Source organism: Fibrisoma montanum (genome assembly GCF_003583365.1).
Taxonomy (GTDB): Bacteria; Bacteroidota; Bacteroidia; order Cytophagales; family Spirosomataceae; genus Fibrisoma; species Fibrisoma montanum.
The window spans coordinates 288358-346028 of record NZ_QXED01000008.1 but is presented as its reverse complement, the minus strand read 5'-3'; the positions used below and the strand labels follow the sequence as shown (position 1 = coordinate 346028).

General features: G+C 52.6%; 42 protein-coding genes (1 of these 42 running past the window's edge). 25 read left to right on the top strand and 17 right to left on the bottom strand.

The window, feature by feature from the left end; genetic code table 11:
- Positions 1–163: 163 nt before the first annotated feature.
- Both DYU11_RS25740 and DYU11_RS25735 read left to right on the top strand, forming a co-directional pair.
- The gene (locus tag DYU11_RS25740) at positions 164–679 is read left to right on the top strand and encodes a hypothetical protein (protein WP_158600363.1); all 516 of its coding nucleotides are present in this window, start codon (positions 164–166) and stop codon (positions 677–679) included.
- A 325-nt stretch (positions 680–1004) separates the two neighbouring features.
- A complete protein-coding gene (locus DYU11_RS25735; protein ID WP_119670597.1) occupies positions 1005–1232 on the top strand; it encodes a hypothetical protein in 228 nt (75 codons plus the stop codon).
- A 236-nt stretch (positions 1233–1468) separates the two neighbouring features.
- On the opposite strand, the gene DYU11_RS25730 is transcribed toward DYU11_RS25735, so the two are convergent.
- The 7 genes from DYU11_RS25730 to DYU11_RS25695 form a co-directional block, all read right to left on the bottom strand.
- Complete coding sequence (locus DYU11_RS25730) at positions 1469–1945, bottom strand: RES family NAD+ phosphorylase (RefSeq protein WP_119670596.1); 477 nt, start codon at positions 1943–1945, stop codon at positions 1469–1471.
- On the bottom strand, positions 1946–2518 hold the full coding sequence (locus tag DYU11_RS25725) for a hypothetical protein (protein ID WP_229366039.1): 573 nt from the start codon (positions 2516–2518) through the stop codon (positions 1946–1948).
- A gap of 234 nt (positions 2519–2752) precedes the next feature.
- The gene (locus DYU11_RS25720) at positions 2753–4012 is read right to left on the bottom strand and encodes a DUF418 domain-containing protein (RefSeq protein WP_119670595.1); all 1260 of its coding nucleotides are present in this window, start codon (positions 4010–4012) and stop codon (positions 2753–2755) included.
- Positions 4013–4086: 74 nt separating this feature from the next.
- Positions 4087–7125, bottom strand: a complete 3039-nt coding sequence (locus DYU11_RS25715) for a cellulose binding domain-containing protein (protein ID WP_119670594.1) — start codon at positions 7123–7125, stop codon at positions 4087–4089.
- A 418-nt stretch (positions 7126–7543) separates the two neighbouring features.
- Complete coding sequence (locus tag DYU11_RS25710) at positions 7544–11527, bottom strand: hybrid sensor histidine kinase/response regulator transcription factor (protein ID WP_147368036.1); 3984 nt, start codon at positions 11525–11527, stop codon at positions 7544–7546.
- Between the two features lie 271 nt (positions 11528–11798).
- On the bottom strand, positions 11799–13286 hold the full coding sequence (locus tag DYU11_RS25700; RefSeq protein WP_147368035.1) for a hypothetical protein: 1488 nt from the start codon (positions 13284–13286) through the stop codon (positions 11799–11801).
- A 238-nt stretch (positions 13287–13524) separates the two neighbouring features.
- Positions 13525–13734 (bottom strand): helix-turn-helix domain-containing protein, encoded by a 210-nt coding sequence (locus DYU11_RS25695; RefSeq protein ID WP_158600362.1) that lies wholly within the window; start codon positions 13732–13734, stop codon positions 13525–13527.
- Between the two features lie 116 nt (positions 13735–13850).
- Between DYU11_RS25695 and DYU11_RS25690 the strand changes: the two genes are divergently transcribed.
- The 6 genes from DYU11_RS25690 (at position 13851) to DYU11_RS25665 (ending at position 20691) form a co-directional block, all read left to right on the top strand.
- On the top strand, positions 13851–14666 hold the full coding sequence (locus tag DYU11_RS25690; RefSeq protein WP_119670589.1) for an alpha/beta hydrolase: 816 nt from the start codon (positions 13851–13853) through the stop codon (positions 14664–14666).
- 58 nt (positions 14667–14724) lie between these two features.
- Positions 14725–15528, top strand: coding sequence for an alpha/beta fold hydrolase (locus DYU11_RS25685; RefSeq protein ID WP_158600361.1), 804 nt, complete (start codon positions 14725–14727; stop codon positions 15526–15528).
- A gap of 57 nt (positions 15529–15585) precedes the next feature.
- Positions 15586–16581: an alpha/beta hydrolase gene (locus DYU11_RS25680; protein ID WP_119670587.1), complete on the top strand. Its 996-nt coding sequence runs from the start codon at positions 15586–15588 to the stop codon at positions 16579–16581.
- Positions 16582–16652: 71 nt separating this feature from the next.
- Entirely contained in the window at positions 16653–17582 is a 930-nt protein-coding gene (locus DYU11_RS25675) for an MBL fold metallo-hydrolase (protein WP_374756002.1), read from the top strand.
- Between the two features lie 94 nt (positions 17583–17676).
- Positions 17677–18207, top strand: a complete 531-nt coding sequence (locus tag DYU11_RS25670; RefSeq protein ID WP_119670585.1) for a DsbA family protein — start codon at positions 17677–17679, stop codon at positions 18205–18207.
- 144 nt (positions 18208–18351) lie between these two features.
- The gene (locus DYU11_RS25665) at positions 18352–20691 is read left to right on the top strand and encodes a histidine kinase dimerization/phosphoacceptor domain -containing protein (protein ID WP_119670584.1); all 2340 of its coding nucleotides are present in this window, start codon (positions 18352–18354) and stop codon (positions 20689–20691) included.
- On the opposite strand, the gene DYU11_RS25660 is transcribed toward DYU11_RS25665, so the two are convergent.
- The gene (locus DYU11_RS25660) at positions 20675–23116 is read right to left on the bottom strand and encodes a sigma 54-interacting transcriptional regulator (RefSeq protein WP_229366038.1); all 2442 of its coding nucleotides are present in this window, start codon (positions 23114–23116) and stop codon (positions 20675–20677) included. The genes DYU11_RS25665 and DYU11_RS25660 overlap by 17 nt on opposite strands.
- A gap of 370 nt (positions 23117–23486) precedes the next feature.
- Between DYU11_RS25660 and DYU11_RS25655 the strand changes: the two genes are divergently transcribed.
- Together DYU11_RS25655 and lpdA are read left to right on the top strand one after the other, a co-directional pair.
- Positions 23487–24350: a helix-turn-helix transcriptional regulator gene (locus DYU11_RS25655; protein ID WP_119670582.1), complete on the top strand. Its 864-nt coding sequence runs from the start codon at positions 23487–23489 to the stop codon at positions 24348–24350.
- Positions 24351–24361: 11 nt separating this feature from the next.
- Positions 24362–25765, top strand: coding sequence for a dihydrolipoyl dehydrogenase (gene lpdA, locus DYU11_RS25650; protein WP_119670581.1), 1404 nt, complete (start codon positions 24362–24364; stop codon positions 25763–25765).
- Between the two features lie 563 nt (positions 25766–26328).
- On the opposite strand, the gene ffh is transcribed toward lpdA, so the two are convergent.
- Complete coding sequence (ffh, locus tag DYU11_RS25640; protein ID WP_119670579.1) at positions 26329–27648, bottom strand: signal recognition particle protein; 1320 nt, start codon at positions 27646–27648, stop codon at positions 26329–26331.
- Positions 27649–27906: 258 nt separating this feature from the next.
- On the opposite strand from ffh, the gene DYU11_RS33710 reads away from it, so the two are divergent.
- The gene (locus DYU11_RS33710) at positions 27907–28281 is read left to right on the top strand and encodes a Uma2 family endonuclease (RefSeq protein ID WP_229366036.1); all 375 of its coding nucleotides are present in this window, start codon (positions 27907–27909) and stop codon (positions 28279–28281) included.
- Between the two features lie 190 nt (positions 28282–28471).
- Entirely contained in the window at positions 28472–28756 is a 285-nt protein-coding gene (locus DYU11_RS25630; protein WP_119670578.1) for a hypothetical protein, read from the top strand.
- Between the two features lie 63 nt (positions 28757–28819).
- Here DYU11_RS25630 and DYU11_RS25625 read toward each other — a convergent pair whose 3' ends face one another.
- The 3 genes from DYU11_RS25625 to DYU11_RS25615 all read right to left on the bottom strand — a co-directional run bounded on the left by DYU11_RS25625 (position 28820) and on the right by DYU11_RS25615 (position 32033).
- Positions 28820–30499: an amidohydrolase gene (locus DYU11_RS25625; protein WP_119670618.1), complete on the bottom strand. Its 1680-nt coding sequence runs from the start codon at positions 30497–30499 to the stop codon at positions 28820–28822.
- A gap of 105 nt (positions 30500–30604) precedes the next feature.
- Entirely contained in the window at positions 30605–31630 is a 1026-nt protein-coding gene (locus tag DYU11_RS25620; protein WP_199736793.1) for a sensor histidine kinase, read from the bottom strand.
- Positions 31631–31814: 184 nt separating this feature from the next.
- Entirely contained in the window at positions 31815–32033 is a 219-nt protein-coding gene (locus tag DYU11_RS25615; RefSeq protein WP_147368034.1) for a hypothetical protein, read from the bottom strand.
- A gap of 114 nt (positions 32034–32147) precedes the next feature.
- On the opposite strand from DYU11_RS25615, the gene DYU11_RS25610 reads away from it, so the two are divergent.
- Positions 32148–32876, top strand: coding sequence for a LuxR C-terminal-related transcriptional regulator (locus tag DYU11_RS25610; protein ID WP_119670576.1), 729 nt, complete (start codon positions 32148–32150; stop codon positions 32874–32876).
- 11 nt (positions 32877–32887) lie between these two features.
- Here DYU11_RS25610 and DYU11_RS25605 read toward each other — a convergent pair whose 3' ends face one another.
- From DYU11_RS25605 to DYU11_RS25600, 3 genes are all read right to left on the bottom strand, one after another.
- Positions 32888–33934, bottom strand: a complete 1047-nt coding sequence (locus DYU11_RS25605; RefSeq protein WP_119670575.1) for a P-loop NTPase family protein — start codon at positions 33932–33934, stop codon at positions 32888–32890.
- A gap of 204 nt (positions 33935–34138) precedes the next feature.
- Positions 34139–34303: a hypothetical protein gene (locus DYU11_RS33370; RefSeq protein ID WP_158600360.1), complete on the bottom strand. Its 165-nt coding sequence runs from the start codon at positions 34301–34303 to the stop codon at positions 34139–34141.
- A 134-nt stretch (positions 34304–34437) separates the two neighbouring features.
- Positions 34438–36909, bottom strand: coding sequence for a PAS domain-containing protein (locus tag DYU11_RS25600; protein WP_158600359.1), 2472 nt, complete (start codon positions 36907–36909; stop codon positions 34438–34440).
- Between the two features lie 440 nt (positions 36910–37349).
- Between DYU11_RS25600 and DYU11_RS25595 the strand changes: the two genes are divergently transcribed.
- Positions 37350–38573 carry an NADP-dependent isocitrate dehydrogenase gene (locus tag DYU11_RS25595; RefSeq protein ID WP_119670573.1) on the top strand — a complete coding sequence of 408 codons (1224 nt, stop codon included), beginning with the start codon at positions 37350–37352 and terminating at the stop codon, positions 38571–38573.
- An 86-nt stretch (positions 38574–38659) separates the two neighbouring features.
- Positions 38660–39070 (top strand): Dabb family protein, encoded by a 411-nt coding sequence (locus DYU11_RS25590; RefSeq protein ID WP_119670572.1) that lies wholly within the window; start codon positions 38660–38662, stop codon positions 39068–39070.
- A gap of 49 nt (positions 39071–39119) precedes the next feature.
- Here DYU11_RS25590 and DYU11_RS25585 read toward each other — a convergent pair whose 3' ends face one another.
- Positions 39120–40178 (bottom strand): LacI family DNA-binding transcriptional regulator, encoded by a 1059-nt coding sequence (locus DYU11_RS25585; RefSeq protein ID WP_119670571.1) that lies wholly within the window; start codon positions 40176–40178, stop codon positions 39120–39122.
- Positions 40179–40527: 349 nt separating this feature from the next.
- On the opposite strand from DYU11_RS25585, the gene kduI reads away from it, so the two are divergent.
- The 10 genes from kduI to DYU11_RS25535 all read left to right on the top strand — a co-directional run bounded on the left by kduI (position 40528) and on the right by DYU11_RS25535 (position 57430).
- Positions 40528–41379, top strand: coding sequence for a 5-dehydro-4-deoxy-D-glucuronate isomerase (gene kduI, locus DYU11_RS25580; protein WP_119670570.1), 852 nt, complete (start codon positions 40528–40530; stop codon positions 41377–41379).
- A gap of 26 nt (positions 41380–41405) precedes the next feature.
- A complete protein-coding gene (locus DYU11_RS25575) occupies positions 41406–42587 on the top strand; it encodes a glycoside hydrolase family 88 protein (protein ID WP_119670569.1) in 1182 nt (393 codons plus the stop codon).
- 20 nt (positions 42588–42607) lie between these two features.
- A complete protein-coding gene (locus DYU11_RS25570; protein ID WP_374756001.1) occupies positions 42608–45757 on the top strand; it encodes a SusC/RagA family TonB-linked outer membrane protein in 3150 nt (1049 codons plus the stop codon).
- A gap of 27 nt (positions 45758–45784) precedes the next feature.
- Complete coding sequence (locus tag DYU11_RS25565; RefSeq protein ID WP_119670567.1) at positions 45785–47404, top strand: RagB/SusD family nutrient uptake outer membrane protein; 1620 nt, start codon at positions 45785–45787, stop codon at positions 47402–47404.
- Between the two features lie 259 nt (positions 47405–47663).
- A complete protein-coding gene (locus tag DYU11_RS25560) occupies positions 47664–50954 on the top strand; it encodes a SusC/RagA family TonB-linked outer membrane protein (RefSeq protein WP_229366033.1) in 3291 nt (1096 codons plus the stop codon).
- Positions 50955–50959: 5 nt separating this feature from the next.
- Positions 50960–52693, top strand: coding sequence for a RagB/SusD family nutrient uptake outer membrane protein (locus tag DYU11_RS25555; protein ID WP_119670565.1), 1734 nt, complete (start codon positions 50960–50962; stop codon positions 52691–52693).
- 20 nt (positions 52694–52713) lie between these two features.
- On the top strand, positions 52714–53112 hold the full coding sequence (locus tag DYU11_RS25550; RefSeq protein ID WP_119670564.1) for an SGBP N-terminal domain-containing protein: 399 nt from the start codon (positions 52714–52716) through the stop codon (positions 53110–53112).
- Between the two features lie 20 nt (positions 53113–53132).
- Positions 53133–54128 carry a DUF4466 family protein gene (locus tag DYU11_RS25545; protein ID WP_229366031.1) on the top strand — a complete coding sequence of 332 codons (996 nt, stop codon included), beginning with the start codon at positions 53133–53135 and terminating at the stop codon, positions 54126–54128.
- 65 nt (positions 54129–54193) lie between these two features.
- The gene (locus tag DYU11_RS25540) at positions 54194–55411 is read left to right on the top strand and encodes an alginate lyase family protein (RefSeq protein WP_119670616.1); all 1218 of its coding nucleotides are present in this window, start codon (positions 54194–54196) and stop codon (positions 55409–55411) included.
- Positions 55412–55480: 69 nt separating this feature from the next.
- The gene (locus tag DYU11_RS25535) at positions 55481–57430 is read left to right on the top strand and encodes a heparinase II/III domain-containing protein (RefSeq protein ID WP_119670562.1); all 1950 of its coding nucleotides are present in this window, start codon (positions 55481–55483) and stop codon (positions 57428–57430) included.
- Between the two features lie 172 nt (positions 57431–57602).
- Here DYU11_RS25535 and DYU11_RS25530 read toward each other — a convergent pair whose 3' ends face one another.
- A protein-coding gene (locus tag DYU11_RS25530) for a S9 family peptidase (protein WP_119670561.1) crosses the window boundary here: on the bottom strand, positions 57603–57671 show its 3' end. Its footprint extends 2142 nt past the window's final position; only the last 69 of its 2211 coding nucleotides appear in the window; the start codon falls outside the window, past its right edge; it ends in the stop codon at positions 57603–57605.

The following is a 57671-nucleotide window of genomic DNA, read 5'->3' as shown; positions in this document are numbered from 1 at the left end:
CAATTGTTTCCCAGTGTAACATCGCAGCGACGAAAACGCTTTATTTATTTTTCATGACCAACTTGAAAATAATGCCCTGAACAATAATCCTTTTACCCGCTGCACAGTTAAGATAGCACCCGCTCCTACTGAGTGGTTATTTATCGGCAGTTAAATGTCGTTCATGATCATGACCTACTACCCCGATGCCGTTTGGACGAAATCTGAACTGACCGATCAGCTGGTTCAGCTAGCGCACTTATTCAAATCTAAAGTGTTCAACCCAGCTAGGCCCTTCACCCGCCAGAGTCAATTTGGCTGGATTAAGTTGATTGGGGCGGTGAGCGATTTAGTACGTCAGGCTTCGCTGGCCGGTCGGCGAATTTCTTTTACTGATGAAGTGAGTACCCAGCAGGACACGCAGGACATCACTACCCTGCTGGATATCATGCGTCAATCAGCCCATGTGGTTGGGGCCATCACACCTGCTCAACGAAGTCAATTGTTTGTTACACCAACTCTTAATTATTTTAGTGGGGTTGGCTCAGGTCACTTTGCCAATGGTCTCTTCTTTATTTGTCCTCACAAAAACGAACAGGCTTTCTTCATTGGCCGCAACCGAGTTTATTTGTACCGGCACCTGATGCGGGCGTACGTTGAGGCTGGCCGGTACCTGACGTCGTTACCCGCGTCGAAGTAGGCTCGCTGGTAGTTTGTATACCCGAGCTTAAGCTACCACCCGTTTCTACTTAGGCCTTGGCAATAAAGTTATTACTAGTTGTCTATAGGTCAATAAGTAACTTAGAGCCTACTCCCGAGCCACGCCTATTGATCATTCCAGAGCCCAATCACACCCGCTTGAAGCCGTAATTCGTGGGCAAAAAATAAGCCGAACACAGGGGTATGCGTGTCGATACTTGATCTGATACAAGTACTCAGTTTGAGGCGTAGTCAGTTACCAACGAACCAAAACATTTAAGCGCTGGTACATATTGTCTGCTTTTTCACAGTTAAAAACTAAGACCGTGCGAATTAATTTTGATACGCTCTTCACCGTCGAAGGCCAGGTAATCACCCCCAAAGTGAAGGTCAACATCATGAGTGCCTTTCGGGGTGGCCCCGAAATGAGTATGCTTAACAACACCATTAACGGCGTTGATCCTATCACCTGGCAAGGGAAGGATTTGCTGGTTGATTTACGTGGGGCGGGCGATACGTTGGAGTACTACATTCGGGGCTTAGCCGTCACCTGAGCTGGAGCCTTTGGGGTGACCTACCTGTATAAGTAATTTTTCTTCCAACCGGCTGCGGTTAGGGGATTTAAAGGGTGATTACAGCAATATAGTAAGAACTCACCCCATACATGGCCATGTGTAAGGTAAGTGTTGAGTTTGGAGCCACTCAATATGATTTCATCAGTACACTGTACTGATGAAATGGGGCAATCTTTCGGTACAATACTTTGTAGCAAAGCAACCACATGATCGATTCAGGGATTGGGTATGTTCCACAACCGGCGATCAAGCATCAGTTCCTGTGCATCGATGATATGAATGGTTTGGTAAAGGCTATGTTGAGGGTGCAGTAACACATTGTAGGAGATGTCTACCACAGCCGAAGGCACGCCTAAACCCAGATCAGCCGGTTGCTGTAGCCACTCGGCGAAGATAGTTTGCGTCAAGGGTAAAGCCGTGGGCTCGGCCCACTCATCAGGCAACAGGTTGGCATAGATCCAGCGAACCTCGCCATCGGGCACTTCCAAAGTGAACACCCGTAGCCGCGGTAATTGCTCATAGATGACTTTAGGAAAGTGCACTAATGTTTCCAATAACGCTAACTCAGGAGTGGTAGCCGTATAAAGAATGCCTCGTCCTGGTGAGTTCCACCGCCCGCCGGCGATCTCAGCTCCGATGACCGACAAGGGATCATCCCAGTAAGGCTCTTTGAGGATGCGATAGACGTTCACTTAACTGAACACACCAGCTTCAATACGAATAAAGACGTTATCAACCAGTTTACACCCGGTGATGGTATCCAACAAGGATAAAGGCGTTGGAAAAGAACGGCCCGGCTCTTTGGGCGCTCGAGCTACCCGTTGACGACGGCTTGAAGCAGCCGCCGATAGACTAACCGGCCCCTGTTTAGTGCCCATTTGGTCAATGGGTTTAGGCGTATAGGTCGCGGTAGGACCTGGGAAGCCAACCTCAGGTGTGGCCAGTTCGGCCAAGGGCGTGCGCAACCAATCCTGGAAGGGGGCCTGCTGACCATCAAACACAGCTAAACCATGCTCCAAGAGTTTCTCCAGAATCAGCAATCGTTCCGACAGGGGTACTGACAAATTACCTGGATGCTGGTTATAGAGATTGCGCTCGGTAACGCCTAGTATCTGAGCCATCTCTTTTTTGGTCAATCCCGCTAACAGGGCCACTTGATCAATGCGGGCTCGGGAGAGCTTCTGGCGAGCCTGCAGGATTAGGTCATTAGTAGGGAAGCCCCACCCGGATGAAGTGCGCGTTGCCATAGTGCTGAAATTTTTCATAAAATTAACAGAACTTTTTCAACTTTAGTTGCCTATTTGCACAGTTTATGGCTTAGCACTCAGCCGTACCGAAACAATCACCAGTTTAAGAATTCGGACATTTTTCTGAACTAAAGTCAATCAAATCGAACATTTGACTACGTAGGCAATTCAATAATTCCTAACCCCAATTAGTAGCATTCATTCAAGGTGCTACCCTACTAACTGGCCTTCTTAAGTGTCCCCTAAAAATTATTATTTAGTGTTTTGCCGATGTTCATCAGAAACAGACGAATCTCCGTCAACTGAGCCCATGTTGTAAACCAAATTCCGCCATAGAGCCTCCATGGGCCCCTTTGGGTGGCCGCTCAGCCACCAGGTGCTAAACCAAACCTGAAACCCATATATGCCCACCACCGACAACAGCGATTCCAACAGCGTCAACCGTTCCGGAAGCCCCCCGCCATAGGCATAAAAAAACAGCATACACAGCAGCGTTTGCAGTAGATAATTGGTCAGCCACATCTGACCAACATTCCCAATCCAAGCCCAAAAGCGGGTGGGCACAGGAGGTAGATTAAGCCCCAGTTCAAGCAAATAAATACCGGTCAACAACAGGGTACCCAGAAAGTCGGCCAGTGCGAACAACAACGCGTCAAAAGCCCGCTGATCCAGCAGGTGCACGCCCACAATCGGCAGGCAAGCCAGCCCTTTTAGAATCAGGCTGACGGGGAAGGCCAGCAAAAGCAGTAACGATAATTGAACCCGTAGCTCGGCCAGGCGATGCAGCAATCGCCACTTGCCTACCACCAGGCCCAGCAGTAACATGATTTCCTGCTGGGCATACGAATTCAGGCACGGCTCCAGGGCCAGCCGATGGCGCATGACCAGCCCCCAGGGTTGTAGCCCCATGATCGCCCTGATCGATGTATGCTGCCAGGTCTGGACCAATTGCCTCACCATATCTTCAGGCTTGGCCTGACGGATAGCCAGCACCGGTGGGCCGACTGGAAAGACGATGGCCTGCAGCGTCTGAACCAGCAGCACGAACAGTATCAAGCCAACTATCCACCTCAGCAGCAATGCAACCGATTGGCTACGGAAATAGAGCAGGCTAAAGCCCAGCAGGGCATACACGTGAAGAAGATCGCCCAACCCGCCCACAACGCCGTGAACTAAGCCAAACCCAAAAAGCACCCATAGCCCACGTTTGAGAATCCGGTCCGTATCCAGCCCCTCCCGCTTCACATGTTCACCCATCAGGTAAACGCCTATGCCAAACCCGAAGCTGAAGAGGTTCACAAACGGGCCGTCGACAAACAAGTGGAGGAAAAATTGGATCATCGCGTAGCTGCCCGCCTGATCCACTTGGATTGGATAGACCTGCTCCGGGTGAAGGAAGGCAACTACCGAATTGAGCGGACTGTTCATCACCAGCATGCCCAGTAAGGCCAGCCCCCGCACACAGTCAAGCGTAGGCAATCGACCAAAACCTATTCTCAATGCTGCGGGCATTTTATTAGATTTAAGCGTAGCACATCCACAACGGGTAGAAACACGGGCAGCTCTACCCGTTGTGATTCAGAGCCTTAGTTAGCTTTCAGGACTTTGACTGTCTGCCACCGTGAAGGCGTACTGACCCGTAAGAGCAGTATGCCTGCCGACTGGCCAGCTACCGAAAGCTGATGCCGTTCGATAGCCTCTCGGCCCATGACCTGTTTCTCCGCTACGATATGCCCCTGAAGGTCAGTCAACAGCAGCCGTATAGGCTGACCAGCCGCGCCCCCCACTTCCAGTTCTACTTCATTGCCCGGGATGGGATTACCCAATACTACCACCTTCAGCTCGGAAGACTCTTCGGCTGAGGCCAGACGCGCATTGGGTGCCGAAGGTTCGGTGCCATACACCAGTGCTCCATCCAGATACACTGTCATTTTGGGATTGGGAGCCATCAGACCACTGGGTTGGTAGGAATGGTCATTACTTTGGTTGAAGTTGCTCCAATCCGACTTGGCAATTCGGTATTGGATGTTGCCGGTGCCGCTCAGGGGATACAGATTACCTAAAGCGGGCACGAAACTTAGCTCCAGGTAACTATCGGCACCCGGCACTGGCGTGGTCAGTCTGACCAGCTTGCCTTTTAGGTTACTGGTACCTAACTGGGCATAATCCAGATAGATGTTCAGGGGTGACGACCCCTCGGCCGTCAGCCAGTAGCGTACGGTTAACTTCGGGTAGGAAACGGGCACATTACCTTCGTTGCGTAGTTGTACATATGTACTGATACTATTAGTGGTAGCACTGCTCTTACTATCGGCATACACCTTCAGGCTTTGAACTGGGTCTACCAGCGTGGGTTCGGTGCCCCAAACGAGTTGGCCAGCCAGATAAGCAGTGATGCGGTTGTTTTTGGTGTAGTTGGTCGTGCCCGCATAGGAATAGTCATCGGATTCGTTGAAGGGCGTCCAGTCGTTCTTGCCGATGCGGGATTGGATGGGTCCCGAGTTGGTACCCCCGGCCAGGCTACCCGTCGAGTTGTCGAAGCTGTACTCGATGTAGCCCAGGGCTCCCTGACGTGGTTGAGACAGTTCGACATACTTCATTTTGACCTTACCCGTGCCCAATTGGGCCCAGTCAATGACCAAATTGCTATTCAGGGGCGAGAAGTCCTCCACGGTCAGCCAGTAGCGAACCGTAATATCCTGGTATGCAATAGGCGTGGTCCCTTCGTTGGCCAGTTGTAAATAGGGCCGGATACTGTTGTTGGTGAGTTGTTTGTTGTCGTTATCCAGGTGCAGCACACTGATCCCGAGTGCAGGTGGGCTACAACTGCCACTAACGGTCATCGAAGCCGTAGCCGAACAACCGTTGAACGAAGTGACCACTACGGAATACGTACCGGCTTGCGTAACAGTAGCCGTGTTACCACCATTGATCTGAGTAGCCCCAGTACTGAAGACATAGCTAGCCCCGGCAGTAACCGGCGCTGTCAGCGTCACCGTTGGATTAACGCAGCTAATGACTCCGCTGACAGTTAGGCTGGCCGTAGGGGGCGTCGTGCTACCCGTTACCGTTACAATGGCCGTCGCCGAACAGCCACTCGATGTAGTGACCGTTACGGAATATGTACCGGCCTGGGTGACCGTAGCGGTGTTGCCATCGTTGATCTGAGCAGCCCCAGTGCTGAAAGCATAACTGGCGCCCGGAATGGAGGTGGCGGTCAGGGTCACCGTGGGAGTGCTACAACTGAGTTGACCGATTGACGGGGTGATCTCAACGACTGGAGAAACACAACCAAGTTTGACCAGCCAGTAATCAAAATCACCTTTGTTTGGGTCCGTTTTATCCTGACCAGCCGGTGAATTCGAACTACCTAACAACAAATAATTCCCAGCGCCCGTAGCGATCATTGAAGGGTATTGGTCAAATCCGGAGCTCCCCAAGGTCTGCTCCCATTGTTTACTACCGTTGGCATCCACTTTGACCAGCCAGTAATCAAACTCACCTTTATTGGGGGCGATTTTATCGCCATCATTCGGCGAAATTGAATAGCCAGCCAGCAGGTAACCCCCATCGCTCGTCGCGATTGCTGAGGATATTCTATCCACCCCGGATCCACCGAAGGTTTTATCCCACTGTTTACTGCCGTCTGCATTCACTTTGACCAACCAGTAATCGTAATTCCTGATATTGGGGTCGGTTTTATCGCCACCAGCCGGGGAATCCGAATGACCTGCCAACAGGTAACCCCCATCGCTCGTCGCGATTGCTGAGGCTAACCCTTCCCGCCTGGAACTGCCGAAGGCTTTATCCCACTGTTTGTTGCCCATGGCATCTACTTTAACAATCCAGTAATCATAGTTGCCTTTAGCTTCTGTTTTGTCGCCACCGACCGGTGAATTCGAGTGACCTGCCAGTAGATAGCCGCCATCGGCCGTGGCTACTACTGAAGACAACGCATCCCAGATGGAACTACCAAAGGCTTTATCCCACTGTTTATTGCCATTGACATCCACTTTAACGATCCAATAATCAACAAACCCCATGTTTGGGGCGGTTTTATCCCGACCGACTGGAGATTCCGAGACACCTGCCAGCAGGTAACTCCCATCGGTCGTGACCACCATTGAGGTGATCTCGTCTGTCCCGGTGCCACCGAAGGTATGCTCCCACTGTTTGGTGCCCGTGGCATCCACTTTGACCAGCCAGTAATCCCAGTCGCCTTCTGGCGTGGAACTAGTGCCCCCTCCGAGTAAAAAACCACCATCGGCCGTGGCTAACACCGAACTTAAGCGATCATAGCCGGAGCCACCGTAGGTATGATCCCATTGTTTGTTGCCATTGACATCCACTTTGACCAACCAGGCATCATAATCACCCATATTGGGGGCCGTTTTATCGCCATCATTCGGCGAATTTGAATAGCCAGCCAGCAGGTAACCCCCATCGCTCGTAGCCACTACCAAAGCGGCTGTCTCACTCCCGGAGCCCCCCAGGGTCTTGTCCCACTGTTTGGGTAGTTGAGCCTTCACCAAACTTCCAGCCATCAGCAGTAGGCTAACGGTCCAGACCAGGCGAGTCAGAGGGCCTGGGTGATTTTTGGTTAAATAATGTAGATTAGGTTTCATCGTTTAACTGCGTTTAATAAGAAGAAGGATGTGTTGGGTTTGCACTTCATTTCAGGCCCCTGCCGGGGCAGGGGATTTATGTATAGCGGTTGACGGGTTTACCTCGTTGAGTTGATCGGGTTTACAATTCCCGACCAGCAATGAGGTTACCAGAAGGTCATTCATACTGTGCTTTTTCATTGTGTTTTTATTGATTAAAAATGAGTTGATTGGGTGGTTAAAAAAGGAATGTCTGACAGGCTAACCCGCCTGGCGGTGGCTGTCATTGACGAGGCAAAATTGGCCGACAAACGCCCCAAGGAGGTAGCAAAATGCGGACAACGTACTAGCAAAATGCGGCCAATTTTGGCAAAACGGCCTTAGTAGCCCGGCGTTTTAGCACCTTGCCGGGATAGAATAGACTGAAAGCAATAGGTGATCAAGCGCCCTTGTGAGCCAGCAGATACGCTGAGGGGGAGAGGGAAAACTGGTCCTTAAAACATTTGGAGAAGTAAGACAGGCCGTCGAAGCCCACTTTTTCAGCCGCTTCGGAGACCGTAGCGCCTTGCTGTAGGAGGGCAGCCGCTTTACGGAGTCGGTAAGACCGCATGAGTTCCGAGACGTTCATGCCCGTCAGGGCCACCAATTTACGGTGCAGCGTTCGGGGGCTCACCGCCAGCTCATCGGCCAGTTGGTCGGCCATAAAATCGGAACTGGCCAGCCGTTGGTCCAGCACCGTGTAGAGCTGAAGCAGGAAGGGGTCGTCGATGGCTGGCTTGGTCGGCACAACTTCGGCCGGGGGCAAAGCGGGCTGTCGAGCCTGCTGCTGCCAATGCAGGCGCAACTGCTGCTGATGCCGTAGCAGATTGGCAAGCCTGAGGTGTAATTCCTGCACCTGAAAGGGCTTGGTCAAATAGTCATTCGCCCCGACCGTTAAGCCCTGGATGCGCGATTCGGCCATTGTTCTGGCCGTGAGCAGAATGACGGCGATATGGGCCGTAAGGGGCGTAGTTTTGATGCGCTCGACCAGCGTAAAGCCGTCCACCAATGGCATCATTACATCCGAGATGACCAGTTCGGGCAGTTCCTGAAGACAAAGCTGCCAGCCCTCCTGCCCATTGACTGCCGTCAACACCCGGTAGTGTCCAGCTAATTCCCCGGCCATGAACTCCCGCAGATCCTCATTATCGTCCACCACCAGAATCAGCGGGGCCGTGGATGAGGCCACCGGAAGTTGCCGAGTTGACTCCAAATCGGCTTTTAACCCATCAGTCGGTAAGACTTCGACGGTGGTCGGCGAGTCGGCGGCAGTCGCTCCAGTGGTTGGTTTGAGGGGAAGCATGACGGTGAAAATCGTCCCCTGGTTAGGCTGACTCGCTACGGTCACCTGTCCGCCCAGCAGATGGGTAAACTCGGCCACTAGAAACAGGCCGATGCCCGTGCCTCCTCCCATACTGGCGGGGGAATCCTGACCTTGGTAGAAGCGGTCAAATATATGTGGGAGTTGCTGGTCCGAAATGCCCACACCCGTGTCGGCTACCCGCAGTTGAAGTTGCGTCGGGCTATTCCCGGACGGTTCCCCCCGAAGCGTTACCTGAATCGAACCGCCTTCGGGGGTAAACTTTACCGCATTCGAGACCAGATTGTAGCCAATGGTTTCCAGTTTAGGGGCATCGAACAGGTAATCGGTTGGTAAGCCCGTCGCTTCATAAGTTAACTGAATGCCTTTTCGTTCGGTTCTCAACCGGAAGGAATCCACCAGTTCAGAAAAGAAAGTGGTCAGATTCCCCCTTGATTCGGTCACCGCTAGTTGGCCCGCTTCCAGTTTGGCGATATCCAGTAGCTGATTGATTAAACGTAACAAACGTTTGGCATTACGGTGCATGAGATCGTATTGCTGGCGAAGCGCAGGAGGGCCTGATTGGTCCAGCAACCGCTCCAGGGGATTGATGATCAGCGTCAGGGGCGTTCTGAACTCATGGGTGATATTCGTAAAAAAACGCGTCTGCCAGTCGGCGTTTTCCTTGATCAACTTCGCTTCCTGTTCGTTGAAGATTATCTCCTGCCGAAGCCGATCCCGGTTGATACGGTATTGAATAAAGGCCCGAATCAGACCTGCTACCAGCAGGGTATACAGACCATAGGCCCAGCCTGTCTGCCACCAGGGCGGAGCAATCACCACCTGAATCGTTTTGATCAGCGGGCTCCAGTGCCCATCAGCATCGGCCGCATTGACCCGGAACGTATACTCGCCCGGCGCTAACTGGGTGTACTGAGCTACGTTTTGCCCACCGGCATATACCCAGGCCTCGTCGACGCCGGTGAGCTGGTAGCGATACTGTAGGCTGGCGGGTTTGTTGTATTGCAAACCGGCATATTCAAACGTTAGAAAATTCTGCTTGTACGTTAGATGGAGCGTCGCCGTGGCGTTGAGAGGAAGCGCCAGGGGTGAGCCGGGCTGGCCCGGTTCAACGGGCACATTGGCAATCCGCAGCGTCGTCAGCACCGTGGGCACCGGCTGGGGTGTTGCTTCTTTCAGGGCCAGCGGATCGAACACCGTCAGGCCCGTTATGCCGCCAAAAGCCAGCCGACCATCGGGCAATTGAGTCCCCAGAAACGGTTTGTACTCGATGTCCAATAGGCCATCGGCGGTGGTGAAATGCCGTAGCTGCCCACTGCGTGGCTCCAGCCGACTGATGCCATTCAGGGTGCTGAACCAGAGCTGGCCCCGGCGGTCGGTCAGCAGGGTGTTGATGGCGGCACTCGGAAGTCCCTCTTTTTCAGTCCAGGCTCGGCAGTGCAGGGTGCGCGTATCCAGACGGCAGAGTCCTTCCTGAGTGCCCACCCAGAGTACCGATGCGTCCTGGGGATCAGCTGCTAAGCACCAGATATGATCGGAAATCAGGGCGGTCGAGTCCGTCGGCTGGTAACGCAGGTGCCGTACGATGCGCCGGGCCTGGGGGTCATACGCATACAGACCATTAAACTCCGAGCCGATCCAGATCCAGTTGCCCAGCGGCTGAATATCGCTGACCTGATCATTGGGCAGCGCAAACACGTTCAGCACCCGGCCTGAGGTGTCGGCTTTAATCAGGCCCCGGAATATATCGACCATCCAGATAGTGCCCTCCGGCAGGACTCGCAGGCCATTACCTTCATTAAAGGTAAGCCGTTGCTGCCCTTGCTGGATCGACAATAACGGCCGCAGGCTTCGCCCCGATGGGTTGATGCGAAACAGGTGATAGGCAGCGTCATCAAACCGGGCCGACAGATAAGCGGTCGACCCGCCAAACCGCAGGCGATAGGGTATGTTATAGGATTGAGCCCAGCCGGGGGTTGGCAGGCCTAGTTCAAGGCTGAGGATATCGGCCACAAAATTAGTGTGATAGGGGTAGCTCTTTACTGGCAGCGAGCGCAGGTCAAGCTGCTGGACGCCATCGCCATTGGTACCAATCCACAACACGCCCGAGCGATCTAGCAGCAGGGCGTGAAAGTAGTTGTGATAATCCAGGTGAGGGGCCGTCCAGAGGGGCGTAATGTGGTCATCCGGCGTCATCCGGTAGACGGTCATGGCGTGGGTAAAGTAGATATTCCCATCGACGCCCGCGTGAATAAGCCCCACCTTGGTATCCGTAGTAGTATTTGGAATGGGAATCGAGCGAAACCGATGGGTATGGGGCGTAAAGGCAACTAGTTGGCGGACTCCCCCAACAAGGATATCTCCGTTGGCCCGTCGGGCCAGGGGCGTGTCATAGAAGTTACGGATCGTGCCGTGCTCGACAATGGCGGGATGGGGCCACTGGTGAAACTGGCGGGTAGCCGTATTGAACGCAAACAATCCACCCGGATAAGGCGCGTACAGCTTAGTTGGGGCGTCTAATAAGAATGTATTGCCAATGGAAACGTCTTTGGGAAGACGGATGGTGGGTAGGGGGAAAACGGAAACCTGATTCTGCTTCGTTTGAAAGTGAATAAGTTGCGTACCATTTCGTCCCCAGAACTGATCTCCGTTGACGGTCAGCCTACCCTGCGCTACCCCTATGTGCGCCTGCATCAATCGCTTTGGGGTAAGTAAATCACTAAACTGTTCGGTGATGGGATTCAGCAATTGAAAGCCACCATTTTCCAGATGGATCAGGATCGTGCTATCCGAGACGAGTTGCAGCGACAGGATGATGTTACCGGCCATCGAGCGGTTGCTACGGGGTTGATGGCGAAAAATTTTAAAGCGTCGGCCATCGTAGCGGGCCAAGCCATTACGGGTGGCGATCCAAACAAAACCGGCTTTATCCTGGACAAGGCCCGAGACGTAAAATTCAGGCAAGCCCTGTTGGAGACTGAGGGTGCGACTTACAAAAGGCTGGGCCGCCAGTCGATGGGTTGCCAGCAGGAGCAGAAACAAAAACCAGCGCCTGAGTACCACGTGGGTAGAGGATTAGGGTTGAGGGCAGTTAAAATTAGGGAAGCCTGATCAAAACCCAAACGACTCCCCCAGGTATTGGCAAAAGGGAACAGCTGGCACGCTCCATCCTATGGCCCTGGCATCGATGTGAGTCAGTAGCAAAAGCCAGCAGAGGCCTGATCGGTTTAGTTAGCTACCTGCCCAGATGAGCGTTGAGGATTACCTGAACGAACTGAACGACGAAAAGGCGGTCTCCAATTCAGAGACCGCCTTTTCGTCGATACTGGTCTGATCATTTGAGTTTGACGACCCAATAGTTCATTATCCCTTTGGGCCGCTCACTTTTGTCACTGATTCCTCCGGGCTGGGATTGAGACGAACCGGCGGCAATGATTCCGCCATCGGCGGTTACCAGCATATCGCCAAACTTATCTGTAGCCGTTCCGCCCAGGGTTTTATCCTGCCCCAGATAACGTCCATCCGCTTCCAGTTTTGCAATCCAGTAATCTAAAACTCCTTTAGGTATGTCAATTTTTTCACCACCGGGAGCAGAAGGCGTTTCGCCACCCAGCCAGATACCCCCATCGGCTGTTACGGCCAGTGACTTAAAGGTATCGTCGCCCGGGCTCCCAACCGTCTTATCCCACTGCTTATTGCCATTGGCATCAATCTTGACAACCCAGTAATCGTTTTGACCGGCAGCACCGCGCAGACCTTCTGTCTTGTCAGCCCCGGCAGGCGAGGACGAGCTACCGCCCAGTACAAACCCGCCATCGGGCGTTGCGGCCGCCTTGGCTAACTGATCATCCTCCGTTCCTCCGAACGTCTTATCCCACTGCCTGTTACCATTGGCGTCAATCTTGACCACCCAATAGTCATAGCCTCCTTTACCGGCAGCCGTTTTATTGCCTGCCAACCCCTCAGATGATGAGTAGCCTGCCAGCAGATAGCCCCCGTCGGTTGCCTTTACGACCGATTTCAAATAGTCATTACCTCCGTTGCCCAGGGTTATATCCCACTGCTTCCTGCCGTTGGCGTCCACCTTGACAATCCAGTAGTCGTAGCTCCCGTTACAACTGTTCATTGATTTGTCGCTGTTGGCTGGCTGGGGTTGGAAAGAGCCTATTCCACCCAGCGGGTTTCCGATTACCGGCGTAACTTTATTGGCCAACGAGGCCGAGATGCCCCCTACCAGAAAGCCCCCGTCGTTTGTGGCCACCATCGAGGTCAGGTGGTCTTCATTGGTTCCCCCGAGTACGTTATCCCATATCACGTTGCCAAAGCGGTCTACTTTGACAATCCAGTAATCATACCCCCCTTTGGAACCCTGGCTTTTAGACATATCCTCAGCCGGCGAATTAGACGACCCGCCCAGCACCATGGTCATGTCTGACAGCGGCACGATGGACGCTAACCGGTCTTCTCCTGAACCGCCTATAGCCCGGTTATAATGTTTAAAAGTACCATCGGCGATTACTTTAACCACCCAGTAATCATTCCCTCCATAGGCCTCAAACCTATCGTTAAAGCCGGCAGAAGTCGGCGAATTAGAGGAACCACCAAAAATATACCCTCCCGAAGTCGTAGGGTTGTTTAGGGCGACAGTCAAGATATCAATCCCGGACCCACCCAGTGTTAAATCCCATGCTTTAGGAGGGGGCGGTATTCGCGCACTTGAATGCTTAACGGTCGGAGTGGCAGCATTGTCAATCTCAGTAGGCTTACAATTCCACATCAGGAAGGTGGCGGCTACAACGGCGTACGTAACTTGCTTTTTCATTGTGTTTTTAATGATTAAAAATGAGTTGATTGGGTGGTTAAAAAAGGAAAGTCTAACTGGCTGACCCGCCTGGTGGCGGCTGTCATTGACGAGGCAAAATTGGGGGACAGACGCCCCAAGGAGGTAGCAAAATGCGGACAACTGACTAGCAAAATGCGGCCAATTTTGCCAAAACGGCCTTAGTAGCCCGGCGTTTTAGCACCTTGCCGGGATAAAACAAGATGAAAGCTATAGGCGATCAAGCGCCCTTATGAGCCAGCAGATACGCTGAGGGGGAGATGGAAAACTGGTCCTTAAAACATCTGGCGAAGTAAGACAGCCCGTCAAAGCCCACTTTCTCGGCCGCTTCGGAGACCGTAGCACCTTGCTGAAGCAGGGCAGCCGCTTTGCGGAGTGCTCCGAGGCTTACTTCTGTCCGGTTCCTTATGCCATCACCACTTCCCGCCAAGCCACAAATCAGTTGGCTATACTTCCCTGACTTTTACCACTTTACCGTGAATTCTTACTGACAGCCCTCTGCTTTTTGGCCGGACCTTTGTCAGGTCATCTTTCAATCAAACGCCCATGAAAGCTTCTAATTCCAAACACATTGTCTTTATAACAGGCGCCTTTGTCAGTCATCACTGCTGGGACGAATGGCAAACCTACTTTCAACGCAAAGGGTACACCACCCTGGCCCCGCCCTGGCCCTACAAGAACGGAACAGCGGCTGAACTCCGGGCCCGGCAGCCAAACGATGTTGATCTGGCAACCATGACGTTGACCCAGGTGATTGATCACTACGTTGCCGTAATAACCAGTTTGCCGGAAAAACCTATCGTTATTGGACACTCTACAGGCGGGTTACTCGCTCAAATCATCGTTAACCGGGATCTGGCAGCCGCTGGCGTCGCTATTCACTCGCTACCACCTTTGGGCGTCATCCCTTATGAATTCTCTTTTTTGAAAGGCAGCTGGAAATCGCTGGGGCTCTTTACGTCGCAGGAAGAGACTTATCTAATGGCATTCGAAGACTTCCAATACGCCTTCGTCAATGGCATGCCGCTGGAAGAGCAAAAAGCGGCTTACAATGCTTTGGTAATTCCTGAATCCAAAACCGTGGTTCGCGGGGCGCTGACAAATGCCGCCAAGGTGAACTTCGATAAGCCACATGCCCCGCTTCTTTTTACCGCTGGCAGCACCGATCATCTGATTCCAACACACTTAAATAAACGTAATGTAGAAGCCTATGAAGAAAACGACTCTGTGCTGGATTTTAAAGAATTTCCCGGACGCAATCATTTTGTTCTTGGACAGCCTACCTGGCAAGAAGACGCTGACTATATCCTGGAATGGTTAGAAACTGTGGCAGTAACGTCCAAAGCAAGCCAGGCTATCTAACATCTACCAGTCCCACACGCAATCAAATCACATGTTTTACTCCCAACACATCTTTTTTATGAAACTTTTATTGACCCTCATCATCATGGCTAGCCCTTTTCTAGCCGCGTCCTGTAATGATAATCAGACGGCACCTCCCTCCAAGCCAACTTTCGTTTTTGTGCACGGCACATTTGCTGACGACTATGCCTGGCATCTAATAAAGCCCAAGCTTGAACAGGCAGGGTACAATGTAGTGGCGTTTAACTTGCCCGCTCATGGCACTGATCAAACTCCCGTTTCTCAGGCGAACTTTGATTTATACGTCAATACTGTAGTCAGTAAAATCAATGCCATTTCAGGTAAAGTAGTCCTGTTAGGGCATAGCATGGGCGGCTTTGTTGTAACTCAGGTAGCCGAGAAAATTCCGTCTAAAATCGAAAAACTCGTTTACCTGTGTGCCTTTTTGCCAAAGAGCGGCCAAACATTGTACGAATTGGCATCGTCTGATTCCGAAAGCCTGATAGGGCCTAATCTGCATCCGGAAGAGAATGGATTAGTGGCCTCTCTACCCCCTAATATTCTTGTTCAGGTCTTTGCCGTCGATGCTTCGGAGGGTATTCAGAAAATTGCGGCTAAAACAAGACCCGAACCCCTGGCCGTGTTTCAGGCCAAAGCCAGCCTGACCGATGCCAATTTTGGTAAAATCCCAAAATACTACATCAAGACGCTGAAAGATCAGGGCGTCGGACCTGCTTTACAGCAGCGGATGATCGATGGCTATCCGGGCAAGATTGCCAAAGTATACACTATGGATACGAGCCACAGTCCGTACTGGGCTAAACCCGACGAATTGGTCAAAATCCTGAAAGAGATCAACTAACTTCTTCCCGGCCCATAAAGGCTTAAAGTTCTTCTTTCTCTTTTCTTCAACTGTATTATGGAAACCCCTGTAGTGTCAACTATTACACCCATTGACCCGGCCACCGACCCGGCTATTGAAAGCCGCACCAGAGCATTTCTCAGTATGCTTAACAGTGGTGGCGGAAAGCCTATGGAGCAGCTGAGTCCAGCCGAAGCCCGGGCGGTGCTGGAAGGCGCGCAGAATTCCGTCGAAGTCGATTTATCCGGCGTCTATTTTTCGCAGCAAACGATAACTCAGGATGGCTTATCGATTGATCTGGATATTGTTCGTCCGACTGGCGTTACCGGTATTTTGCCCGTTTTCATGTTCTTCCATGGCGGTGGCTGGGTCCTGGGGGATTTCCCTACCCACCAGCGTTTAGTTCGTGACCTGGTGGTTGAATCGGGAGCCGCTGCGGTTTTTGTCAACTATACTCGTTCGCCGGAAGCGCGCTTTCCAACCGCGCTTAATGAAGCCTATGCGGCTACGAAATGGGTAGTTCAAAACGGTGCCGAACTAACCATTGATGGCTCCCGTCTGGCGGTGGTCGGCAATAGCGCCGGAGGAAATCTGACAGCGGCTGTAGCGTTGATGGCTAAAGATAAGCAAGGGCCGGCTATTAGGTTGCAAGTGCTGCTTTGGCCAGTTACCAATGCCGATTTCGATACGGTATCCTACCACCAATTCGCGACCGACCGGTTCCTGACCCGCAACATGATGAGCTGGTTCTGGGATAATTATACTCCCAATGTAGAGGACCGGACGTTGTATTACGCGGCCCCGCTGCGGGCTACGCTGGATCAGTTAGAGGGCTTACCGCCGGCGCTGGTACAAGTGGCTGAAAATGATGTATTACGCGATGAAGGTGAAGCCTATGCCCGAAAGCTGGATGAAGCCGGGGTACCGGTAACCTTAGTGCGCTACCAGGGTATGATTCATGACTGGGGCCTGCTCAATCCGTTAGCCTCCATTCCGGGAACGCGCTCGCTGATTACTCAGGCAGCGGCTGAACTCAGAAAGTTTTTACAATAAGTAATCTAGACCGGGGTAGTACGTATTGCCTCGGTCTACCTCTTTTCCTAGTTGTCAAGCAAATGAAAGCTATGCACCCTCCCACCCCTTACGATGTAACCCAGGACATAGCGGGCATCAAAACGTTCTTCGTCAACGTATTTTTTATCGGAGAACCGGGGGTTGGTAATCCCTGGGTTCTGGTTGATGCTGGTTTGCCGGGGTACGCTGGCCAAATTCGAAAAAAAGCGGAACAACTGTTCGGCATCGGGACCAAGCCTAGGGCTATTGTCCTGACCCACGGACATATCGATCACGTAGGATCGCTGGCAACGCTCCTGTCTGACTGGCCAGTTCCAGTCTATGCACACTCATTGGAACTGCCCTACTTACAGGGTAAGGCGAGTTACCCACCCCCTGATCCGGCTATTGGCGGTGGACTGTTCTCGTATATTTCCTGGCTATATCCTATCGGGCCAACCAATTTCGGCAATCGTATACGTCCTGTCCCAGTTAATGGACAAATACCCGAATTACCCGACTGGCAAATTATTCATACACCGGGCCACTCACCGGGGCACGTTTCGCTATTTCGCCCTAACGATCGAACGCTTTTGGCGGGTGATGCCTTCATTACGACTAACCAAAACTCGGGGATTTCGGTGGCCATTCAGCGGAAAGAGTTTCATGGTCCGCCTGCTTATTTTACGTGTGACTGGGTTGCGGCTGAAAAGTCGGTCAGGCTTCTGACCGAATTACAACCTCAGGCTGTCGGGGCAGGTCATGGGGTGTCGGTTCGTGGATTGGAGTTGAAACTAGGCCTCAATTTTTTACAACAGCATTTTAAAGAACGGTCAATCCCCTCCCAGGGACGCTACGTAAAACAACCGGCCGAAACCGATGAACATGGCATTGTTACAATGCCTTCGCCTTCTTCGTATTACGTGCCCAGAAAAATTAGCCTAGTGGCTATCGCTGGGCTTGTGCTTTTCTGGCTTTGGCCCTATTTCAAGAGCTCATAGTCAAAGTTTTGCACCGGGTAATCTAGTCGCAATAATTCGTGGAAGATTGTCTCTATAATTTCTTCAAACCAATGCATATAACATCAAATCAGATATGGTAGAACTCATCGAATTCGGTGATTTTATGTGTCCTGGCTGTCGAAAGGCCCGGCAGCCACTGCTGGCGATTCTTAGCCGGTTCGACAGCCAGGTCAACTACAGGTATCGTCATTTTCCTAATCGTCAACAATCAGAATCCTGGCTTGCGGCCGTGGCGGTAGAAGCGGCCCGAAGACAAGGGAAGTTTTGGCCCATGTATCACAGCTTATTCGCTCAACGCTCCCTTTGCTTAGATAACTTATCAGCGCTGGCCGTTCAGCTTGGACTGGATGTAAATCGCTTTCTCGATGACCTGCAAGATGAGCGGGTGTACCATCGCATTGAAGATGATCAACGGGCAGGCCTGCTGCTTGAGGTCAGCACTACGCCAACGCTGGTAATAGACGGACTACGGTTTCACGGTGGCCTGACACAGGCGCGACTAATACCTTTAATTCGGCAGCATATTCGACGTACAACCGCTCCAGTTTTAGATACCGTCAACCGAAGTACCGGGCAAGTACATTGGGGAGATACTGTTCAGTAGTTTTTTACCTGAAGATAAATGTGATAACTTACTTACTAATAGTGGTTTTAAGACAAATTCAGCAATCATTAAAGTGTTCCGTTTCGTCGAGCAGTCCTCTTCCAGGTACTGCTTTACGTGTTATTTAACATAAGGCCTACCCTAATGAAACGACTGCTCATTTCCTTGTTTGTTTTAGGATTACTTCTGCTAGAAGCCACGAGCCTTATAGCACAGCCCAAGGCTCATTCAATCGACAGCCTGAATGTGCTCCTTAAACAAAGCCGGCCCGATACCAGCCGCGCCAATTTGCTGCTGGAATTAGCACGCAGCTATGTGCTCAAACCGGGCGAGCTAGCGTCTGATCTGGATACGTCTTTGTTGTTTGTACGGCAAGCCTACAGTTTAAGTCGCACACTTGGCTACGCAAAAGGACAGGGAACTTCTTATTTAATTGGTGGGCATGCCTACCGGGAGAAAGGAACCGTGCAGAAGGCAAGGCAGTTCGATCAAATGGCCATCAACCTCTTCGTAAAACATCATTACCCTGCTGACCTGGCAGCCGCCTACCTGGAAATGGGCGACACATATGGTATCGCCAGTGAAGAACTGAATATTAAGATTTCATTTTACAAAGCCGCTCTACCACTCTTTGAACAATCCAGACAATGGGAACGGTTAGCAACAACTTTAAAAGTACTGGGTGATCTAAACGGTATAAGACATGAGAATGCGGAAGCTTTACAACAGCTAAAGCGGGCATTGGCTATATATAAATATATCCATTATCCTGACTTACAAGGTGTATATGACCTGATGGGCGATGTAAGTAATAAGCTGGGCGATTTTCAAAATGGCCTTAAGTATGGGTTACTCGCTTTGAAGACAGCCGTGCTTCGTAAAGATAAGACCCTTCAGTTATGTACCATCTACAACCGGCTTGGCATGACCTATTATAAACTACGCGATTACCATTCGGCTCAGGATTCGTATGAAAAGGCACTTGACATCGCTAAACACTATAAGGATACATTATCAGTAAATTATGTGGGTGTAAACCTACTTGAAACCTTTAAATTACTAGGTAACACTACATCGAGCTTACGCCTTTTGAAGGACTTATCAACGAATTACCCCGCGAAAGGGCTGGAAGAAAAAATTCGGCTTACTAGTTATTACCTCCATTACTATCAGGAAATTGGGAATTATGTAAAAGCTCAAACGTACTGTGATCAACTGATTGCTCAATTTTCTCAACTACCATCCAAAGTAAATTCATCATTTTTAGTTGGCTGCAAGTATGCAATCCGTTTTTATCTCATCACGAATCAACTAAAGCAGGCTCGACAATATATAAGCGACTATCAGACTGCGGCAAAACAAACCAAACAAAGAGATCAGATGGCCTACGGTCATCTGTTAGCTTTTCAGGTTGATTCGGCACAAGGTGATTTCCGTTCAGCAGTGAATCATTTTAAGCTATATAAAGCCATGCAGGATTCTTTGCTGAATGAGCGTAAAAATAAAGAAATCGCCAACCTGCAGGTAGCTTTTGAAACCGACAAAAAAGACCAGGAAATTCAGCTCAAAGAGAAAAATATCCAACTGTTGCAAAATAAGTACCTGGTTCAGCAGGCCAGCCTGAAACAAAGGGAAATTCAGCGAAATAGCATGATCGGAGGAGCTGTTCTACTTTCATTGCTGTTAGGCTTGACTTATAATCGCTACCGGATAAAACAACGTAATAACCAACAGCTTGAAGCTAAACAGAAACTTATCGACAACAAAAACCAGTCGCTTCAGCAGCTTCTCGTAGAAAAAAATGACTTACTAAGCGAAAAAGAGCAACTACTTGGAGAGCGGGAATGGATGCTCAAGGAGATTCACCACCGGGTCAAGAACAACCTGCAGGTCATCTCCAGCATGCTTAACTCCCAGTTCAAGTTTCTGCAGGACCCCTCGGCCCTGACCGCCATTCGCGAGAGCCAGAACCGCGTGCAGGTCATGGCCCTGATCCACCAGAAGCTCTACCAGTCTGACAACCTGGCTCAGATCAACATGAAGGAGTACATCCACGAGATCGTCGACTACCTCATCGAGTCCTTCGACCGGTTCAACACCGTTCGTTCACAACTGGACATTGCCGATGTTTACTTCGATGTCGCTTTGGCGACTCCATTGGGGCTGATCATCAACGAAGCGGTGACCAACTCCCTGAAGTATGCGTTTCCCAATAACCAGACCGGGAGGCTGCGCGTGAGTCTGAGTTGTGAGGAAGGCCCGGCGTATCAGTTAACCATTGCCGATGATGGGATCGGTTTGCCGGCGGGATTTGATGTGACCCGCAGCAAGACGCTGGGCATGACCATGATTCGGGGGCTGAGCAGACAGATCAAGGCCAGGCTGGACATCACTCAGGACACGGGGATAATGATTGCCCTGCGGTTCAACCTTACCGAGAAAAAAGCCAGGCCAGTGTTGTCATCGGTTAATGGCGCGGATTGATGCCCAGTTTTCTCATCCTCGCTTCCAGGGTGGTTGGTTTTATCTTGAGTAATTCAGCTGCACCACCTTCTCCCCTAATGCGGTTGCCAGATTGTGCCAAAGCTGCCAGAATAGCCGCTCTCAGGGTGTCTTGCAAGGGTTCTACGGAGGCCGACGGAGCGCTCGCTGGGGTAGACATACCAAACAGTGACTGAAGGGGCTCAACGATTTCAAGGGTTGTCGTCTCGGCTTCAATAGCCGCCCGTTCCAGTACGTGTTCAAGCTCCCGAATGTTTCCTGGCCAGCGATAGGCCCGCATCTTCTGCAGGGTGGAAGACGCAATTTTGGTGACAGGTTTGCCTAGTTTCTTGCTTAGTTTTTGTAAAAAATGCATCGATAAGGGAAGCAGATCGTCTGTCCGTTCCCGCAGAGGAGGTAATTGAATCGGGAAAACGTTCAGACGGTAGTATAAGTCCGGTCGGAACTGATTGGAGGACACCTCTTTCTCAAGGTTCCGGTTTGTTGCGGCAATGATCCTGACATTGACCTTAATAGGCCCCTTGCCCCCCAGGCGCTCAATTTCTTTTTCCTGGATAACCCGGAGTAACTTGCCTTGAAGCTCCAGTGGCAACTCGCCGATTTCGTCCAGAAAAATAGTCCCTCCATCGGCCAGTTCAAATTTCCCAATTCGTTTTTCAGTTGCTCCCGTAAAGCTCCCCCGCTCATGCCCAAACAGTTCAGACTCAATGAGCTGAGCGGGCAATGCTGCGCAGTTTACCTTTATCATTGCCCGCATTTTTCGGTTTGAAAGATTGTGTACGGCACGGGCAATGAGCTCCTTGCCGGTGCCGGTTTCGCCCAGGATCAGTACGGTCGAATCCGTGGTGGCTACCTGACTGACACGTTTAAAAACAACGTGCATGGCAGGGCTATTACCAACAATCTCTTCAAAATTTGCGCTGGTTTTTATTTCTTCTGCCAGATAGGTCTTTTCCTGTTCGAGTCGTTCACTAAGTTCCTGTATCTGACTGAAGGCCAGCCGATTTTCCATTGCCATACCCAGTTGTTGGCTTATCTCCTGTAGTATTGACTGATCTTTGGACGTATAGGCATAAGCAGCCTGGCTATAAAGCGCCAGCGAGGTAGAAGACTCTCCGTTCAGATAGATCGGCACTTGTACGAACGATTTGAACGATTGATTTGCCTCGTACCAATCCAACTGCAGCCCCGTAGCCGATGGCGGGGGGGCTGTAGCCGTTTGAACGGCTTTCCATTTCGCCAAGGCTGAATCGGGGAGCAGCTCAAAAACTCCTCTCGTTTTCTGAACAGCTATTTCCGCGCCCGATACTGATTTTTTCTCCTGGCTAATGAGCAACAGATCAAAAGGCAGCAGCTTGTCGAGAGCCCAGGCCACTTGAAGCATCGTTTCTGTTATGTCTTTCCCATTCCGAAACGCAGTGACGATGGCTAATTCTGTTGTCTTGATGAGTCGATGCTTATCAATTTCTTCGTATGCCAACAAATTGTTCAATGCCAGTGAAATCTGAGGAATAATCAGGCTGACTAACTCGTAGTCTTTCTGCGTGAAACTATCCGCCTGGGTGTTGGCCAGAACCAGGTAAGTAAACGAATCCTCGTTGAGTTGAATCGGGAAGAGGGCGAGTGAACGCACGCCTAAATAATCATAGCAGGAACGAACCGTCTGGTAGCTTTCGCAGAGATTTTGCAGGCTGAGCCCTGTAAATATTCCAGCTGGTTCGGTCATTTGCTCCACGGACTCCTGCTTTAATTTTTCAATTTCTTCAGTCCGTAATTCTCGCTGCAGCAAAGACGTGAGGTTAAGTCGTTCGAATGTAGTCGGACTTGTTCGCCGGAGCATCAACCAGTACCCGGAAGCCTCCTGGGGTCGGACGATTCGCAGGTTAAAGAAGGAGAATGGGACCAAGGCATTAATCTGGTCGGCAATAGCCCAGCAGAGCCGTTCCCGATCCTGAATGGTTACAATGGCATTATTAACGGCGATTTGGAGAGTCGTTTGTTTTCGAAGTTTGGCTTCTTCCCCGTGTGCATGCCGGAAGCGGGCAATTTCAAGGGTAGTCAAAACGTCTTTTTCGCGAAACGGTTTATTCAGAAAACCGAACGGCTGGGTTTGTTTAGCCTCCGATAGCACATTGTCTGTCAGGTTTGCCGAAAGATAAACGAAGGGAATATTTCGCTCACGAAGCCAGTAAGCCAGATCGATGCCTGTTTGATCACCATCCAGAAAAATATCCAAAAGGACAATGTCTGGTTGCTGCTCCTGAACCGCTGCCATGGCATCAGGTACGGATTCAACCTGCCCTATCACGGTGTAGCCAGCCTTTTCCAACATCCACCGTAGATCGTTGGCAATCATAAATTCATCTTCAACAAGTAATAAGGAGGGGGATAGCACCTGCTCTTTCATGACAACCATCGCTTCTTAGGTTCTGGGGTGATTATTCAGCATTTCTGACAGCAATTATTTAAACGAGGTACTCATCTGGAGCCATTGTTCAATCACATCGGGGTAAAGGTTCTGTAAATCAGGGCTCATTCAAAATTAAGCACATTCCTACCCATTTCAGAACTCCAAAACAATCCTCCAACATGTTGGAGAAAATCTATAATAATGTAGCCTAAGAAAAAGCCAAAAAGCAACTCATCCTGAGCTAATCAATTCATTTTCAACGCCTTGACTTTCTATTATCTCCCTCTGTCCTCAAAATGCTATGGATGGCACTTAATTGGCAAAAGAGCTTACGAACACTGTCTCCAGCCAACTAACTCCTCTTCTTATGAAACGACTTGTTCAGTTCGAGCCACTACTGATCCAGCAGTTGGAAGCAACACAATGGGCAGTCCCCGTTCACACGCACGACTACTACGAGTTAATCATCATTCGCCAGGGCCTTGGTTTTCATACGATTAATGGAAACCGGTTTTCGTATTCAGCGGGGGATGTTTTTCTACTGGGCCCTTCGGACACTCATTTTTTTTGTATTGAGCAAAAAAGCCAATTATGCCTCATAACCTTTACTGACTCTTATCTGGAAGGGCTGATTAACACACACAATGCCGTTTGGAAACGCCTGCGTAGTGTCAGCCTGCATACGATGCAGGGCCTAACGGGTAGTTTGATTACCAATCCGGAGGATCAACAAAATCTCAATGCGTTACTGGCAATTATACTGACGGAGCGTAACCAGCTTTCATCTGTTATGACATCCCTGATGGGTGCTTTGCTCAATCTCATCGAACGCCAACTAACGCATAGTCAATTAAAAGAATTACCCCTCCTGAAAGCTTCAAACGATCTGGTGCAGGGCATTATAGCCCACATCTGCCGGTACATTACCGAACCGGATCAACTGAGAATAGAACAGTTAGGCGAGATTTTTCACTATTCACCGGGCCACCTTAGTGCCCTGTTCAAACAGCAGGTGGGCACTTCGCTGCAACAATACATCATGCAGTATAAACTGGGGCTGGTCGAAAAACGACTTCGTCTGAGTAGCCAGACTATCAGTCAAATCGCTGATGAGTTTGGTTTCACGGACATCTGTCATTTGAATAAACTCTTCAAACGGTATTATAGTCAAGCTCCCCTGGGTTACCGTCGAGACACGGCCACGTTTGCCTTACCTGCCCTTAATCACTAGCAAGACGGTTTATGGAAAATAAATATGACATTATTATCATTGGCTCAGGGCCAGGCGGTTATACAGCCGCTATCCGAGCTGCACAACTTGACTATCGGGTTGCCATAATTGAAAAATACGCAACGTTAGGCGGTACCTGTACCAACGTAGGGTGTATCCCGGCAAAGGCCCTTCTTGACAGTTCCGAACATTTTCACAAAGCACAAACACAATTCAATACGCATGGTATCCAGACAGGTGGTATCGGCCTGGACTTTATCCAGTTTATGAAACGGAAAGTGGATGTTGTTAAACAGAACACCAATGGGCTAAACTACTTGATGAAGAAAAATAAAATTGACGTTTATCAAGGAACAGGCAGCTTTATTGACCCAACCCACATTCGGGTTAAGAAGGAAGCCAGTGAAACAATTTTAGAAACAACCTACTGCATCATCGCCACCGGTTCAAAACCGTCATCCCTTCCAGGGGTAATCGTCGACAAAGAACGGATCATTACTTCTACCGAGGCACTTTCATTAACCGAATTGCCGAAGACGATAATCATAATTGGAGGTGGAGTTATTGGTGTAGAACTAGCCTCTGTTTACGCCCGACTGGGCACTATGGTTACTATCATTGAATATGCCGATTCGTTAATTCCGACAATGGACCGGGAATTAGGTATGGCACTGGCGCGCACCTTACGAAAACTTCCCATTACAATACAGCTCAACAGCCGCGTAAAAGAAGTTAGCAATCTTGGTAGTGAAATTGTTGTTAGCTGCACTGATATCGCAGGAGTTGACCAACAGATACGGGCCGACTACTGCGTTGTGGCCGTTGGTAGGAGAGCTTTTACCGACGGGCTGCACCTGGAAGCCGTGGGAATAGAGGTGAGTAAAACCGGTAAGATTCCTGTGAACAAGCAACTACAGACTATCGTGCCAACGATATACGCAATAGGCGATGTGATTGAAGGGCCGATGTTGGCACATAAGGCAGAGGAAGAAGGCACCTTTGTGGCAGAGGTTATTAACGGACAAAAGCCTCATATTAAGTACGAGCTTATTCCAGGTGTTGTCTACACGTGGCCCGAAGTTGCCTCGGTAGGCAGTACGGAGGAGCAGTTAAAAACGTCTAATCAGTCTTATAGGGTAGGAAAATTTCCGTATTCAGCGAGTGCCCGGGCGCGGGCCTCTATGGATGTTGATGGATTTGTTAAGGTACTTACCGATCCTAACTATGGTGAAATTTTAGGCGTGCATATCATTGGCCCTCGTGCTGCTGATGTGATCGCCCAAGCGGTAGTTACCATGGAGTACGAAGTCACAGACGATGAGATAGGGCGTATCTCCTACGCTCACCCAACTTATTCAGAAGCGCTTAAAGAGGCTTACCTACAGGCCTCTGGGCAAGGGTCTATTAATATATAATGCTATCTGCATTAAGCCTAAAAGATCAATAGATTCTACACTACACAATTTCACCAATGTTTATTCCGTCGTCATGGAAGTAGATGAATAAGATTATATTTATTGCCTTTAAGTACATCTTTCACGACATCGCTCGGCAAGTGGATGGCCTGTTTAGCCGGGAAGTCATCTCCTACGTGTTCACGTATGATGGAAAGCAGGTGAATTCAGAGTTGATCAGGCAGAAGGTAGAAGCGTTGTGTCGTTGCCGACTAAAATGTAGGGAGGACTCGCTGACGCCGGACCGTAATCCCGTCTTTCGGCCTTCCACCATAAAACGGTTGTCTCGTGAAGGAACGCATCGTTACGCAACTGCTCAGCTTGGTAACGACGTAGTGGTTGGTTTTCGGAATAAGCCGAATGTCAAAGGGAGGTGATTCCGGAGGTCAAGTTTTTTTACAGGCAAGCTCCCGAACAGATCCGAAAAGCGATGATGACGTACTAAAACGTTGGCGTCTGACCCATAAACCGGAAGGGCCCCGACAGCTGTCGGGGCCCTTCCGGTTTATGGGTCAGACGCCGAGTTAGCGAATCATTTTGTTGAGCTTACCCGACGATTGCATGGTGTTCATTTTCTTCATCATCTTCCGCATTTCATCGAACTGCTTCAGCAGGTTGTTCACTTGCTGAATGTCCGTGCCACTGCCGGCAGCAATGCGTTTCTTACGGCTGCCGTCGATGAGTTCGGGGCGTTCGCGCTCCTTCGGCGTCATGGAACTGATGATGGCTTCGATGGGTTTGAACGAGTCGTTGTCGATGTCAAGGTCCTTGATCATCTTGCCCATGCCAGGAATCATGCCGAGCAGGTCCTTAACGTTCCCCATCTTCTTGATCTGCTGCAATTGCGACAGGAAGTCGTTGAAATCGAACTGATTCTTGCGCATCTTGGCGTTGATGCGCCGGGCTTCGTCTTCGTCAAACGCCTGCTGTGCCCGTTCTACCAGCGAAATAACGTCGCCCATACCCAAAATCCGGCTGGCCATCCGGTCGGGATAGAACACGTCGAGGGCTTCCATCTTCTCACCGGTGCTGATGAACTTGATCGGTTTGTTGACGACCGTTTTGATCGACAGCGCGGCCCCACCGCGGGCGTCGCCGTCAAGTTTGGTCAGCACCACGCCGTCGAAGTTCAGCCGGTCGTTAAAGGTCTTAGCTGTATTAACAGCGTCCTGACCCGTCATCGAATCGACCACAAACAGCGTTTCGGTCGGACTGATGGCCCGCTTCACGTTCTCTATTTCCTGCATCATCGCTTCGTCGACGGCCAGACGGCCGGCGGTATCAACGATCACGACCTTCTTGCCGGTCTTGCGGGCCTGCGCGATACCGTTCTGGGCAATCTGAACGGCGTTTTTGTTTTCGGGCTCGGCATACACTTCTACACCAACCTGTTCGCCCAGCACCTTCAACTGGTCGATAGCCGCGGGGCGGTAAATATCGGCCGCGACGAGCAGTACGTTACGGCCCTGTTTTTTGAGGTAGCTGGCCAGCTTACCCGAAAAGGTGGTCTTACCCGACCCCTGCAGACCAGCGATCAGCACCACAGCCGGCTCACCTTTGATGTTGATGCTCTGGGCTTCGCCACCCATCAGGTCAGTCAGTTCTTCCTGCACGATCTTGACGAACAGTTGACCCGGCTCTACCGAGATAAGTACCTTGCGGTCGAGGGCTTTGTCGCGAATCCGATCGGTGATGTCTTTCGCAACCTTGTAGTTTACGTCGGCATCGGTGAGCGCCCGACGCACCTCCTTAACCGTTGCCGCAACGTTGATTTCGGTAATGCGGCCCTGCCCTTTAAGGGTCTTGAAGGCCTTATTTAATTTATCCTGAAGATTCTCGAACATAATCGCTTACAAAACAGTGGCGCAAAGATAACAGTTTCCAGCGGGCAACAGTTGCCGTACATTGTGAAAGGCAGCCGGTTCCAGTATATTTGACCATGGACAACGAGTGATCATCGAAGTCGAGATCAAAAAAATAACGGTGGCGGAGTATCTGGAGATGGAGTTCGACGAGAACGATACGCACTTGTACGAACTCCTTGACGGTGAACTTGTGAAACGAAAAATCCCCACCCGCAACATCAGCGCCTATCTATCAAATTGTCGGTCTCTATTTATGCCCATGTAGAGCAGCATAAACTTGGCCAGGTATATTATGCGCCAATCGACGTGTTTCTCGATGAGCACAATTCTCCGCAACCGGATCTGGTGTTCGTTGCAACGAGACAATTAGCCATGATCACGTCGAATGGCATCGAAGGGGTACCGACGCTGGTTGTTGAAATTATTTCGCCAGCATCGATCATTCGGGACCGCGTAACCAAAAAAGCTCTGTACGAACGGTCAGGCGTGCAGGCATACTGGCTGGTTGATCCCAAAATCAGGAAATCGAAATCTACACGCTTCGGAATGGTCAGTACGTGTTGCTTAGCGCAGCTTCATCGCTGGAAGGCGAACTCAAATCAGCCGTTTTAGCCGGCTTTACCATTGATACCAAATTATTGTTCAGTTCGCCTACGCATTACGCCGATCGGCCGGCCTTGCAATAAAATTCATTGCTAAAATTCAGGTAAAGAATATCATGAAATAATCATACTTACGTTATTGTGGTGATTGCCTATGTAGAGCGATCTGATAGGGGTAGTTCACTATAAACAATGTACGTATGAGACAATCCATGTTGAGGCAGGGGGTAGGAGGGATCGCGATTGGCTTGTTACTTACCGTACAGCCTGGTTTATCCATTGCTGGTTTACTCAACCCTGAAAAGGCCGTTAAAGCAAAAACGACAGCCAGCGCTCCGGCCCGGACTACTTCAAAAACCCGGACAATTGTCAGCCACAAGCCCAAGGAAGTCACTGAGCAAAAGCCCATTGCCCGGTATTGGGGACGTATCATGGCGGCCGTTCGGGAAGTGCAGCAGGCGCAATCCGCAGGTGAAGCCAGATAGGCTGGTCAAGGTTTCAGGCTCAACCAGGCAACCGATTGAACCTGAAACCTAAAATCAATAACACTACCTGCCTTTCGATTCCTTGTTAGTCTTTTCTAACTCCGCCCGCTGGTCGTCGCGCAGCGTCGGATACTTGATTCCCAACTGCTCCAGGTACGTTTTGTACTTCGTAGGGTCGTAGTAGTACTTCTGTAGCTCGGGCTTGAATTTCGTCATGATTTCACGGTTCAGATAAACCGCCGGATACTCCTTGGGCGAAATCAGTGGGGTGTATTTCTGCTCCTTAGTTTGCTCCTCGTTGTAATACGTCCAGGCGTCCTTAACCAGTTCGGGTTTCAGCAACAGGTCCAGCAGGGTCATGGCTTCGGCTTTTGCTCCGGCTACTATCCCCTTGTGGGCAATGGGCGTGGCCATTGAAATGGCGTTGCTCCAGTGGTGGCCGGGCAGATCCGGAATGTTCGATGGATAACGCAGCACAACCGTCGGCAGTGACCAAGCAATGTCGGCGATGTCGTCGGAGCCGCCCGTCAGTGGAATGAGCGTCTGCCCACCCATCATCACCGTCGGGGCCGTCGACGCGGGCAGGCCGATGCTGTCCAGTTTTATAGCCAGCCCCTCTATTTTACGGGCTTCCAGTTCTTTCTGAGTCGCTTTGGCCAGCATCTGATCCTCGGCCGACCAGGTGGGCAGCCCAACTTTCCGGATGTTCTGGTACATGGCTTCGGCGATGGGCTTGTTGAAATGCCCCGGCCACGCTGATCCAAGCACTTCGTAGGTAACCTTCGTGTCGGTCATCATGGCGGCTCCTTCGGCTATTTTGACGCCGGTGTCGAACAGCTTCTTGATTTTGGGGTAACTGCGTTCCCGAAAATAATACCAGACCGATGCTTTCGATGGGACTACGTTCGGCTGATCGCCCCCATCCGAAATGACGTAGTGCGACCGCTGGGTCAGTTCGAGGTGCTCGCGCCGGAAGTTCCAGCCAACGTTCATCAGCTCAACCGCGTCGAGGGCGCTGCGACCACGCCAGGGGGCACCGGCTGCGTGAGCGGCTGAGCCCTCGAACGTAAACTTTACTGATACCAGGCCGTTGTTGCCCGCGTCGCCGTAGGATACGTTGAGGTTGTTGCCCACGTGGGTAAAGATGCAGGCATCCACATTTTTAAAGTAGCCGTCGCGGACGTAGAAGGCCTTAGCGCCAACGAGTTCCTCAGCCACGCCCGGCCAGAGCATGAGCGTACCCGACATTTTTTCGCGCTCCATGAGTTGCTTCACCGCCAGAGCGGCTACGATGTTCAGCGCCTGACCGGAGTTATGGCCTTCGCCATGGCCGGGTGCGCCATCGACCAGCGGGTCTTTGTAGGCCACCCCCGGCTTCTGATTCGCCTTAGGAATACAGTCGACGTCGGAGCCGATGGCAATAACGGGTTTACCCGATCCCCAGGTGGCGATCCAGGCAGTAGGCATCCCCGAAATGTTCTTCTGAATGGTAAAGCCTTCTTTTTCAAGCAGGGTTGTCAGGTATTTAAACGATTCTTCTTCCTGAAAGCCCAGTTCGGAGAAACTGAAGAGCATGTCGTTGATCTGCTGCGCCTGTTCTTTACGGGCGTCTACGGCGCTGACCGCTTCCTGTTTCAGCTTATCAATACGGCTCTGAGCGGCCGTCGGTTTGGGTGTCTTTTTCGCTTGCCCAAGTACAAGGGCAGGCATGAGCAGAAGACACAGAAAATACAGTTTCCTCATCATAAAATCAGTTAGGTAAGATGGACTGCTTAAGATACAAAAAAACCGGTTTTAACGGAGGTTCGTGAAAATAGACCTACACGTTTCGGCAACGTAGTAAAACACTCAGGCGGCTACCAGCGGGAGCGTTACGACAAACTGCTGCTCATCTTCAGTGAAGGTTGGAGTGCCCTGGCCCAGCACGCGGTACTTGGTCAGGATGTTGCTGATACCGACGCCGTTGGAGGCTACCCGAATGTGCTTACGCTGGAGGTTGTTGCGAACAGTAAGCTGAGCGCGATCGTCGGTCGCGATCTCGATGGTGAGCGGCCGGTCGGGTAGGATGACATTATGTTTGACCGCGTTTTCGATCAGGAGTTGTAGGGTCAGGGGCGGCAACTGGTGGTCAACGTACTGCGGACTGATGTGCGTAACGAGATTCAGCGCCTGGCCGTGGCGGGTACGGAGCAGGTGAAAATATGAGTTGATAAACTCCAGTTCGGACGATAGCGGAGTGAGGTTCTGCTCGTTTGAGCGCAGCAGGTAGCGATATACCGAACTCATTTCATTCAGAAACTCCCGGGCCTGGGTCGGATCTTCTTCAATCAGCGCATCGAGGATGTTGAGGCTGTTGAACAGAAAGTGGGGATTTACCTGCTGTTTGAGGGCTTCGAGCTGGCTTTGCAACTGCGCTTTTTTGAGCTGTTCAGACTCCATAAAGTAATGCCGCCACTGCTCAAAAGCGTGAATGCCTTCGTAGACGGCGGTAACGGCCACAACCATTATAAAAACAAACAGCACCGCCCACACTTGCTGCGACACCGCGACCGGGTAGCCAAGCCGGCTGTAGATCCACATGATCAGGAGAGTTACCGACAGTGAATTGATGGCGGCTAATGATGTGGTAATGAGAATGCGCCGAATGGCCTGACGGTAGGAAGGAAAACGCCGGTGAGAATGCAGGGCAATGGCGTTGTTGACGAACCAGTGGCCGAAATACAGGATGAAACCAAGGCTGTTGGTAAGCAGAAAAACCCGCCAGTCGCTCCAGAACCGCTCGCCCAGCGTAATGGTGTTCAGTAGCAACAGAAACACGGGCAGTACAATCAGGCGGACCCGGCTATCCTGCTCAGTGTAAGTAAATCTGCTCACAAATCAGTTAAAAAAGGTTTGGGAGCTAAGGTAAAGAATTTACGGATGTGTCGTGTGCGATGTTTCCAACGGACCGGTTCTCCTTTCTAACAGCACACGGGGCGGGGTGGGGAACCGGTCAGCGACAAACTCCGGCAACGGTAAGATGTGTACCGTAGCTTGTCGCTGACTAAACGGCCCCCGTTCAGGAGGGGTTGTGGATGGTTTGGATAGAATAAAAATCGTTCGGACGCCGGCTTTGCTGCAGCAGGATGCCGCTGCTACCGACGGCCGTTACGTAGTATTGGATAATGCGTATTGTGAATTTGCTTTGTTCCTGGCCCCAAACGTTGGTGTCGGTGGGGTGGCCTGCCTGATCGGCCTGCCTTGTTGTTGGTCCTGGAAACGGATCGGTCCGATACACTCGGCAGGCCGTTCTGACGACAACAAAAGTAAGGCGCTTGTTCGGGCCTGTCAACTGCGAAAAGTCGCAGGTTGGCAATCTTTTTGTACCTTGTGCGTACAGAAAGTTACGAGCATGTCTACACCCGGAGAATACTCGAAATCAATGATTACGGCCATTCCGGCCGACCTGAATAGCGAAGAAGCCAGGTATTTCAGGCAAACGTTGCAGCGATTTCCCAACGAGGCCATTTACATTTATTCCTTCCGGCAGAATCGGATGCTATACGCTGATGGGTGGGAGGAGATTCTGGGTTATCAGGACGATGAAATCAACATGCTGACGATCGTCAGCATTACCTCGCCGAAGTACGCACGTTTCTCGAATGAACTGAACGACAAGGCGCTTCGGTTTATTCTGGATAAAACGCAGGACCTGGAGAAGTATAGCTTCACCATCGAACTGCAAAAAATGCATAAAAACGGTACCCCGGTGCCCATTATCGTCAAGGTAGGAGTGTTTCGTTCCGAAAATGGCCGGGTAACCGAGATCATCGGGCGCAATGAAGTCAATTACAGCATCAACCTGGGCAGTGTGATGCGCTACGCGGCCTACGGTCCGGAGAAGTCACAATTCGAGGAAGAACTCAATAAAGAGTTGTTTCATCACTTTGCCATTTCACAGAAAGAAAAAGAAGCGCTGGCGCTGGTGGCCAGTGGCTACTCGTTCAAGGAAATTGCGCATCACTTCAACGTATCGCAGTCGGCCATTGAGAAGCGTATTCTGCCCCTGTACCGGCGGTTCGAGGTAAAAAGCCTGACCCATCTGGTCACGTTTGCTTACGAAAATCACATTTTGCCCTGAGCGTTGGCCAGTTACGCCTTGAGCGGGAGACGTACCGAATGGATGTCTTTTTTATCAACGCCGATCTCATGCAGCATGTCGGCCCATTTCTGATTTACAACGGTATGCTGATCGTCCTGCCCCAGAATCCAGATCACGTCCTTATCGGCTAACGTTTTCAGGTTATTGGGATTAGCCCTTAGCAGTTGCAAAAACTGGACGGGCGTGATCAGATCCTCAATCAGACCGCCGGGGTTAATGTCGTCGATAACCAGTAGCGAAGCCTGCCGCCAGGTCCACAGGGGTTTATTGTGGTGCAATGACTTGGAGTTTCGCTCCGGAAACATGCTGTACAGTTTCATGCCGGTTGTGTAAAAGCAGGTGTCATGCCTGATAGATCGCTCGGTGGCAATACCTATGCCAAGGCTGGTTTTACCGTTGCCCCGCCCCCCAAAAATCAGCAGGTGTTTATGACTTCGTTTGGCATTCAGGAAAGACAGCACGGTTTGCCGGTCTGCTTCGCTGATGGGAAAGGCCCATTGGCTTAGTCGGCACTGAAACGGGTACTGAGCCGCCTGTAAATACATTTTGGTGATGTACCAGTGGCGGCATGGAACCAGTAAGAGCAGAAACAGCCACAGATAAACAGCGCAGGCAGAGGGCGTTACGTATAAGTAGGCCGAATAGGCCCCCAGCCAGAAAAAACCGACATCCGTGGCCGTATCATAAGCAATGTTGAGCCAGTCAGGCTGAAAAACGTATTTGCTCCGGCCGGGCACGAACAGGCGTTTCGCCCGCGACACTCGCTTGGACAGTAAGGGGCCGAGAAAATTATAGATTTCAAAGCCAAACCAGAGACCAGCGATACCCAGAGCGGCCCAGGTTGCCGGCTTTTCCAGGTCAGTGCAGCTTCTCAGAATGGCGTAAAGAAAGAGGGTAGGGATGAAGCCTAGTGTATAATGCCCTAATTGGTTGGCGAGCCAGGAATACGTAAACGTAACTCCGCGGTGTGAATCCTTGCCGATGAGATCGGCTTTTAACTGACGCAAAACATCGCGCCCGGTAATAATTTTACCCATGTCTAATTTGGTGTGGTTGGCTGGAAAATTGCCGACTAAACTAATCAATTCCAGCCTACATGTACGAAGCGGCAATCAAAATTTGTTGGCTGGTAGTCTGACAATCAATGATGAAGCCGCTTTGGAAACTGGATGTCTTCCCAAAGCGGCTTTCTGAAATGCAACAAGCGTAGTACGGTATATACCCTAAATCCCTGGAGGGGCTTAGCCATTATTCCGTCCGGTTGAACCGTGCGGGCCAGAATCGGGGCGGCTGCCTGCTCCCGGACTGGTTTCGTTGCGCTTCCCTTTGCCCAGCGTCCGGTATAGCATCACACCGGCCGCAATGAAGGCAAGAACCAAAAAGATTATGATCAATGAGACGCCCATAGTTATGCTGTTTACGTTTGATATTTATGTAAATAGAACTAGTAGACTAATATTGACCTGTTAAACACCAGCCGATTACGTTGGTTTGTCAATACTCTTGGGAGTTAGTCAATGGGTTCGTTGATCTTCAGGCCTTAGATCGAGGGCCGCAGGGGATCATTAACAGGTAAGTAAATATCGAAGGTAGCGCCCTGGCCAGGCTGGCCTGTTGCTTTGATAATACCACCGTGATTAGCGACAACTTTCTGACAAACCGCCAGGCCAATGCCGGTACCGGCGTACTGACTACGACCGTGTAGCCGCTGAAAGACCTGAAAGATGCGCTCTGCATACCGGTTATCGAAACCAATGCCGTTGTCGGTGACCCGAATCCGGTGGTACGCAGGCGCGCGCCGGACAGGTGTTGTGGAATCGGGTAAGTCGGCGGCATCGACCCGGGTTGCCTGCACCTGTATACAGGGCGTAACGGCTGGCCGCCGAAACTTCAGAGCATTGCTGAGCAGGTTCTGAACTAACTGCCTTAACTGCATTGGGTCGCCCTCCAAGATCGGTAACTCGCCAACGTCGAGGATAGCGTCGGTATCCTGAATGACCAGTTCCAGATCCTCGACAACGCCGGCCATAACCTCGGTCAGCGAAACCGGCTCATGCCGAACTGTTTGGGTCGACAGGCGGGAATACGTCAGCAGATCCCGAACCAGATTCGACATCCGGTAGGCTGATGCCTGCATACGCTGAAGAATATCAAGCCCTTCTTTGTCCAGGTTTTGGCTGTGACCGTTCAGCAGGATGTCGCCAAACGCCTGAATCTTGCGCAGGGGCTCTTGTAAGTCATGCGAGGCTACGTACGCAAATTCGCTCAGGCTTTCGTTCGACTTCTGAAGTTGCTGGTTGGCTTCGTTGAGGGCCCTGGTACGTTCCGCCACCCGCTGCTCCAGTTCTTCGGCGCTCCGGCGGAGGGCTTCCTGGCTTTGCTTTACTTCCGAAACGTCGAAAACGATCCCGGTGAACCGGACAAGCTGACCCTGTTCGTTGCGAATCGTCTTCCCTTTGGCGTGCACCCAGCGCTGGTGTCCCTCCAGATCAACCGTTCTGAAAATAAGATTGTGCTGGCCGTCACCGTCCGGATTCAGCGCCTGGGCGTTTGCCTCCCTGACTCGCTCTCGATCGTCGGGATGCACCCGGTCCAGCAGTACGTCTGCAGTAACGGGCGCCCCGGGAGATAAACCAAATAACTCTTTACAGGTGTCGGACCACTGCACCCGGCCCGTAATCAGGTTAAAATCCCAGGTGCCGAGCGAGGCCGCATCGATGGCCAGTTTCAGTTGTTCTTCGCTTTCCAGGTACCGGAGTTCGGCCAGTTTACGATCGGTAATATCGACCAGAACGCCCAGCAGCAGATCGGGCAACTGGGCGCTGTGGTCGGCAAACTGCGCCCGTACGATCACCCAGCGAATGTCGCCGTCGGCCAGAACGATCCGGTATTCAGTGTCGAAGCCCTGTCGGGCGTCAACGGCGGTCTGAAACTGCGCCTGTACCCGTTTGCGGTCGTTGGGATGAATAGCGTTTATAAACTCATCGAGCGACAGACCGGCCGCTGCCCGTTGGTTAGTAATGCTGACCAGACGGGCCAGGTTTTCGTCGGCATAAATCCGGTTGGTGGGCAGTTCCCACAACCACGTAGCCACGCGTCCGGCCGAGAGCGCGGTTTGCAGAAGAATCTGCGTACGTTGCAGAACGGCTTCCGTTTCCTTACGCAGGGTTATGTCCGTAATGGCCAGCATGCGATGCGGCCTGCCTTTGTAGGTGAACGTCTGCCCTTTCACCGTCACCTGAATAGGCTTACCCGTTTTGTGTCGGTGCGTACGGTCAATTTCGAAGGGGGCGCCCTCTGATGGAGCGGGGCCCGACGCCTGATCGTCCGGGTGGATCAGGTCAGTATGGTTGAGCTGCCGGAATTCGTCGTACGCATAGCCGTAGAGCCGGCACGCAACCGGGTTGGCTTCGGTAATCCGGCCTTCATCATCAACGATCAGGATGGCATCGCTGGTGGCCAGAAAAATGCGCTTGTACTGCTCTTCCTGCTCGCGCTGCCGCTGAAACGCCAGCCGCCGTTCGATTTCGTCCATGATCAGCGTGGCAAAGCGAACCAGCAACTGCCGGTCGGCCTCGGTGAACGGGCGTGGCTGTTTGTCAATGACGCAGGCCGTACCAATCGCGTAGCCGTCGTGCGTGATCAGGGGCGCACCCGCGTAGAACTGCAACCCAAAATCGCCGGTAACCAACGGATTGGCCAGCAGGCAGGGCTCGCGCAGCGCATCCTCGAACACGGTCGGTTCGGGCTCCAGCACTGCCAGCGAACAGAGACTGACGCCCCGGTCGGTACGTTCGACGCCCGGCATGCCGACATTCGCTTTAAAAACCACCTGCTGTTCGTCAACGAGCGAAATCAGGGCAATCGGTACCCCGAATACCTGAGCCATGATCCGCGCTATGTTGTTGAAGGCTTCCTCAGGTGGACTGTCAATCAGGTCGTAATGATGCAATGCCCGCAGCCGCCCCGCTTCATTTTCCGGGATGATTGCTTTACCAAAGGTGTTTACCATAATAACATATTTGCCCAATAGGAGAAACTGGGAAACATGTACCATACAAATTCATAATCGCCCTAAATGTTTTACAATTCCAGTAGATACGCGGCCGGGTGGTTATGCTGGCGAAGGTACAACTAGTTTATAATCAAATTATTTAGGGGGTTGTAAGGTGCTGCCGTAAGTGTGTTGGGTTTGTTCCGGCCTCGTACAGGCGGCTGCTCCGCAGCTGAGGCCCCTGCCCGAAAGCCGAACTCAGTATCCGGTATGATTAGGAGAATGGGTACTCCGGATAACGAAGGTGGGTATACGACAGCTACGTTATCCGGGGCCATAATTGGTCCGGGCACTGCCCGATCAGGAGCCGACAGTAAAAATCAGTACCCTGTAATGCCTTTATTACTACTTTTGCGTCCTGATTCTGTGTCTGTTTTTCCGCTTATAAAACCAATCGCATGGAGAAAATTAAAGTGGCGAATCCCGTCGTCGAGCTGGATGGCGACGAGATGACCCGTATCATCTGGAAGTTCATTAAAGACAAACTCATCCTCCCTTACATCGACGTTGACATCAAATACTACGATCTGGGCATCGAATACCGCGATGAAACCAACGACCAGGTAACGATTGATGCTGCCAACGCGATCAGACAATACGGTGTCGGTATTAAATGCGCCACCATCACGCCCGACGAAGCCCGCGTCAAAGAATTCAATCTGAAGCAAATGTGGAAATCGCCGAACGGCACCATCCGGAACATTCTGGACGGTACGGTGTTCCGCGAGCCGATCGTGATGCAGAACGTACCGCGCCTGGTTACGAACTGGTCAGCACCGATCATTGTGGGTCGTCACGCTTTTGGCGACCAGTACCGCGCAACGGATTTCGTGGTGCCGGGCAAGGGCAAACTGACGATGAAATTCGAAGGCGAAGACGGCTCGGTGCAGGAGTTCGAAGTGTACCAGTTCAAGGGGGCCGGCGTTGCAATGGGTATGTACAACGTCGATGAGTCGATTCGTGGTTTTGCGCGGTCGTGCTTCAACGTAGCGATGCAAAAAAACTGGCCGCTGTACCTCTCGACCAAAAATACCATCCTGAAAAAATACGACGGTCGTTTCAAGGACATCTTCCAGGAGATTTACGAGACCGAGTTCAAGGATAAAGGCGTTCACTACGAGCACCGCCTGATCGACGACATGGTGGCCTCCGCCCTGAAATGGGAAGGGAACTTCGTGTGGGCGTGTAAGAACTACGATGGCGACGTACAGTCGGATACCGTAGCGCAGGGCTTTGGTTCACTGGGTCTGATGACGTCGGTACTGCTGACGCCGGACGGCAAAACGATGGAGGCCGAAGCCGCCCACGGTACCGTAACGCGCCACTACCGCGAGCACCAGAAAGGCAATAAAACCTCGACCAACCCGATTGCATCGATCTACGCCTGGACGCGTGGGCTGGCTTTCCGGGGGCAACTGGACGGCAACCAGCCGCTGATCGATTTCTGCCACGCGCTGGAGCAGGTTTGCGTCGAAACCGTCGAGAGCGGTAAAATGACCAAGGATCTGTCTATTTCGGTGTATCCGGATGTGAAAAACCTCGTTCCGGGTGAGCACTACCTCTACACCGAGGACTTCCTCGAAGCGCTGGATGCCAACCTGAAAGCGAAGTTGTCGGCCTAACGGCCTGATGTCTTTATAAGCTGGACCCGTAAGGTCTTTTCGAACCTTACGGGTCTTTTTTATTTCTTTGCTAAAAAAACAGACTCATGAAACAGACCCTTGTCCTACTGACCGTTTCCCTGATGCTGACGGTTAGCTCCTTCGCTGAACCACCCCGAAAACCCCTGAAAAAATCTGTGACTGCTGCCACTACCCTCCAACACGTTGTTCTGTTCAAATTCAAGCCGGAAGCTACTCCCGAGAAAGTAAACGAGATTGTCGCGGCTTTTGAAGCCCTGCCGTCGAAAATCAAGGAGATCAAGAGCTTTCAGTGGGGAACGAACAACAGCCCCGAAAACCTCAACAAGGGCCTGACCCACGCTTTTATCCTGACTTTTGACAACGAAAAGGATCGGGATGCGTACTTGCCTCACCCGGCTCACAAAGAGTTTGGTAAGATCGTTGGCCCCTGGCTTGCCGACGTAACGGTGGTTGATTTTACCAACAAAGCAAAGTAAATCAGCCTGTCGTCCTGAGCCGGTGCAAAAACGTAATCCTTTAACCGGCTCAGGACGACAATGCACCCGTCAAAACTTCGTCGGTCATCATCCGAAGTGACGATTCGCGCACGACAAGTTGAGTCGGCATGACCGTTGTTTCGGGTGCAATCGGGCTGTCGGTGGCTTCGAGCTGCCGGAGCAGCAGCCGTACCGTTTCCATACCCATCTCCTGAATGGGCTGGCTGATGCTCGTCAGCGAGGGCGAAAACAGCGAGGATAACGGCTCGTTGTTGAAACTGACTACGGCCACATCGTCGGGAATTCGCACACCTTTTTGTTTCATTGCATACATGGCCGGGTACGCAATCCGGTCGCTGACCGTCAGCAAACCATCCGGCGGCTGAGGCAGGCTCATAAGCGCCAGCGTCTGCATGAGCGTATTTTCCTGCGTGTAGTCGCAGTGAAACACGTACTGATCGCCCGTATACAGGCCGTGTTTCGTCAGGGCCTCACGGTAACCCGCCAGCCGCTGGTTACTGAGCAGCAGCTGAGGTGGCCCCGCCAGAAAGGCAATGCGCCGGCAGCCGTTTTCGATCAGATGCTCAGTGGCTTTGAAAGCTGCTTCGTGGTTATCGACCATCACTTTCGACGTCGCCATGTTGTCGGCATACCGGTCGAAGAGCACCAGCGGTACGTTCTTCTGAATCAGGCGTTCGACGTGGGCGCAGTTGCTCGTATCCCGCGACAAAGACAGAATAAACCCCTCCACCTGACTGCGCAGCAGGTTCTGAATTTGCATGGTTTCCCGCAGATATGACTCGTTCGACTGGCAGACCAGGACGCTGTAGCCGGCCTGAATGGCGGCCTCTTCGATGCTGTTGAGCATGGCCGAGAAAAAGTAATAGCTCAGATTTGGTACGATGACGCCGATGGTTCGGGTGCGGCTCTTGGCCAGGTTCTTCGCCAACTGGTTTGGCTGATAATCCCACTCCTCGGCCAGCCGCATCACCGCGCTGCGGGTATCGGGGTGGATTTCGGGCATGCCCCGCAGCGCCCGCGATACCGTCGATATGGATATGTTCAGTGCCTTGGCAATGTCTTTTATCGTAACGGGTGCGCTCTTCATAGGAGATAATGAATATGAAAATTTTGAGTTGAAACCATCAAAAATAGATAAATGAATACTGGCTTTATCCCCTCACGTTACCAGTCTTCTTGCAAAAATAATGTAATGTTTTCAGAGTTAAATTCTTTTTGCAAACGCTTGCGGTAACGTTTGCAGGAAGAAATCTATTTTTTGATCCGGTAAAGCTCTTGACACGCTTGGGTTTCTCGTATAATTTCCTCTAAAAGTTAAGTTTCAGTACGTCTTAAGTTCCTTAACCAGCGAATACGCCGTCTACTTGCTTTTTAAGTAATAGTTGTACTTTTTCTGTATCAATGCCCTTGTGGTCTGCTAGAACACTACTCAATTCATGATCCTCCAACAAACCATCATGCCGGTTCGCCATACGGTGGGCCAGAACGAGATTCAGCGGTTTACGACCCGTGAACTCCGGGATAATTTCCTGATCGACACCGTATTTGAGCCGGACACCGTTCAGGTTGTCTACACGCATTACGATCGGGTGATAGTAGGCGGGGCGTTGCCGGTATACGAAACCCTTCCGTTGCCAGCCTACGACAACCTGAAAACTCCGCACTTTCTGGACCGGCGCGAACTGGGCGTTATCAACGTAGGCGGGCCGGGGTCAGTTACGGTCGACGGCGAACGGTTTGACCTGACGAAGCTGGATTGTCTGTACGTAGGGCAGGGTAGTCGGGACGTACAGTTCGACAGCCTTTCGTCCGATACGCCGGCGCGGTTTTTCCTGTTGTCGGCGCCTGCTCACGCGGCTTATCCCACCACGAAACTGGCTAAGGAAGATGCCAACCCGACCCGTCTGGGCTCGTCAACAACGGCAAATGAGCGAACCATTTACAAATACATTCACCGCGACGGCCTGCAAAGCTGTCAGCTGGTGATGGGGCTGACGGTGCTGGAGCCGGGCAGTGTCTGGAACACCATGCCGGCGCACGTACACGACCGGCGTATGGAAGCGTATTGCTATTTCGACCTGCCGACTGATCACCGGGTATTTCATCTGATGGGCCAGCCTCAGGAAACCCGCCATATCGTAGTGGCAAACGAACAGGCCGTTGTGTCGCCCCCGTGGTCGATTCACTCGGGCTGCGGTACAACCAACTATTCGTTTATCTGGGGGATGGCCGGCGAAAACATGGATTTTGCCGACATGGACCATTCGCCGATTGCTGATCTTCTCTAACCGACTTTTACTACTAACCGGATCCCATGAAATATTCAGTTGTTTTCGCGCTTTTGCTGCTGGGCAGCCGCACGCTGGCACAAAGCCCGATCGACGTTAAGAAAGAGTTTGCTTTTGCGGCCCAGCAGTACGAACGGATGCTGGCTTCGCACCCCGACACGACTAAGTTCCCCCAGTCGACTAATCCCGACGGCAGCCCCCGCGACATGAAATCGTCGTGGTGGTGCAGCGGCTTCTTCGGTGGTTCGCTCTGGTACCTCTACGAACAGACAAAAGAGCCAAAATGGAAGGACGCGGCCCATAAATGGTCGATGGCGGTAGCCAAAGAGCAGTATAATACCGGTACGCACGACCTCGGGTTCATGCTGTATTGTCCGTTTGGCAATGGTTATCGACTGACGAAGAATGAGGCTTACCCGCCGATCATGCTGACGGGAGCGAAATCCTTATCGACCCGGTTTGATCCGAAAGTTGGCCTGATTAAATCGTGGAATAAGCTGAAGGAATACAACTACCCGGTCATCATTGACAACATGATGAACCTGGAGTTTCTGTTCTGGGCGTCGAAGACGTCCGGCGATAAGCGGTTCCGGGATATCTGCATTACCCACGCCGACAACACCATGAAGTATCATTTCCGGCCCGACGGCAGCAGCTACCACGTTATTTGCTACAATCCGGACGGTACTGTAGCGGCCAAAATAACGCACCAGGGAGCGGCCAACGAGTCGGCCTGGGCGCGTGGACAGGCCTGGGGGTTGTATGGCTACACGGTCATGTACCGCGAAACCAAAGACAAAAAGTACCTGCAACAGGCCCAGAAAATAGCCGATTTTTACCTGAACCATCCGAACCTGCCCGCCGACAAGATTCCGTACTGGGATTTTAACGCACCGAATATCCCGAATGAAGAGCGGGATGCATCGGCAGGTGCCATTGCTGCATCGGCCCTGCTCGAATTGAGTACGTATACCGGAGCCGCCGGTAAGCCCTATTACCAGGCCGCTGTTCAGATGCTGCAAAGCCTGGCCAGTCCGGCTTACAAAGCGAATCTGGGCGAAAACAACAATTTCATTCTCAAGCATAGCGTAGGGCATAAACCGGGCAAAAGCGAAGTTGATGTGCCCCTGGTGTATGCTGATTATTATTTCCTCGAAGCGTTGCTACGTTACGAAGCCCTGCGCCAGAAGCCAGGCTTTCGGTCCTGAAGTGCCCTATGACTGAACCTATGAAAACATCCAAACCCTCTCTACAAATGCGAAACGTGTATCAGGCATTACGAAGTGGCATCAGCTGGCTGCTGTTGCTACCGCTTCTGGTGAGCATGACTGCCTTCGGCCGGATGGTCGATGTACCTGTGTCGGGTAAGATTACCGACGAAAAAGGAGACCCACTGCCAGGGGTGAGCGTGGTGGTTAAAGGAACCACGCGCGGAGCCACGACCGACGGTAACGGGCAGTACAGACTGAACGTACCCACCGGAAAAACGGTGCTGATCATTAGCTTCGTAGGGTACCTCAAGCAGGAGGTCGACGTCAATAACCGCTCAGTCATTGACATCCAGATGCAGACCGACGACAAATCGCTGGAAGAAGTGGTTGTTGTCGGCTACGGTACCCAGAAGAAGGTGAACCTGACCGGGGCCGTATCAACGGTCGATTCGAAGGCGCTGCAATATCGCCCGTCAACCAACCTGGCGAATGCCCTGCAGGGTGTGACGCCGGGTCTGACCATTACCCGTCAGAGTGGTCAGCCGGGCAATGAAAGCATCCGGCTGCAGATTCGGGGCGTTACGTCGGCGAACGGTAACGTCGATCCGCTCGTAGTGCTCGACGGGGTGAACGTACCAATCTCGACCATGACGACGCTGAACCCGAACGACATCGAAAGCATCAGTGTGCTGAAGGATGCCGCAGCCGCAGCTATCTACGGAGCGCAGGCCGCCGGCGGGGTTGTGCTGATTACGACCAAAAAAGGTAAATCAGGTAAGGTAACATTCGACTACCTCGCGCAGTACGGTACTGACTGGGCCATCAACGTACCCGGCCGGATGAGCCTGCTTGACGAAGCCCTGTTCTCTAACCTGGCCCGTAAAAACTCAGGTAGTGGTCCCGAGTACACCGATGAAGATTTGCAGCGCATTCGCGACGGAATTCCGTACGTTGTAAACCCGGCCGACACGGGTACGTATCTGTATTACAACCAGCAGCCGCTGACCGACCAACTGCTTAAGAAATACACGGTTATGAAAACGCATAACCTGACTGTGCGGGGTGGTACGGACAAACTGAACTTTCTGTTTTCCGGCGGTTATTACGAAAAGCAGGGTCTGTTTAAAGTAGGACCCGATAACCTCAAGCGCTATAACCTGCGACTGAACGTGGGGTCGCAATTGACCAAGCACCTGTCGCTCGATACGCGGCTGTCGTACATGCTGGAACAAACACGGCGGTCGTCAATTGATGCAAACGGAAGTGGATTAATGTATCAGGTATATCGCCTGCGAACCCGAACCCCGTTCTTCACGCCCGAGGGCCGCTACAACGGGGCGGGGTCAGCCGCAACAGCCTATGGCCTGCTGGAATCGGGTGGGTACAACAACTACGACCGAAATCAGTTCGACGGTGTGTTTACGTTGCAGGCGGCCAACTTCGTGAAAGGACTGACCTTACGTGCCGTGGCCGGGATGCAGCACCGCCCCGCCTACCGCGAAGTATTTAACCGGACGGTGCCGCTCTGGGGCAGATCCCGAATCCTGAGTTACGCCAATAACCCGAATTCATTTACGGTCCGCAATGAACTGGTTCGTAATACAAACCTCCAGTTCCTGGCCAATTACGATTTCACCCTAGGCGACAAACATAACTTTGGTCTGTTTGCCGGCTATCAGTGGGAAGATTACCGCGACGAATTTGTGCAGAGTGGGGCAAATAACCTGGTCAGCAATGACCTGCCGACACTAAACCTGGGCGACGACCGCACCAAGAGCAGCAGCGAAGGCGTTGGCACACGGGCCTTCCAGTCCGTTTTTGGCCGGTTTAACTACAACTATGCCGATAAGTACCTGTTTGAGGCCACCCTTCGCCAGGACGAAAGCTCGAAGCTGGCCCGCGAAGGCCGAATTAAACTCTTTCCTTCGGCCTCTGTCGGCTGGAATATGCAGCGCGAAGAATGGTTTGGCCGCGCCTTACCCTTCATCACTGAGTTTAAGCTACGTGGTTCATGGGGCCGGCTTGGTGGCGCCCTCGGCGATAACATTGGTAACTACGATTACCTGAGCCAGCTGAGCCGTAGTGCTAACCTGGTGTTGGGCGATTCGCGTACGTCGTACATCTTTCAGGGCTACATCCCCTCGGCCAATCTGTCGTGGGAAACCATCGAAACAACCAACGGAGGGGTGGATTTGGGCTTCTTCCAGAACCGGCTGCAGTTTACCGGCGACTACTACGTGAAGTTCAACCGGAACATGCTTACCCCGCAGCAGTTGCCGGCAACAATCGGTATTGCAACCCCCCTGAAGAACAACGGTGAACTGAAATCGTGGGGGTGGGAAGCAGAAGTACGGTTCCGCGACCGTATCGGCAAGGATTTCAACTACTCGTTTGCGGTGAACCTGTCGGATAACCAGAACCGGCTGCTGAATTACTCGAACCGGAATGTGATCGGGGCCGGTACGAACGGCATCATTGAGGGCTACCCGCTCAATACCATCTGGGGTTATCAGACCGCCGGCTACTTCCGGACCGACGACGAAGTAAAGACCTGGGCGTTCCAGGATAACCGCGCCGGCGCGGGCGACGTGAAGTACGTCGACCAGAACGGCGACGGACGGCTCTCGGTGGGCAAAGGAACCGTAGCTGATCATGGTGATCTGGTTCTGCTCGGTACAACCCAGCCCCGCTACCAGTTCGGCGTTACGTTGGGAGCCCAGTGGAAAGGCTTCGACCTGACTGTATTCCTGCAGGGAGTAGGCAAGCGGAATTACCGGCCGAACACAGAGTCGATTGCCCCGCTGCTGGTTACGTGGAAACAGGCGCTGGCCATCCACGCCGATTATTGGACGCCTGAGAATCCCGACGCGCTCTATCCCCGGCCGTATGTGGGTGCTACGCACAACTACGTATCGTCGGACAAGTGGGTACTCAACGCCAGCTACATGCGCCTGAAAAACCTGCAGTTTGGCTACACGCTGCCCACTACGCTCACGCAGAAGATTAAGGTGCAGCAGGCTCGTTTCTTCTTCTCGGGTCAGGATTTATTCACGATTTCCGGCCTCGGCCCATTCCAGGGTTACTACGACCCCGAAATGCGTGATAATGTAGAAAACGATTACCCGTTCTTCGCAACGGCGTCACTGGGTCTGAACATCTCTTTCTAAACCGGTTGGCCAAACTTGAACGAACTTATGAAACCATTCGTGAAATATACAACGCTCGCTTTGGCATTGCTGGCCGCGCTGCCTTCCTGCGAGGTAGACCGCCTGCCCGAAACGGCAATCAGCGACCAAACCTTCTGGCAATCAGAAAATGACCTAAAGTCGGCGGCTAATTATCTGTACACATTTTTGCCCGGCTGGGCCGGAGAAGATGTGTGGTCCGATGATGCGTTCGGCCTGGCTTCGAATGGCATCAGCGATGGGTCTCGGCTGGCACCAGCAACTGACGGGAACTACAATAACAATTACGCAATCATCCGGGCTGCCAACAACATTCTTGAGAAGTCTCCACGTGCTCTGGTGGCTACGTCACAAGCCATTGTTGATCGCTATTCGGCCGAGGCCCGGTTTTTTCGGGCGTGGGGGTATTTTAACTTAGTGCAGCGGTATGGTGATGTACCGCTGATTTTAAAAACACTCGATGACAACTCACCGGAGTTGCAGGCCCCGGCCAGTCCGCGGGCGCAGGTGGTCGATCAGATTTATCAGGACCTCGATTTTGCCGCGTCCAAACTGCCGACACCAACCGCTCTCGGAAACGCTGATTACGGACGTATTTCCAACACGGCCGCGCTGGCATTTAAGGCGCGGGTAGCCCTGTTTGAAGGAACGCGCGCAAAGTTTCACAACTACGGCGAGCCGAACAAGCACCTGAAAATTGCCGCCGATGCCGCTAAAGCCGTGATCGACGGCAAGCAGCATGACCTGTTTACGGGCGCTTACTTCGATCTGTTCCAGATGGCAGGCGAAGGGCGGCAAAACCGCGAGAATATCATCGTTCGGCAGTACGGGGTTTCGCAGACAGACCGCGTTTCGACGCATGGGTACTACCGGGGTACGCTGGAGAATGGCAACATGAATCCAACCAAGAGCCTGGCCGATTCGTACCTGATGAAAGATGGTCTGCCCATCACGAAGTCACCCTTGTACAAAGCGCCGGTGCAGTCGATTGACGTATTTAAAGACCGGGATACGCGCATGGGTGATACGTTCATGAAGCGTGGTGACCCGATGATGACGACCAAGCCTATTTTCGACATCGCGAACCTGGTGTTCAACAAAACCGGCTTTATGTTCCGTAAGACGGCCAATATCGACGACTGGAACACCCAGGCATCGACCATCGACCGGCCTGTGCTGCGTTACGCGGAGGTGCTGCTCATTTTCGCGGAAGCTACGTATGAACTGAACGGCTCCATCAGCGATGCCGACCTGGACCTGACCGTCAACCGGCTGCGGCAGCGCGGTGGAGTTGCCAAACTGACCAATGCGTTTGCTACGGCCAACGGTCTGAACATGCGCGACGAGCTGCGTCGCGAGCGTCGCGTCGAACTGGCGCAGGAGGGTTTCCGGTACTGGGACCTGATCCGCTGGAAAACGGCCGAAATCGAACTGCCGAAGCCGGTGCTGGGGAATTTCTATTTTAGGAACGAGTTCACCGGCGCTACGGTAAACCTGACACCAGACAATTACATTCTGGTACAGGCAGCCAGCTTCCGCAAATTCGATCCGAATAAGGATTACCTCTGGCCATTACCGATCAACGAAATTGCCCTGAACCAGTCGCTGAAGCAAAACACAGGCTGGTAGCTCTACGGGTTCAGGAGACAGCTCAACCGTTGTCTCCTGAACCGTTCTTCGATGATACACACTGACTGCATCGCCGGACAGGGTTGGGTTGTAATACGACCAGCCATTGTCTGTTGGAACGACTACGCGTGTACCTTAAAATGAGCCAACGCGCAGTCAACGATTTTACCCCGGATTCATGACCAGAAGAGTAAGCCCGGGTGCTCCCTATGCTGCTGGTCGCTCCATTGCTTCCAATGTAATCTTAAACCCTCACCGAATGATGCGACGATTACAAACTCCCCAAGCCGGCCTGGGGCTCCTGCTGCTGCTAGCGGCCGGAATCCCGGAAACCCTGGGACAGACGCGGCCATCGGTAGCCTACCCGCTATCCGTGCCCGCCAGCCTCGCCACCACCAGGACGGAGCCGACGAACCCGCCTGTGTCCGGGGCCATTCGCCCCGAGTGGCGGCTATCGCAGGCCAATCGGCCCGTATTACCTACCGCCAGCGCCCGTCCGTACAGTAGTTTACTTGCCGATAAAGTAGCGCCGACCGACATCACGATTTCCGGACGAGTAACCGACGCTGATTCAAAACAGGCGTTGCCCGGGGTCAGTGTTGTCGTGAAAGGGTCTACCCGGGGCACAAACACCGACGCCGATGGGCGCTATTCCATTTCAGTACCTTCCGAAGAAACCACATTGGTCTTTTCGTTCGTAGGGTATCTGGCGCAGGAAGTGCCGGTGGGCAGCCGTAAGGCAGTGGACGTAACCCTGCGAACGGATACCAAAGCCCTGAACGAAGTGGTTGTGGTCGGTTACGGTACCCAAAAGAAAGAAAACCTGACCGGGGCCGTTGCGGCCGTTACCATCGATGAAAAAATTTCGTCCCGATCATTAACCAACGTCTCGTCGGCTCTGTCGGGTCTGGTACCGGGATTGGCTGTGCAGCAGTCAACCGGGATGGCGGGTCGTAGCGGGGCCTCGCTGGTTATTCGGGGCCTGGGTACGGTCAATAATGCCGGGCCGCTGATTGTGGTCGACGGTATGCCCGATGTGGACATCAACCGTATCGATATGAACGACGTCGAAAGCATTTCGGTCCTGAAAGATGCGGCTTCGGCTTCCGTTTACGGATCGCGGGCGGCCAACGGCGTAGTGCTGATTACGACCAAGAACGGATCGAAATCAAAGAAAGCGCAGATCAATTACACGGGTACGTATGCGATGTCGCAGCCAACGAATTTCTACAATTATTTCGATGACTACGCTCGCGCCATAACCATGCACCTGCGGGCGTCGGGCGCTGGTGCTTCGTCGACAACGTACCGCTACGGGACCGTGGAAGAATGGCTGTCCAGGAGTTTGGTTGACCCCATCAAATACCCAAGCACGAACTGGTGGGATGTGATCCTGCGCGATAACGGACGCATCCAGACGCATAACCTATCCGCTTCCGGCAGCACCGATAAAGCTAATTTTTACATATCGGCCGGTATGCTGAACGAACTGGGGGTGCTGGTCAATCATGATTACAAGCGCTACAACATGCGCTTCAACATGGATTACAAAATTCGGGATGCTTTGAAGGTAGGTGTTCGGATGGACGGTCAGTGGTCGAAGCAGCAGTACGCTAACCAGGAAGGTCTGATCACCTATAGCGGTACGGCCGGCTACGACATTCGGTACGCCGTGGCGGGCATTTTGCCCAAGGAGCCCGAAACCGGTCGTTACGGGGGCATCATGGCTTACGGTGAAGATGCTTTTGCCCGGAACATGCTGACCATCATGGAAGTTAACCATAACCTGCGCGACCGCCAGGAACTGAACGGTAACTTCTACGCCGAGTGGGAACCGGTTACCGGGTTGAAGGTACGGGGCGATTATGGGCTGCGGTACTACAACCAGTTCACCAAAAGCTATTCGGACCCGACGGATGAGTGGAACTTCCAGACCAATCAGATAGCCAGAAATATTGTCGCCCCCAGTGCCGGGATTGCCAACGCTACGGCGCAGGGTTATAAAACCTTGTTGCAGGGGCGAATCAACTACAACAAGACGCTTTTTGGCAATCACCAGCTGAGCGTACTGGGCGCCTATACGGAGGAATACTGGTTCGCCCGCAACCTGTCGGCCAGCCGGCAGGACCGGATTCATCCGAACCTGAGCGAGATCGACGCGGCACTAACCACTACCCAGAGCGCCGGTGGCGATTCGGAAGCTGAAGGCTTGCGGTCTGTGATCGGACGAATCAACTACGTCATCAACGATAAGTATCTGTTTGAAGCCAACGCCCGCTACGATGGGTCGAGTAAGTTCCTGCCCGGGTTTCAGTACGGCTTCTTTCCGTCGGCATCGGCGGGCTGGCGCTTTTCCGAGGAGCCGTTTCTGGCCGGGCTGCGTTCCTGGCTGACCTCGGGGAAGCTGCGCGCTTCCATCGGTCAGTTGGGCAACAACTCCGGCGTTGGGCGCTACGAACAGCGCGATATCCTGGCTCTGACGAACTACATTCTCAACGGGAAAATCGTCAAGGGATTCAGCAGCAACAAGATTATCAACGAAGACTTCTCCTGGGAGGAAACCAACGTAACGAACGTAGGACTGGACCTGGCTTTCTTCGGCGGGCGGTTGAACGCGGAGATCGATATGTACCAGAAAATGACCAACGGGATGATCCGCCCGTCGTCGCTGTCTTCGTTCCTGACCGGCTACAACGCCCCCCGGGTCAACATCGGCCGGCTGCGAAACCGGGGGCTGGAAATGAACCTGACCTACCGGACCAAGATCCGGGATGCCAACATTGGGGCTAATCTGAACATGGCCTTCAACCAGAACCGCCTGCTCGAATGGAATGAGTTTCTGGGCAAAGGGTTCACCTATCTGAACATGCCCTACCATTTCGTGTACACCCGCATCTCCAACGGGATCGCGCAGTCGTGGGAGGATATTGCCAATGCACCCTACCACGGTCAGTACTTCTCGCCCGGCGATATCCTGTACGAAGACCTGAACGGCGACGGCCAGATCAACGATGAAGACCGGAAGGCGATGCCGCAGTTCAACCGGGATCAGCCGGTCGGGACCTACGGCCTGAACCTGTTCGGCAACTGGCGGGGCTTCGACGTCAGCATCCTGTTCCAGGGTGCAACCGGTCGTAAGGATTTCTGGCTGGAACCGTTCAACAACGTGAACGTACCGGGAGCCCGCAACGCATTCCAGGATTTTCACTGGTACGATACCTGGACCCTCGACAACCGGGGGGCGTCGTTGCCGCGGTTGACTACCGGCTCGGGCGGAGCCAACCAGAACGAATCGACCTTCTGGCTCGACAGCTTCAGCTACCTCCGGCTCAAGAACGTACAGTTTGGATATAATATCCCGGATAAGTACACCAGCCGCTTCGGCGTCAGTCGGGTACGGCTCTATTTTACTTCGGAGAACCTGCTGACCGTTACCCGCTACCGGGGTGTCGATCCTGAAAAAAGCACCAGTGTATCCGGGGCCGAGAACAACGACGACCCTTTCCCGCTGCTGAAATCCTATTCGTTTGGCCTTAACCTCAGCTTGTAATAGTCATGATTCGTAACTCATTCTTTCTTCGTGGCGGCCTGTTGCTGAGCCTGTCGCTGCTGGTTACCTGTTGTACCGAAGATTTGCTCGATCAGATTCCGGCATCCGATTTGTCGTCTGAACTGTTCTGGAAAACGACCGATGATGCCGTATATGCCGTCAATGGTGTGTATCAGGCCAACCGGACCACGTTTGACCGGGATTATTATTTCGACGGAGCCGGCGAGTTTGTTAATACCCGCGGCACGAGCAACAACCAGGGGACCTATAACCCGAGTGGCATCGGATCGAGTGGCAACTTCGGGTTTCTCTGGGGCGACTGCTACCGAACGATCAATCGCGCCAACTACGTACTGGAGAATATTACAGCACTCCAGGCTTCTATCAGTAACCCGACCGATCAGGCACAGCTGACGCGGCTGGTTGCCGAAACCCGGTTCATGCGGGCAATCAACTATTTCCGGCTTATTGATCTGTGGGGTGATGTTCCCTACTTCACCAAAAAGCTTGACGGAAATGCAGAGGCTTATTCGCTCACCCGAACTCCCCGTGCGGCAGTGAAGGATTCAATCCTGGCCGATCTGGCTTATGCGGCTACCGTTTTGCCGGAACGTTATTCGGGCGACAATCTGGGGCGCGTCACACAACTGGCTGCGCTGGGCTTCCGCGGAAAAGTGAATCTGTACTGGGCCTGCTGGATGAAAAATGAAGGCAAAACGGCCGAAGCCCAGACGCATTACACAGCCGCAGCAGCCGACTTCAAGAAAATCATCGATAAGAACATTCCGTTGTTCCGGGGTGGGGAGCCGGGACCGGCTGACAATCCGAACTACTGGCACCTGTTCCAGTATTTCAACGAGTACGATCCCGAAATCATCTTTTCCGTGCAGTTTGGCGGGCCGCTGCTCGCTCAGGGTGAAGAGCTGATGCGCGACTTCGGAACCCGAAACACGGGCAACGCGCAGTGCTGGGTGGCGCCCACGATCCGGCTGGCCAACCGGTACCAGCTTACTTCAACCGGCGATTTTGCCCCGGCCCTGATTGCCTCGCGGAACACGACCCAGGTCAACAGCGCAACGAACCCCAAATCGTACGTAGGGCGCGACTACCGGATGCGGGCTACCATGCTTTGGGACGAGCAGAAAATGCTCCGGCTTTCAACCGATGGTCTGAACGTCCAGGACAGCATCCCGTTCCGCTTCGGTAGCCGCGACGGCGTAACGTACATCAACTATGATGGCGCTCCCTCGGGCTACATTTTTCGGAAATGGGTGCGCCAGACGGGAGGGATTGGCCGTAGTGACGGGCCGCAGGACATCTACCTGATGCGTCTGCCGGACGTGTGGCTGATGTATGCCGAAGCCGTTAATGAACTGAACGGCCCTAACGATGAGCTGTTTACGTTGCTGGACCGGATTCGGCGCCGGGGAAATCTGCCTCCTTTGAGCCGGGGTAAGTTCGCGAGCAAAGCCGAGTTCTTTAAAGCCATTGAGCAGGAACGCATCATCGAGCTGGTAGGCGAGGGGCATCGCTTCTTCGACATCCGGCGCTGGAAAAAGCTGGAAGAGATCTGGCCCGCGCCGAACGGACAGGTGCTGACCGATTCGCAGGGTACACGAATCCGGGACGAATTTGTGAACGCGCCCGAACGGAACTACCAGCGTTACTACATCTTCCAGATTCCGACCAACGAGATCGAAGCCAATCCAAAAATTACTCAGAACGAACCCTGGCTGTAAGCACTAATTCGCGTACTGACATGAAAAAACAAGTCATATCTACCTTATTGATAGCGGTGTCGAGCGTATTTCTTTTCGGATCGTGCGAAAAGACGCCGGTCGATGCCGATGGGTTGCTTATTACGCAGCGGTCGCAGTGCTACATGACCTTCTTCGATGCGCTGGGATCGGATCATCGCACGGTGCTCGTGGCCGGTTCTACGCAGATCGATACTACCGCCCTGACCGTTAAGGCCGTGGCCCGGTTTGGTACGAACATCAAACGGATCAAGCCGTATTCCAGTGTCGTAACCGATGCCATCGTCGAGCCTAACATGGGCGTCTGGACCGATTTTTCAACCCCCCAGCAATACACAGTGGTGTCGGGAAACCGGAAAGTACGGAAAACGTATACGATTACGCTCACGCTTCAGCAGTAACCCTTTATCAAGCCATGACCATGAAAGCGAATAGAAGTTACCTGTTGTTGCTGGCGATCATTGCGGTTGGCTTAGCGTCCTGCGAGCCAAATGAGGTTGAAAATGAAGGCCCGCTGCGCAACGACCTGCTTAAGAAAACAACCAGTCCGGCCGTTATCGGCGACCGGATTGAATTTGTCTATGCCCTTGGAACGCTGGAAGGTACGTTGAAGGCCGCCCGCGCCGAAGCCTCCATTCCGGGCGCGGTCGGTACAGGGTTCAGCCGGTATTCCTGGTTCACGAATCGGAGTACCGGGCAGGACGTACCCGTGCTGACCGCCGGCGATACGATCACCAACGGAGCCGTTTCGACGGCGTCGATTCTTGATGGCGACAACAACAAAGCGCTGTCGCTGCGCTACTACTACGCCGTTCCGGAAGAAGCCCGGGGAAAAACCGTAACGTTCCGGTTTAGCGGTACCTCCTCAACGGGGCAGGAGGTAACTGTTAATTCCCCCGCCTACAGGGTGAGCCGAATGGATATGAAGCGGCAGATCACGCTAAAAGATGCGGAGAAATGCTACGTGTCCCTGTCGGATATGACGGCGTACACAAAAGAAGAAGTTGAACAGAAAGGCCTGTCGGGTAAGATCGACTTCGTGTATGTGTACCGCGCTACGCTCGGGACCAACAGGTATGCTTTTGGGCACGCCCTGGTTTCGCTCGCCAACGGCACGTACCTGAGTGATCTGAATCTTCCGGCTTCGTGGACCAGGACGCCAACGCTTCTGGATAAGCGGGTAGACGTAAAAGACGCTCAATTGCGCGGAGGAGGGTTTGACGTGTACATCGATGACACGGATCTCGAACGGACTACATTCACAAACTCGGCTGATTTTGCCTATAACCTGGCGGCAGATCAGGGGGCCTTTGTCCGGTCGGGCGACGGTTCGTACGTCGCGTATGTTTTTGTCAACAACGTGAACAACACGGCGAAAACAATGACCGTCAGCATCAAGCGCCTTCAGGTAAAATAACGCTGATACAACCCGGGATGATAACCAGTGCCGGTTATCATCCCGGCCTAAACCTAAACCAGATCATGCATAATGAATGGCAGCGACTGGCCGTCTGGACGGGTGCGCTCGTTGTGGTATCCATGTTGCAATCGTTTGCGCAGTCAGGGCAGGAGCCCGCTACGTTTCTGCTGGATGGGGCCGTACTGAAGGCCAACAAAGAAAAAATCCGGCAAGGTGATCCAGCAATGGTTGCAGCCCGGCAATCACTGCTGAGCACCGCGGATCAGATCCTGACCAAACCGGCCCACTCCGTCGTCGAGAAAAGTAAAACTCCGCCCAGTGGCGATAAGCACGATTACATGAGCGTGGGACCGTACTGGTGGCCGGATCCGACCAAACCCAATGGCCTGCCCTACATCCGCAAGGATGGTCAGGTCAATCCGGAACGGATGGCTATTCAGGACAATGCGTATCTGAACGAACTATGCAGCCAGGTTCAGACGCTGGCCGTTGCGTATTATTTCTCCGACAACGAGACATACGCCCGGCGGGCAACTGACCTGCTTCGGGGGTGGTTTCTTAACCCCCAAACCCGCATGAATCCGAACTTGAACTACGGTCAGGCAATCCCGGGCATCACGGATGGGCGGGGTATTGGGCTGATCGACACCCGGGGCCTGGCCGAGGTGGTCGATGCCGTGCAGTTGCTAAAGTCATCAAAAACCTGGCCGCAGAACGATCAGGTAGCTTTGCAGGCTTGGTTTCGGCAATTTCTGAACTGGATGCTGACGAGTCCGGTCGGGAAGGATGAAGAGGATGAGCACAACAACCACGGCACATACTACGACTTCCAGACCCTGGCTTTTGCCTTGTTTGTGGACGATAAACCGCTGGCCCGGCAGATCATCGAAAAAAAGACGTATGGCCGCATCCAGAGTCAGCTGAAAGCCGATGGCAGCCAGCCGCATGAACTGGCCCGAACGCTTTCCTGGAACTATTCGGTGATGAACCTGAAAGGGTTTTTCGGACTGGCCGCCCTGGCTGAAAAGGTCAATATCGACCTCTGGAATTATGAAACTCCGGATGGAAAGAGCATCAAAAAAGCGTATCTGTGGCTGCTGCCTTACGCCGAAAACCAGAAACCCTGGGAGCACAAGCAGATTAAAGAACTGCACCGCGAGGAATTTTGGCCGGTCGTAGCCGTAGCCGAAACTAAATACGGCCGCTCCGGGGACACCGAAAACAGGCCCGCTGCGAGCGTGAACGATCCGTTCTTTGTCCTGACGCATTCGCTGTTCTAAGTCGAGCCCTGGCCCGACGCAGTCCGTCTCTGCCGTTTATCATGATTGATTAAAACCTGACCCTGTTCAATGAGATACGTACTAATCATTGCCCTGTTTTGTCTGCTTCGGTGGCCGGTCGGTGCGCAGCAGCCGGATTTGCTGAGCGGAAAATTTTCGTCCGCAGACTTAAAAACCGTATTGATTCCGCAGGCGAAGTGGACACCCTTTCCCAAACGGGACGATCGGGCGGGCTGGGCGAAGGCCGATGCGGCTATGATGAACGCTTACCTGAAAAAAGCGGAATCGTACCTGAACTACGAATGGCCCTACATTCCGGCGACCAAGTCGCTGCTGATCGAACGTACCGGCGACCGGGATCAGTACCAGGCCGTGAGTTTTCAGAAGCGGGAGGTGCTCGGTACGCTGCTTCTCGCCGAAATTTATGAAAACAAGGGCCGGTTTGTCGACCCGATCATTGATGGCGTATGGTCCATCTGCGAAGAGTCGTTCTGGGGTGTACCGGCCCACCTGCCGAAATCAAAAACGTATGCCGGTCTGATGGACGTTTCGCAGCCGTTTGTCGACCTGTTTGCGGCCGAAACCGCTACGTACCTGGCCTGGGTCGACTACTACCTCGGTGATAAGCTCGACGCCGTTTCGCCCCAGATCCGGAAACGGATCTATACCGAAACCAACAACCGAATTTTTCAGCCGCTGATGACCCGGCCCCACGGCTGGATGACCAAAACGGCTAACGGCCGCGCCCCCAACAACTGGAATCCGTGGATCTGCTCGAACTGGCTGAACGCGGTTCTGTTGCTGGAAAAAGACGATGACAAGCGTACGGCCAACGTGGCAAAGCTGCTGGACGTACTGGACGAATTCCTGAATCCGTATCCGCAGGATGGCGGCTGCGACGAAGGACCGAGTTATTGGGGGGCCGCAGCCGCGTCGCTGTATGACAACATTGCGATGCTGAACCTGGCCAGCAACGATGCCTTTGCCTACGTGTACGCCGACGAGAAGTTTCGGAATATGGGTCGGTTCATCTACCGCGCGCAGATCAGCGACCGCTATTTTCTGAACTTTGCCGATGCTGATCCACAGCCCGGCATGGCCGCAACGATGATCTACCGCTACGGCAAAGCCATCAATGACCCTGACATGATGCGGTTCGGTGCCTACTACCGAAAACCGGAGGATGGCACCATCGGGAAGTTTCATTACTTCCGCAATTTTTACGCTCTGTTCATGCAGGACGAATTTCAGAAAGCTGCGCAGGGGCTGCCGTTGCCTAAAGACGTCTGGCTGCCCGACCTGCAGGTGTTTGCCGCCCGCGACCGGGAAGGAACAACCGATGGCTTCTACGTAGCGGCCAAAGGGGGACACAACGACGAAAGCCACAACCACAACGACATAGGCAATTATGTCGTTTACTTCGACGGACAACCCTTGCTGATTGACGTAGGCCGGGGTACTTACACGGCGAAAACGTTCAGCAGCAAACGATACGACATCTGGTATAACTGTTCGGACTACCACAACCTGCCGACGATCAACGGCAAAACGCAACCGCCCGGCCCCCAGTTTAAAGCCGCTCAGGTAGCTCATAAAGCGGGGGGAGCGTTTACGCAGTTTGACGTTGATATAGCTCAGGCCTATCCTAAAGAAGCCGGGGTAAGGCATTGGCAGCGTACCGTCCGGCTGAACCGGGGTAAGGGCGTGCAGATAACGGATGCTATCAGCCTGGAAAAAGCCGATGCCCTTACGCAGCACCTCATGACGTGCTACCCCGCCGAAGTGCAGAAGCCGGGCAGACTGCTCATTCGCTACCAGCCTAAAGGCGGTTCGGCGCGAAATTTTGTGGTGACCTACAATCCGGCTCAGTTGCAGGCGTCGGTCGAAAAGATAAAACTGGACGCGCCCGAAGACCGCGGAATCATTACAAAGTGGGGCGATACAATCTACCGAATCAATCTGAAGGCCTTGGCACCAAAAACGTCGGATAAACTTTTACTAGCCGTTGCAGCGGAGTAGCCCTCTCAAAGCAGGCAGCCAACTCATTACGTTGCCAACGCTACGTCCGGGCAGCTAGCCGGGACGTAGCGTTGAGACCGATACGCAATGTCTATCATAGGTTAAAAGTGGGCATCAGTGCTTCCATCTCGTGAGGCACTGATCTTTGTTTTTAAAGGGGGGCCGGGCTGCGCTACAGATTTTTCTCGATGAAATTCGTCATCATCTGGTACAGATGCAGCCGGGTATTACCCCCCGAAAT

Coding starts and splice junctions, on each gene's coding strand:
- DYU11_RS25740 (WP_158600363.1), top strand. CDS start 164: ATGATCATGACCTACTACCCCGATGCCGTTTGGACGAAATCTGAACTG.
- DYU11_RS25725 (WP_229366039.1), bottom strand. CDS start 2,518: ATGAAAAATTTCAGCACTATGGCAACGCGCACTTCATCCGGGTGGGGC.
- DYU11_RS25720 (WP_119670595.1), bottom strand. CDS start 4,012: ATGCCCGCAGCATTGAGAATAGGTTTTGGTCGATTGCCTACGCTTGAC.
- DYU11_RS25715 (WP_119670594.1), bottom strand. CDS start 7,125: ATGAAACCTAATCTACATTATTTAACCAAAAATCACCCAGGCCCTCTG.
- DYU11_RS25700 (WP_147368035.1), bottom strand. CDS start 13,286: ATGAAAAAGCAAGTTACGTACGCCGTTGTAGCCGCCACCTTCCTGATG.
- DYU11_RS25690 (WP_119670589.1), top strand. CDS start 13,851: ATGAAAGCTTCTAATTCCAAACACATTGTCTTTATAACAGGCGCCTTT.
- DYU11_RS25685 (WP_158600361.1), top strand. CDS start 14,725: ATGAAACTTTTATTGACCCTCATCATCATGGCTAGCCCTTTTCTAGCC.
- DYU11_RS25680 (WP_119670587.1), top strand. CDS start 15,586: ATGGAAACCCCTGTAGTGTCAACTATTACACCCATTGACCCGGCCACC.
- DYU11_RS25675 (WP_374756002.1), top strand. CDS start 16,653: ATGCACCCTCCCACCCCTTACGATGTAACCCAGGACATAGCGGGCATC.
- DYU11_RS25670 (WP_119670585.1), top strand. CDS start 17,677: ATGGTAGAACTCATCGAATTCGGTGATTTTATGTGTCCTGGCTGTCGA.
- DYU11_RS25665 (WP_119670584.1), top strand. CDS start 18,352: ATGAAACGACTGCTCATTTCCTTGTTTGTTTTAGGATTACTTCTGCTA.
- DYU11_RS25660 (WP_229366038.1), bottom strand. CDS start 23,116: ATGAAAGAGCAGGTGCTATCCCCCTCCTTATTACTTGTTGAAGATGAA.
- DYU11_RS25655 (WP_119670582.1), top strand. CDS start 23,487: ATGAAACGACTTGTTCAGTTCGAGCCACTACTGATCCAGCAGTTGGAA.
- lpdA (WP_119670581.1), top strand. CDS start 24,362: ATGGAAAATAAATATGACATTATTATCATTGGCTCAGGGCCAGGCGGT.
- ffh (WP_119670579.1), bottom strand. CDS start 27,648: ATGTTCGAGAATCTTCAGGATAAATTAAATAAGGCCTTCAAGACCCTT.
- DYU11_RS25630 (WP_119670578.1), top strand. CDS start 28,472: ATGAGACAATCCATGTTGAGGCAGGGGGTAGGAGGGATCGCGATTGGC.
- DYU11_RS25625 (WP_119670618.1), bottom strand. CDS start 30,499: ATGAGGAAACTGTATTTTCTGTGTCTTCTGCTCATGCCTGCCCTTGTA.
- DYU11_RS25610 (WP_119670576.1), top strand. CDS start 32,148: ATGTCTACACCCGGAGAATACTCGAAATCAATGATTACGGCCATTCCG.
- DYU11_RS25605 (WP_119670575.1), bottom strand. CDS start 33,934: ATGGGTAAAATTATTACCGGGCGCGATGTTTTGCGTCAGTTAAAAGCC.
- DYU11_RS33370 (WP_158600360.1), bottom strand. CDS start 34,303: ATGGGCGTCTCATTGATCATAATCTTTTTGGTTCTTGCCTTCATTGCG.
- DYU11_RS25600 (WP_158600359.1), bottom strand. CDS start 36,909: ATGGTAAACACCTTTGGTAAAGCAATCATCCCGGAAAATGAAGCGGGG.
- DYU11_RS25595 (WP_119670573.1), top strand. CDS start 37,350: ATGGAGAAAATTAAAGTGGCGAATCCCGTCGTCGAGCTGGATGGCGAC.
- DYU11_RS25590 (WP_119670572.1), top strand. CDS start 38,660: ATGAAACAGACCCTTGTCCTACTGACCGTTTCCCTGATGCTGACGGTT.
- DYU11_RS25585 (WP_119670571.1), bottom strand. CDS start 40,178: ATGAAGAGCGCACCCGTTACGATAAAAGACATTGCCAAGGCACTGAAC.
- kduI (WP_119670570.1), top strand. CDS start 40,528: ATGATCCTCCAACAAACCATCATGCCGGTTCGCCATACGGTGGGCCAG.
- DYU11_RS25575 (WP_119670569.1), top strand. CDS start 41,406: ATGAAATATTCAGTTGTTTTCGCGCTTTTGCTGCTGGGCAGCCGCACG.
- DYU11_RS25570 (WP_374756001.1), top strand. CDS start 42,608: ATGAAAACATCCAAACCCTCTCTACAAATGCGAAACGTGTATCAGGCA.
- DYU11_RS25565 (WP_119670567.1), top strand. CDS start 45,785: ATGAAACCATTCGTGAAATATACAACGCTCGCTTTGGCATTGCTGGCC.
- DYU11_RS25560 (WP_229366033.1), top strand. CDS start 47,664: ATGATGCGACGATTACAAACTCCCCAAGCCGGCCTGGGGCTCCTGCTG.
- DYU11_RS25555 (WP_119670565.1), top strand. CDS start 50,960: ATGATTCGTAACTCATTCTTTCTTCGTGGCGGCCTGTTGCTGAGCCTG.
- DYU11_RS25550 (WP_119670564.1), top strand. CDS start 52,714: ATGAAAAAACAAGTCATATCTACCTTATTGATAGCGGTGTCGAGCGTA.
- DYU11_RS25545 (WP_229366031.1), top strand. CDS start 53,133: ATGAAAGCGAATAGAAGTTACCTGTTGTTGCTGGCGATCATTGCGGTT.
- DYU11_RS25540 (WP_119670616.1), top strand. CDS start 54,194: ATGCATAATGAATGGCAGCGACTGGCCGTCTGGACGGGTGCGCTCGTT.
- DYU11_RS25535 (WP_119670562.1), top strand. CDS start 55,481: ATGAGATACGTACTAATCATTGCCCTGTTTTGTCTGCTTCGGTGGCCG.